The sequence below is a fragment of the Enterobacter cloacae complex sp. I3 genome (assembly GCF_014896175.1).
GTDB lineage: Bacteria > Pseudomonadota > Gammaproteobacteria > Enterobacterales > Enterobacteriaceae > Enterobacter > Enterobacter bugandensis.
Genome location: NZ_JADBQZ010000008.1, coordinates 1 through 56622, shown reverse-complemented (window position 1 = coordinate 56622; position 56622 = coordinate 1). Strand labels below are relative to the sequence as shown.

The 56622-nt window shown below is 55.7% G+C and carries 55 protein-coding genes, 1 tRNA gene and 1 other annotated feature; of the genes, 17 read left to right on the top strand and 39 right to left on the bottom strand.

Translation table 11 applies throughout. The features are described 5' to 3' along the window. Positions 1–46: 46 nt before the first annotated feature. Entirely contained in the window at positions 47–1192 is a 1146-nt protein-coding gene (gene dnaJ, locus IM271_RS07820; protein WP_008502040.1) for a molecular chaperone DnaJ, read from the bottom strand. An 87-nt stretch (positions 1193–1279) separates the two neighbouring features. Further along, positions 1280–3193 (bottom strand): molecular chaperone DnaK, encoded by a 1914-nt coding sequence (dnaK, locus tag IM271_RS07815; protein ID WP_028015465.1) that lies wholly within the window; start codon positions 3191–3193, stop codon positions 1280–1282. A gap of 297 nt (positions 3194–3490) precedes the next feature. Between dnaK and satP the strand changes: the two genes are divergently transcribed. Further along, positions 3491–4057 carry an acetate uptake transporter gene (satP, locus tag IM271_RS07810; RefSeq protein WP_192971595.1) on the top strand — a complete coding sequence of 189 codons (567 nt, stop codon included), beginning with the start codon at positions 3491–3493 and terminating at the stop codon, positions 4055–4057. On the opposite strand, the gene IM271_RS07805 is transcribed toward satP, so the two are convergent. The 3 genes from IM271_RS07805 to tal all read right to left on the bottom strand — a co-directional run bounded on the left by IM271_RS07805 (position 4034) and on the right by tal (position 7129). Continuing rightward, entirely contained in the window at positions 4034–5356 is a 1323-nt protein-coding gene (locus IM271_RS07805) for an MFS transporter (RefSeq protein ID WP_193052416.1), read from the bottom strand. The genes satP and IM271_RS07805 overlap by 24 nt on opposite strands. 121 nt (positions 5357–5477) lie before the next feature. Further along, on the bottom strand, positions 5478–6065 hold the full coding sequence (gene mog / locus IM271_RS07800) for a molybdopterin adenylyltransferase (protein WP_048999023.1): 588 nt from the start codon (positions 6063–6065) through the stop codon (positions 5478–5480). 110 nt (positions 6066–6175) lie between these two features. Then, the gene (gene tal / locus IM271_RS07795) at positions 6176–7129 is read right to left on the bottom strand and encodes a transaldolase (RefSeq protein ID WP_003856481.1); all 954 of its coding nucleotides are present in this window, start codon (positions 7127–7129) and stop codon (positions 6176–6178) included. 262 nt (positions 7130–7391) lie between these two features. Here tal and IM271_RS07790 point away from each other — a divergent pair, with 262 nt between their 5' ends. Together IM271_RS07790 and yaaA are read left to right on the top strand one after the other, a co-directional pair. Further along, entirely contained in the window at positions 7392–8822 is a 1431-nt protein-coding gene (locus IM271_RS07790) for a sodium:alanine symporter family protein (RefSeq protein WP_193052415.1), read from the top strand. A gap of 66 nt (positions 8823–8888) precedes the next feature. Beyond that, positions 8889–9662: a peroxide stress protein YaaA gene (yaaA, locus tag IM271_RS07785; RefSeq protein ID WP_028015460.1), complete on the top strand. Its 774-nt coding sequence runs from the start codon at positions 8889–8891 to the stop codon at positions 9660–9662. Positions 9663–9694: 32 nt separating this feature from the next. Here the strand turns inward: yaaA and IM271_RS07780 are convergent, their stop codons facing one another. From IM271_RS07780 to yjjY, 7 genes are all read right to left on the bottom strand, one after another. Continuing rightward, positions 9695–9988, bottom strand: coding sequence for a DUF2502 domain-containing protein (locus tag IM271_RS07780; protein ID WP_028015459.1), 294 nt, complete (start codon positions 9986–9988; stop codon positions 9695–9697). A gap of 248 nt (positions 9989–10236) precedes the next feature. Continuing rightward, positions 10237–11523, bottom strand: coding sequence for a threonine synthase (gene thrC, locus IM271_RS07775; RefSeq protein WP_045259424.1), 1287 nt, complete (start codon positions 11521–11523; stop codon positions 10237–10239). A 3-nt stretch (positions 11524–11526) separates the two neighbouring features. Further along, positions 11527–12456 carry a homoserine kinase gene (thrB, locus tag IM271_RS07770; RefSeq protein ID WP_041911275.1) on the bottom strand — a complete coding sequence of 310 codons (930 nt, stop codon included), beginning with the start codon at positions 12454–12456 and terminating at the stop codon, positions 11527–11529. Position 12457: 1 nt separating this feature from the next. Beyond that, positions 12458–14920: a bifunctional aspartate kinase/homoserine dehydrogenase I gene (gene thrA, locus IM271_RS07765; RefSeq protein WP_193052414.1), complete on the bottom strand. Its 2463-nt coding sequence runs from the start codon at positions 14918–14920 to the stop codon at positions 12458–12460. A gap of 24 nt (positions 14921–14944) precedes the next feature. Further along, positions 14945–15062: a sequence feature (Thr leader region), on the bottom strand. Continuing rightward, entirely contained in the window at positions 15001–15069 is a 69-nt protein-coding gene (gene thrL, locus IM271_RS07760; RefSeq protein WP_015572623.1) for a thr operon leader peptide, read from the bottom strand. It overlaps the preceding feature by 62 nt. A 211-nt stretch (positions 15070–15280) precedes the next feature. Next, on the bottom strand, positions 15281–15967 hold the full coding sequence (locus tag IM271_RS07755) for a tRNA/rRNA methyltransferase (protein WP_045259421.1): 687 nt from the start codon (positions 15965–15967) through the stop codon (positions 15281–15283). A 399-nt stretch (positions 15968–16366) separates the two neighbouring features. Then, the gene (yjjY, locus tag IM271_RS07750; RefSeq protein WP_085928893.1) at positions 16367–16507 is read right to left on the bottom strand and encodes a protein YjjY; all 141 of its coding nucleotides are present in this window, start codon (positions 16505–16507) and stop codon (positions 16367–16369) included. A gap of 95 nt (positions 16508–16602) precedes the next feature. Between yjjY and arcA the strand changes: the two genes are divergently transcribed. Continuing rightward, positions 16603–17319, top strand: coding sequence for a two-component system response regulator ArcA (gene arcA, locus IM271_RS07745; protein WP_003856501.1), 717 nt, complete (start codon positions 16603–16605; stop codon positions 17317–17319). 46 nt (positions 17320–17365) lie between these two features. On the opposite strand, the gene creD is transcribed toward arcA, so the two are convergent. The 4 genes from creD to creA are packed head-to-tail and all read right to left on the bottom strand — an operon-like array spanning position 17366 to position 21372. Beyond that, a complete protein-coding gene (creD, locus tag IM271_RS07740; RefSeq protein WP_193052413.1) occupies positions 17366–18718 on the bottom strand; it encodes a cell envelope integrity protein CreD in 1353 nt (450 codons plus the stop codon). Positions 18719–18774: 56 nt separating this feature from the next. After that, positions 18775–20199, bottom strand: a complete 1425-nt coding sequence (creC, locus tag IM271_RS07735; protein WP_193052412.1) for a two-component system sensor histidine kinase CreC — start codon at positions 20197–20199, stop codon at positions 18775–18777. After that, positions 20199–20888: a two-component system response regulator CreB gene (creB, locus tag IM271_RS07730; protein ID WP_045259420.1), complete on the bottom strand. Its 690-nt coding sequence runs from the start codon at positions 20886–20888 to the stop codon at positions 20199–20201. Before creB ends, creC begins: the two co-directional genes overlap by 1 nt. A 13-nt stretch (positions 20889–20901) precedes the next feature. Next, positions 20902–21372, bottom strand: a complete 471-nt coding sequence (creA, locus tag IM271_RS07725; RefSeq protein WP_014882476.1) for a protein CreA — start codon at positions 21370–21372, stop codon at positions 20902–20904. A gap of 211 nt (positions 21373–21583) precedes the next feature. Between creA and robA the strand changes: the two genes are divergently transcribed. Then, the gene (gene robA / locus IM271_RS07720) at positions 21584–22453 is read left to right on the top strand and encodes an MDR efflux pump AcrAB transcriptional activator RobA (RefSeq protein ID WP_063942906.1); all 870 of its coding nucleotides are present in this window, start codon (positions 21584–21586) and stop codon (positions 22451–22453) included. Here the strand turns inward: robA and gpmB are convergent. Continuing rightward, positions 22450–23097: a 2,3-diphosphoglycerate-dependent phosphoglycerate mutase GpmB gene (gene gpmB / locus IM271_RS07715; RefSeq protein ID WP_008502057.1), complete on the bottom strand. Its 648-nt coding sequence runs from the start codon at positions 23095–23097 to the stop codon at positions 22450–22452. The genes robA and gpmB overlap by 4 nt on opposite strands. Positions 23098–23146: 49 nt before the next feature. Here gpmB and yjjX point away from each other — a divergent pair, with 49 nt between their 5' ends. After that, positions 23147–23662 carry an inosine/xanthosine triphosphatase gene (gene yjjX, locus IM271_RS07710; RefSeq protein ID WP_041911281.1) on the top strand — a complete coding sequence of 172 codons (516 nt, stop codon included), beginning with the start codon at positions 23147–23149 and terminating at the stop codon, positions 23660–23662. Here the strand turns inward: yjjX and trpR are convergent. Next, positions 23653–23982 (bottom strand): trp operon repressor, encoded by a 330-nt coding sequence (gene trpR / locus IM271_RS07705; protein ID WP_024907404.1) that lies wholly within the window; start codon positions 23980–23982, stop codon positions 23653–23655. The two genes, yjjX and trpR, sit on opposite strands and share 10 nt — an antisense overlap. A gap of 55 nt (positions 23983–24037) precedes the next feature. After that, positions 24038–25975 (bottom strand): murein transglycosylase, encoded by a 1938-nt coding sequence (sltY, locus tag IM271_RS07700; protein ID WP_048999010.1) that lies wholly within the window; start codon positions 25973–25975, stop codon positions 24038–24040. Between the two features lie 227 nt (positions 25976–26202). On the opposite strand from sltY, the gene ettA reads away from it, so the two are divergent. Then, the gene (ettA, locus tag IM271_RS07695) at positions 26203–27870 is read left to right on the top strand and encodes an energy-dependent translational throttle protein EttA (RefSeq protein WP_003856515.1); all 1668 of its coding nucleotides are present in this window, start codon (positions 26203–26205) and stop codon (positions 27868–27870) included. 63 nt (positions 27871–27933) lie between these two features. Here the strand turns inward: ettA and IM271_RS07690 are convergent, their stop codons facing one another. Further along, positions 27934–28833, bottom strand: coding sequence for a LysR family transcriptional regulator (locus IM271_RS07690; RefSeq protein ID WP_047367295.1), 900 nt, complete (start codon positions 28831–28833; stop codon positions 27934–27936). A 108-nt stretch (positions 28834–28941) separates the two neighbouring features. Here IM271_RS07690 and IM271_RS07685 point away from each other — a divergent pair, with 108 nt between their 5' ends. Next, a complete protein-coding gene (locus IM271_RS07685) occupies positions 28942–29943 on the top strand; it encodes a zinc-binding alcohol dehydrogenase family protein (RefSeq protein WP_193052411.1) in 1002 nt (333 codons plus the stop codon). Positions 29944–29983: 40 nt separating this feature from the next. On the opposite strand, the gene nadR is transcribed toward IM271_RS07685, so the two are convergent. From nadR to serB, 3 genes are read right to left on the bottom strand one after another with little or no spacing between them, the layout of a single operon-like run. Next, the gene (gene nadR / locus IM271_RS07680) at positions 29984–31216 is read right to left on the bottom strand and encodes a multifunctional transcriptional regulator/nicotinamide-nucleotide adenylyltransferase/ribosylnicotinamide kinase NadR (protein ID WP_003856522.1); all 1233 of its coding nucleotides are present in this window, start codon (positions 31214–31216) and stop codon (positions 29984–29986) included. Positions 31217–31251: 35 nt separating this feature from the next. Continuing rightward, a complete protein-coding gene (radA, locus tag IM271_RS07675) occupies positions 31252–32637 on the bottom strand; it encodes a DNA repair protein RadA (RefSeq protein WP_003856523.1) in 1386 nt (461 codons plus the stop codon). A gap of 11 nt (positions 32638–32648) precedes the next feature. Further along, complete coding sequence (serB, locus tag IM271_RS07670; protein ID WP_028015444.1) at positions 32649–33617, bottom strand: phosphoserine phosphatase; 969 nt, start codon at positions 33615–33617, stop codon at positions 32649–32651. A 117-nt stretch (positions 33618–33734) separates the two neighbouring features. On the opposite strand from serB, the gene IM271_RS07665 reads away from it, so the two are divergent. Both IM271_RS07665 and lplA read left to right on the top strand, forming a co-directional pair. Continuing rightward, entirely contained in the window at positions 33735–34379 is a 645-nt protein-coding gene (locus IM271_RS07665; protein ID WP_028015443.1) for a YtjB family periplasmic protein, read from the top strand. Positions 34380–34418: 39 nt separating this feature from the next. Beyond that, positions 34419–35435, top strand: a complete 1017-nt coding sequence (lplA, locus tag IM271_RS07660) for a lipoate--protein ligase LplA (protein WP_028015442.1) — start codon at positions 34419–34421, stop codon at positions 35433–35435. 84 nt (positions 35436–35519) lie between these two features. On the opposite strand, the gene deoD is transcribed toward lplA, so the two are convergent. From deoD to deoC, 4 genes are all read right to left on the bottom strand, one after another. Next, positions 35520–36239, bottom strand: coding sequence for a purine-nucleoside phosphorylase (deoD, locus tag IM271_RS07655; protein ID WP_003856538.1), 720 nt, complete (start codon positions 36237–36239; stop codon positions 35520–35522). Positions 36240–36364: 125 nt separating this feature from the next. Further along, entirely contained in the window at positions 36365–37588 is a 1224-nt protein-coding gene (gene deoB, locus IM271_RS07650; protein WP_028015441.1) for a phosphopentomutase, read from the bottom strand. Between the two features lie 53 nt (positions 37589–37641). Next, entirely contained in the window at positions 37642–38964 is a 1323-nt protein-coding gene (gene deoA, locus IM271_RS07645; RefSeq protein ID WP_041911290.1) for a thymidine phosphorylase, read from the bottom strand. A 103-nt stretch (positions 38965–39067) separates the two neighbouring features. Further along, entirely contained in the window at positions 39068–39847 is a 780-nt protein-coding gene (deoC, locus tag IM271_RS07640; RefSeq protein ID WP_032644972.1) for a deoxyribose-phosphate aldolase, read from the bottom strand. A gap of 262 nt (positions 39848–40109) precedes the next feature. Here deoC and IM271_RS07635 point away from each other — a divergent pair, with 262 nt between their 5' ends. Together IM271_RS07635 and IM271_RS07630 are read left to right on the top strand one after the other, a co-directional pair. After that, the gene (locus tag IM271_RS07635) at positions 40110–41645 is read left to right on the top strand and encodes a YjjI family glycine radical enzyme (protein WP_193052410.1); all 1536 of its coding nucleotides are present in this window, start codon (positions 40110–40112) and stop codon (positions 41643–41645) included. Beyond that, complete coding sequence (locus IM271_RS07630) at positions 41620–42480, top strand: YjjW family glycine radical enzyme activase (protein ID WP_049001325.1); 861 nt, start codon at positions 41620–41622, stop codon at positions 42478–42480. The genes IM271_RS07635 and IM271_RS07630 overlap by 26 nt, the downstream gene beginning before the upstream one ends. Here IM271_RS07630 and IM271_RS07625 read toward each other — a convergent pair. The 8 genes from IM271_RS07625 to IM271_RS07590 form a co-directional block, all read right to left on the bottom strand. Further along, the gene (locus tag IM271_RS07625) at positions 42475–43257 is read right to left on the bottom strand and encodes a TatD family hydrolase (RefSeq protein WP_048958878.1); all 783 of its coding nucleotides are present in this window, start codon (positions 43255–43257) and stop codon (positions 42475–42477) included. The genes IM271_RS07630 and IM271_RS07625 overlap by 6 nt on opposite strands. Then, positions 43254–44306 (bottom strand): patatin family protein, encoded by a 1053-nt coding sequence (locus IM271_RS07620; RefSeq protein WP_032644971.1) that lies wholly within the window; start codon positions 44304–44306, stop codon positions 43254–43256. Before IM271_RS07620 ends, IM271_RS07625 begins: the two co-directional genes overlap by 4 nt. 120 nt (positions 44307–44426) lie before the next feature. After that, positions 44427–44588 carry a DUF1328 domain-containing protein gene (locus IM271_RS07615; protein ID WP_003856556.1) on the bottom strand — a complete coding sequence of 54 codons (162 nt, stop codon included), beginning with the start codon at positions 44586–44588 and terminating at the stop codon, positions 44427–44429. 127 nt (positions 44589–44715) lie between these two features. Further along, on the bottom strand, positions 44716–45333 hold the full coding sequence (gene osmY / locus IM271_RS07610) for a molecular chaperone OsmY (protein WP_028015434.1): 618 nt from the start codon (positions 45331–45333) through the stop codon (positions 44716–44718). A 300-nt stretch (positions 45334–45633) separates the two neighbouring features. Then, positions 45634–47223, bottom strand: a complete 1590-nt coding sequence (gene prfC, locus IM271_RS07605; RefSeq protein WP_028015433.1) for a peptide chain release factor 3 — start codon at positions 47221–47223, stop codon at positions 45634–45636. Positions 47224–47314: 91 nt separating this feature from the next. After that, complete coding sequence (gene yjjG / locus IM271_RS07600; RefSeq protein WP_041911295.1) at positions 47315–47992, bottom strand: pyrimidine 5'-nucleotidase; 678 nt, start codon at positions 47990–47992, stop codon at positions 47315–47317. 19 nt (positions 47993–48011) lie between these two features. Further along, the gene (rimI, locus tag IM271_RS07595; RefSeq protein WP_028015431.1) at positions 48012–48455 is read right to left on the bottom strand and encodes a ribosomal protein S18-alanine N-acetyltransferase; all 444 of its coding nucleotides are present in this window, start codon (positions 48453–48455) and stop codon (positions 48012–48014) included. Further along, positions 48424–48837 (bottom strand): DNA polymerase III subunit psi, encoded by a 414-nt coding sequence (locus IM271_RS07590; protein WP_041911296.1) that lies wholly within the window; start codon positions 48835–48837, stop codon positions 48424–48426. The genes rimI and IM271_RS07590 overlap by 32 nt, the downstream gene beginning before the upstream one ends. Positions 48838–48939: 102 nt before the next feature. Between IM271_RS07590 and rsmC the strand changes: the two genes are divergently transcribed. Both rsmC and IM271_RS07580 read left to right on the top strand, forming a co-directional pair. Then, positions 48940–49968, top strand: coding sequence for a 16S rRNA (guanine(1207)-N(2))-methyltransferase RsmC (gene rsmC, locus IM271_RS07585; RefSeq protein WP_047367286.1), 1029 nt, complete (start codon positions 48940–48942; stop codon positions 49966–49968). Between the two features lie 174 nt (positions 49969–50142). Then, a tRNA-Leu gene (locus IM271_RS07580) sits at positions 50143–50229 on the top strand. Between the two features lie 41 nt (positions 50230–50270). Here the strand turns inward: IM271_RS07580 and IM271_RS07575 are convergent. Next, a complete protein-coding gene (locus IM271_RS07575) occupies positions 50271–50540 on the bottom strand; it encodes a DUF1435 domain-containing protein (RefSeq protein ID WP_048959803.1) in 270 nt (89 codons plus the stop codon). Positions 50541–50757: 217 nt separating this feature from the next. Here IM271_RS07575 and IM271_RS07570 point away from each other — a divergent pair, with 217 nt between their 5' ends. Both IM271_RS07570 and fhuF read left to right on the top strand, forming a co-directional pair. Further along, a complete protein-coding gene (locus IM271_RS07570) occupies positions 50758–51822 on the top strand; it encodes a GGDEF domain-containing protein (protein WP_048999318.1) in 1065 nt (354 codons plus the stop codon). 94 nt (positions 51823–51916) lie between these two features. Continuing rightward, positions 51917–52705 (top strand): siderophore-iron reductase FhuF, encoded by a 789-nt coding sequence (fhuF, locus tag IM271_RS07565; protein WP_048959802.1) that lies wholly within the window; start codon positions 51917–51919, stop codon positions 52703–52705. Between the two features lie 96 nt (positions 52706–52801). On the opposite strand, the gene IM271_RS07560 is transcribed toward fhuF, so the two are convergent. Continuing rightward, positions 52802–54148: a PTS sugar transporter subunit IIC gene (locus tag IM271_RS07560; RefSeq protein WP_193052409.1), complete on the bottom strand. Its 1347-nt coding sequence runs from the start codon at positions 54146–54148 to the stop codon at positions 52802–52804. Between the two features lie 328 nt (positions 54149–54476). On the opposite strand from IM271_RS07560, the gene IM271_RS07555 reads away from it, so the two are divergent. Beyond that, a complete protein-coding gene (locus IM271_RS07555) occupies positions 54477–54935 on the top strand; it encodes a YbaK/EbsC family protein (protein WP_023331967.1) in 459 nt (152 codons plus the stop codon). Positions 54936–54975: 40 nt separating this feature from the next. Here the strand turns inward: IM271_RS07555 and bglJ are convergent, their stop codons facing one another. Continuing rightward, complete coding sequence (gene bglJ / locus IM271_RS07550; RefSeq protein ID WP_041911299.1) at positions 54976–55611, bottom strand: DNA-binding transcriptional activator BglJ; 636 nt, start codon at positions 55609–55611, stop codon at positions 54976–54978. Then, positions 55608–56345: a LuxR C-terminal-related transcriptional regulator gene (locus tag IM271_RS07545; protein WP_028015423.1), complete on the bottom strand. Its 738-nt coding sequence runs from the start codon at positions 56343–56345 to the stop codon at positions 55608–55610. The genes bglJ and IM271_RS07545 overlap by 4 nt, the downstream gene beginning before the upstream one ends. Between the last annotated feature and the right edge of the window lie 277 nt (positions 56346–56622).

The following is a 56622-nucleotide window of genomic DNA, read 5'->3' as shown; positions in this document are numbered from 1 at the left end:
CCCGGAATCGCTTCCGGGCTTTTTGAAGTTAGACACAGCTAACGAATTAGCGGGTCAAATCATCGAAGAATTTTTTGACGCCATCAAAGAAGCTTTTGGAGCGCGGGCTGTTTTTCTCACCCGTTGGGCCGCCAAAGCTCTCCTGAAGCTCTTTCAACAGCTGTTTCTGCTTGTCGTTCAGGCCAACCGGCGTTTCCACGACGACGCGGCACAGAAGGTCGCCCTGCGCACCACCGCGAACGGATTTCACGCCTTTGCCGCGCATGCGGAACAGCTTGCCGGTCTGGGTTTCACCAGGGATTTTCAGATTGACGCGACCGTCCAGCGTCGGCACTTCGATTTCACCGCCGAGAGCCGCCATCGCGAAGTTGATCGGCACTTCACAGTACAGGTTATTGCCTTCACGCTCGAAGATGGCGTGCTGCTTCACCTGAACCTGAACGTACAGATCGCCTGCCGGCGCGCCGTGCTCGCCTGCTTCGCCCTCACCCGCCAGACGGATGCGGTCGCCCGTATCAACGCCAGCCGGGATCTTAACGGACAGGGTTTTGGTTTTCTCAACGCGACCGTGGCCGTGACACTTGGTGCACGGATCTTTAATCAGCGTACCGCGACCGTGACAGTGCGGACAGGCCTGCTGTACCGCGAAGAAGCCCTGGCGCATCTGTACCTGGCCGGAGCCATGACAGGTTGGACAGGTCTGTGGCTGGGTACCCGCTTTCGCGCCGCTGCCGTGGCAAACGTCACACTCTTCCAGCGTCGGGATACGGATCTCTTTCGTGACGCCACGAACGGCCTCTTCAAGAGTGAGATCCATGTTGTAGCGCAGGTCTGCGCCGCGCGCTGCGCGCTGACGACCACGACCGCCGCCAAAGATATCGCCGAACACGTCACCAAAGATGTCGCTGAAATCCGCACCGCCGCCAAAGCCGCCGCCACCGAATCCACCGCCGCCCATGCCGCCCTGTTCAAAGGCCGCGTGGCCGTACTGGTCATAGGCCGCACGTTTTTGTGCATCGGTCAGGACTTCGTAGGCTTCTTTGATCTCTTTAAATTTTGCTTCAGCCTCTTTGTCACCCTGGTTACGGTCCGGGTGGAATTTCATGGCCAGGCGCTTATACGCCTTTTTGATTTCACGCTCTTCCGCAGTTTTCGGAACGCCTAAAATCTCGTAATAGTCTTGCTTTGCCATTGGTTTTTTTAAGCCCCTTAACATGCGAGCACGGGCGTGGAGAGTTCTCCTACGCCCGTGCCGATTAATTACCCTGCATCAGGGCGATTATTTTTTGTCTTTAACTTCTTCGAACTCAGCGTCGACAACGTCGTCGTCTTTCGCGTTGTTCGCAGAAGCGTCAGCGCCTGCCTGCTGCTGTGCATGCTGCTGCTGAGCGATTTCCATCAGCTTCTGGGAAGCCTGTGCCAGCTCCTGCATCTTCGCTTCGATATCCGCTTTGTCTTCGCCTTTCAGAGACGTTTCAAGCGCGGTCAGTGCAGCTTCGATAGCAGTTTTGTCTTCCGCTGGCAGTTTATCGCCCGCTTCTTCAACCTGCTTACGGGTGCTGTGCAGCAGATGGTCACCCTGGTTACGGGTCTGAACCAGCTCTTCGAACTTACGGTCGGATTCCGCGTTAGCTTCGGCATCGCGAACCATTTTTTCGATTTCCGCTTCATTCAGGCCAGAAGATGCCTTGATGGTGATCTTCTGCTCTTTACCGCTGTTTTTGTCTTTCGCAGACACGTGCAGGATACCGTCAGCATCGATGTCGAAGGTAACTTCGATTTGCGGCATGCCGCGCGGTGCCGGGTTGATGCCATCCAGGTTAAACTGACCCAGAGACTTGTTATCAGACGCACGCTTACGCTCACCCTGCAGCACATGGATGGTTACCGCAGACTGGTTGTCTTCAGCGGTAGAGAACACCTGGCTGTGCTTGGTTGGGATGGTGGTGTTTTTGTTGATGAGCGCAGTCATCACGCCACCCATGGTTTCGATACCCAGAGACAGCGGGGTAACGTCCAGCAGCAGTACGTCTTTCACTTCACCGGTCAATACACCACCCTGAACCGCCGCACCGATAGCTACCGCTTCGTCCGGGTTCACGTCTTTACGTGGCTCTTTACCAAAGAATTCAGCCACTTTCTTCTGAACCATTGGCATACGGGTCTGACCACCCACCAGGATAACGTCCTGGATGTCAGATACGGACAGGCCAGCATCCTGCAGTGCAACTTTCAGCGGCTCGATAGAACGGTTCACCAGGTCTTCTACCAGGCTTTCCAGTTTCGCACGGGTCACTTTGATGTTCATGTGTTTAGGACCGGTCGCGTCTGCGGTGATGTACGGCAGGTTCACGTCGGTCTGCTGAGCAGAAGACAGTTCGATCTTCGCTTTCTCAGCGGCTTCTTTCAGGCGCTGCATCGCCAGCGGGTCGTTACGCAGGTCAATGCCCTGATCTTTCTTGAACTCGTCAACGAGGTAGTTGATCAGACGGGTATCGAAGTCTTCACCACCCAGGTGGGTATCACCGTTGGTTGCCAGAACTTCGAAGGTTTTTTCGCCGTCAACTTCGTCGATTTCGATAATAGAGATATCGAAGGTACCACCACCCAAGTCGTAAACCGCGATAGTACGGTTGCCGACTTCTTTATCCAGACCGTAAGCCAGTGCAGCCGCGGTTGGTTCGTTGATGATACGTTTTACTTCCAAACCTGCGATACGGCCAGCATCTTTGGTTGCCTGACGCTGAGCATCGTTGAAGTAGGCAGGTACGGTGATAACAGCTTCAGTTACCGGCTCACCCAGGTAATCTTCAGCGGTTTTCTTCATTTTTTTCAGCACTTCAGCAGAGATCTGCGGTGGTGCCGTTTTGGTGCCTTTCACATCAAGCCACGCATCGCCATTATCTGCTGCGATGATTTTGTAAGGCATGATAGAAACGTCACGCTGAACTTCTTCGTCCTGGAAGCGGCGGCCAATCAGGCGTTTGATCGCAAACAGGGTGTTTTGCGGGTTTGTCACTGCCTGACGTTTAGCCGGCTGACCAACCAGAGTTTCACCATCCTGGGTATAAGCAATGATAGAAGGCGTGGTGCGATCGCCCTCGGCGTTCTCCAGCACGCGTGCAGTAGTGCCGTCCATAATCGCTACACAAGAGTTGGTAGTACCCAGGTCGATACCAATAATTTTACCCATCTAAACGTCTCCACTAAAAATTCAGTCAACATGTGGTTGTGTACCTGTAATAAGGGCAGAACGTGCTTTTTCAACTGCCCAGATTTGATTTTTTTCAGGTCCACACACTGCGGTTGACTACAAGATGGGGTCGCGACGGCATCCATCAAGGGGCAAGCATAAAAAAAATTTTAATTTCACCCTGATGAGATCATAGACGGCGTCGATACCGCCCATTATGATGCCGCGCCCCGTCAGGGAGTATTGACGCGGGTTTAACCATTTCACCATTTTAATGATGATTTTTTTTGAGGACTTATGGGCAACACTAAGTTGGCTAATCCGGCTCCGCTGGGCCTGATGGGTTTTGGCATGACCACCATTCTGCTGAACCTGCACAACATCGGGATGTTCCCGATGGACGGCGTAATCCTGGCGATGGGCATTTTTTACGGCGGTATCGCGCAAATCTTCGCGGGCCTGCTGGAATATAAGAAAGGCAACACCTTCGGCTTAACCGCCTTCACCTCTTACGGCTCGTTCTGGCTGACCCTGGTCGCCATCCTGCTGATGCCTAAAATGGGCCTGGCAGACGCGGCAAACGCCCACTTCCTGGGCGTCTATCTGGGCCTGTGGGGCGTCTTTACCCTGTTCATGTTCTTCGGCACCCTGAAAGGCAACCGCGCGCTGCAGTTCGTCTTCATGAGCCTGACCGTGCTGTTCGCCCTGCTGGCAATTGGCCACCTGGCGGATAACGAAGGCATCGTTCACGTAGCAGGCTGGATTGGCCTGGTGTGCGGCGCAAGCGCTATCTACCTGGCAATGGGTGAAGTGCTGAACGAACAGTTTGACCGCACCATTTTACCTATTGGTGAAAAACACTGATCCCTCTGTCGTGCCCGCCTCGCGGGCACGATATTCCCCCGCCTGTCGAAGCCAAACGCCTAATCCCAGCCCCATTAGCGAGAGCGCGAGTACATACCAGGCAGGCGCCATCGGCGACACCCCCATCATCACCGTGACCACTATCGGCGTCAGCCCGCCGAAAATGGCATACGCGACGTTATAAGAGAACGATATCCCGGTGAAGCGAACCTCCGGCGGGAAGGCGCGCACCATGACGTAAGGCACAGCCCCCACGACGCCCACGCACAGTCCGACCACGCCGTACAGCAGGAACAGCTGTTCATGATGGCTGCCCGCAAGATGGTAAAACGCCCAGCTCGACGCGGCCAGCAGCAGGCTGCCGACAATAAAGGTCAGGCTGGCACCGAAACGATCCGCCGCCAGCCCGGCGGCCAGACAGCCAAAGCAGAGCATGATTGTCGCAATACTGTTTGCCTGTAAGGTCACGGCAGGGGCGAAACCGTACTGTTTCTGCAGCCACACCGGCGACATCAAAATCACCACCACGATGCCCGCCGACAGCAGCCAGGTGAGCAGCATCGACACCACCACCGCTTTTTTATGACGCACCACAACGGCTTTGACCGGCAACTCCTGCGCCAGCGCTTTACGCTGCTGCATTTCGAGGAAAATCGGCGTCTCCTGCAGCCAGCGGCGCAGGTACATTGCCACCAGGCCAAACGCCCCGCCCAGCAGGAACGGAATACGCCAGCCCCAGTCGTGCACGGCCTGCTGCGTCATGCTGGTGTTGACTATCGTCGCCACTACCGACCCCAACAGGATCCCGACGGTCAGCCCCGCCGTTAACGTTCCGCAGGCGATCCCGATGCGGCGGGCAGGAACGTGCTCCGCCACAAACACCCAGGCCCCCGGCACTTCCCCGCCGATGGCCGCGCCCTGAAGAATGCGCATCAGCAGCAGCAATAGCGGGGCGAGAATGCCCATGGAGGCATAGGTGGGCAGCAGCCCGATCGCCAGCGTCGGCACCGCCATCAGCAGGATGCTCAGGGTAAACATCTTCTTACGCCCGACAAGATCGCCAAAGTGGGCCATGACGATGCCGCCCAGCGGACGTGCCAGATACCCGGCAGCAAAGATGCCGAAGGTTTGCACCTGACGCAGCCATTCTGGAATATCCGCCGGGAAGAAGAGCGCCCCCACTACGGCGGCGAAGAAGACAAAGATGATGAAGTCGTAAAACTCCAGCGCGCCACCTAAGGCGGCGAGCGTAAGCGTTTTGTAGTCCTGTCGATTCAGAGGTCGGGTGTTATGTGACATAGCGAACCATTGTGCATGTGTTGTGGATTATTTTTACAGCAATCGTAAAGAAAAAATTACTATATCGTAAATCCATTTACACGCTACTGCGGCTGGCGCTAATGTCACATTTTAGTAAATTTCAGGAGATTGTCTCGCGGCGTGCGCTTTTAGGACGAAATGCTACTACCACTTTGTCGTCAGTTTCCACGTACGGCCCGTCAAGCAACTGTATACAATACGGTACACTTGCAAATATGCCGTGCACGATGACGCGACCGTCCTCGGCTTTTAATCCTTCCAGCGTCTCTTTGATCGACTTTGGCTGCCCCGGCAGGTTCAGTATCAGCGCCTGTTTGCGGATCACCCCCACCTGGCGGGAAAGGATTGCCGTCGGGACAAAGTGTAGACTGATCTGGCGCATCTGTTCGCCGAAGCCCGGCATTTCACGATCGGCGATAGCCAGCGTCGCGTCCGGCGTCACATCACGACGCGCGGGGCCGGTTCCACCCGTGGTGAGCACAAGGTGACAGCTCATCTCATCCACCAGCTCGCACAGGGTCTGCTCAATGATCGGCTGTTCGTCGGGGATAAGGCGAGTCTGGATCTCAAACGGGGTGGTCAGCGCGCTTGCCAGCCACTCTTCCAGAGCGGGGATGCCTTTATCCTGGTAAACGCCGCTGGAGGCGCGGTCAGAAATCGACACTAAGCCGATGCGTAAGGTATTCATATTCATTCCATTCAAAAAGTACTGATTAAAGGGAATGATACACGCAGAGGGAAAATTCAGACAGAGGACAGAAGAAGACGCGTGACCGGGAGCCCGGTCACGCAGAATGATTACAGCAGGTCGCCGATCATTTTTTCCAGTTTTTCCTGGTCGATAGCAAACTTACGGATACCGTCCGCCAGTTTGTCTACAGCCATTGGATCCTGGTTGTGCTGCCACAGGAACTCAGATTCGGTGATGCGCTCCGGACGCGCCTTCACTTCGCCGGTGTAAGACAGCTTACGCTCGATAGCACCTTCGCTTTCTGCCAGCTCTTTCAGCAGCGCAGGGGCGATGGTCAGACGGTCACAGCCAGCCAGCTCAATGATTTCGCCCACGTTACGGAAGCTTGCACCCATAACCACGGTCTCATAGCCATGCTGTTTGTAGTATTCGTAGATTTCAGTCACGGAAATCACGCCTGGATCTTCAGACGCTGCGTACTCTTTCTTGTCGGTGTTGGCTTTGTACCAGTCCAGAATACGGCCCACGAACGGAGAAATGAGATACACGCCTGCTTCCGCACATGCACGCGCCTGCGCGAAGGAGAACAGCAGGGTCAGGTTACAGTTGATGCCTTCTTTTTCCAGCTGCTCGGCAGCGCGAATGCCCTGCCAGGTCGACGCCAGTTTGATCAGGATACGGTCGTTGCTGATGCCCGCATCGTTGTACAGTTTGATCAGGCGTTTTGCTTTCGCGATTGACGCTTCGGTGTCGTAGGAGAGACGTGCATCCACTTCGGTAGAGATACGGCCCGGAACCAGCTTCAGGATTTCCAGACCGATGTTCACTGCCAGTTTATCGGTAGCATCCACAACCTGCTGCGCACGGTCATTGCTCTGTGCTTTCGCCCAGGTCACAGCCTCGTCAATCAGTTTGCGATACTCAGGGATCTGTGCGGCGTTAAGGATCAGAGAAGGGTTAGTTGTGGCATCCTGCGGCTGGTACAGCTTCATTGCCGCGATATCTCCGGTGTCAGCTACGACAGTGGTGAACTGACGAAGGGAGGTCAATTTATCCGTCATGATAGTGTTTCTCTTTTAACGTGCCCTGGATAATTCACGCTACCGACAGCATGCCTGCAGCGGAAAAATGACAGGTTTACTTGTTAGGGGGATGTAACCGGTCTGCCCTGATGATAACACGACGGAGGGGTAGCGCAACCGCAGACAGTGCGCTTAGGCAGAGTATGATAAACTCAAAATATTAACAGGCTGCTAAGCAACAGCATGCCCAATCAGTGGTAGCGCTTACATATTCACGTTGGCATCAACAAGAGGGACGTTAATGCCTGATTTCCTTTTCTTTATTAACGAAGTCCTCTGGGGTTCGATAATGATCTACCTGCTTCTGGGAGCAGGTATCTGGTTTACGCTACGCAGTGGGTTTATCCAGTTTCGCTATATTCGCAAGTTTGGCAGAAGTCTGAAAAACAGCGTCACGCCCCAGCCGGGCGGATTAACATCGTTTCAGGCGCTGTGTACCAGCCTGGCTGCCCGCCTCGGTAGCGGAAACCTGGCGGGCGTTGCGCTGGCCATCAGCGCCGGTGGGCCAGGCGCGGTGTTCTGGATGTGGGTCACGGCGCTTCTCGGAATGGCTACCTCTTTTGCCGAAAGTTCGCTGGCGCAACTCTACAAAGAGAAAGACAGAAACGGGCAGTTTCGCGGCGGTCCGGCCTGGTATATGGCGCGTGGCTTAGGAATGCGCTGGATGGGCGTTCTGTTCTCGCTTTTTTTACTGCTCGCGTACGGTCTAATTTTTAATACCGTGCAGTCAAACTCCGTCGCCCATGCCCTGCGCTATACCTTCTCCTGCCCGGAGTGGATCACTGGCATCGGTTTAGCCCTCTTTGTTTTGTTCACCATTTCTGCCGGCCTGAAAGGCGTTGCCCGCCTGATGCAGTGGCTGGTTCCCATCATGGCGCTGCTCTGGGTTGCCGCGAGCCTGGTCGTCGCTGCGCTGCATGCCGACCAGGTTCCGGACGTGATTGCGACCATCTTTAAAAGCGCCTTTGGCTGGCGTGAGGTGGCGTCAGGCGCGCTGGGCTACACCCTGAGCCAGGCGCTGATGGCAGGTTTTCAGCGAGGCATGTTCTCCAATGAAGCCGGGATGGGCTCCACTCCCAACGCCGCCGCGGCCGCCTCTTCCTGGCCGCCGCACCCGGCAGCGCAGGGTATCGTGCAGATGATAGGCGTGTTTATGGATACCGTTATTATCTGTTCCGCCAGCGCCATGATCCTCCTGCTGGCCGGTCCAGTGGCGCATGACTCGGATATCGACGGAATACAGCTTCTCCAGCAGGCGCTGGTGAATCTGACCGGCGGCTGGGGTTCGGGATTTGTCTCGCTCATTCTGATACTGTTCGCCTTCAGTTCGATTGTGGTGAATTACCTGTACGCCGAAAATAACCTTATCTTCCTGAAATACGACTCTCGTCCTGCCATCTTCTTGCTTCGCCTGGGCGTAGTACTGATGGTGATCGCGGGCTCCCTTCTGAATATGCCGCTGGTCTGGCAGCTGGCGGATGTCATTATGGCGCTAATGGCAATCACTAACCTGACGGCGATCCTGCTGCTCTCGCCCGTTGTGAACCTTATTGCCAGGGATTATCTTCGCCAGCGCAAGCTGGGCGTTCCCCCGGTATTTGATGCCGCACGCTATCCCGAAATTCAGTCACAGCTTGCCCCCGGCACCTGGGATGATTTGCCCCGGCGATAACAGCTATCGATCAATTCAGGGCGATTTTTTGTTAAAGTCGCTCTAAATTTCCTGCAAGGACTGGATATGCTGATTCTGATTTCACCTGCAAAAACGCTCGACTACCAGAGCCCGCTCGCTACCGAGCGTTATACCCAGCCAGAACTGCTGGACTATTCGCAACAGCTGATCCGCGAAGCGCGCAAGCTCTCTGCGCCGCAAATCGCCTCGCTGATGAGCATCAGCGACAAGCTGGCAGACCTGAACGCGACCCGGTTCCACGAGTGGCACCCGGATTTCACCCCCGCTAACGCGCGCCAGGCGATCCTGGCGTTTAAGGGCGATGTTTACACCGGCCTGCAGGCGGAAGATTTTAGCGAAGCCGACTTTGATTTTGCCCAGCAGCATCTGCGCATGCTGTCGGGCCTGTATGGCGTACTGCGCCCGCTGGATCTGATGCAGCCATATCGTCTGGAGATGGGGATTCGCCTGGAAAACGCCAAAGGCAAAGACCTTTACCATTTCTGGGGCGACATCATCACCGACAAGCTGAACGCGGCGCTGCATGCTCAGGGTGATAACGTGGTGGTCAACCTGGCATCCGATGAGTACTACAAGTCGGTGAAGCCGAAAAAGCTGAACGCGGAGATCGTTAAGCCGGTCTTCCTTGATGAGAAGAACGGCAAGTTCAAGGTCATCAGCTTCTATGCGAAAAAAGCGCGTGGCCTGATGAGCCGCTATATCATTCAGAACCGCCTGACGAAGCCGGAGCAGTTAACGGGATTCAACACCGACGGCTATTTCTTTGACGAGGCGTCGTCAGGGAAAGGTGAGCTGGTATTTAAGCGCCACGAGCAGTAAAACTAAACCCCGCCATCTGGCGGGGTTTTGCGTTAATGGTGCTTCCAGTCCGGGCCCGGACGGTGGTCGTCGTGATGATGGTCGTGTCGGTCATCACGATCGCGATGCTCGTCATGCGGACGCCAGTGGTTATCGCGCCAGTCATAATGCGCCTTCCACCAGTCGTGGTCGCGCCAGCGGCCGCCATCCCAGTAATGCCCGCTATTGTCCCGATCGCCAATCTGCAGTTTTACCGCAGGTACGAGAGTAATTTCAGATGCCTGTACCGCCATGGGGGCGACCAGCACCAGAGAAAGCGCGATGAGTGCAGGTTTTAGTGTAGACACAGGTGACTCCTTATTCTTCTTGCCCAACGTGGGCCGATGTAAGGAGAGTACGCGAGGGGAACGGTGGATGTTATTCTCTGCAATCCTAAACGCTAAGTGACCGCATTTATTGGGAATTTCTGCTTTTTTCCTGCAATTTTTCTCCTTAATTTCTTCATAAAAAAGCCGGGTGGCGCTGCGCTTACCCGGCCTACGGCCGTCTCGTCGTTGTAGGCCCGGTAAGGCGTAGCCGCCACCGGGCAACAAAATCACGCGCGCGTCATCATCAGATTCCGCAGTGCCGCGAAATCCGCCGGCAGCTCATGAGACAGCAGCGGCAGGTCGGCGCGCTCGGCCAGCTCTTTTGGCAGCGGCAGCGTTTCGCCCAGAATATCTTCCACGCTCTCTTTGAACTTCGCCGGATGCGCGGTGCCCAGGAACAGGCCATATTCACCCGGGTTAAGCTGGTCGCGCAGCGCGCGGTACGCAATTGCCGCGTGCGGCTCAGAGGTGTAGCCCACCGCCTTCAGCTCGCGCATGGTGGCTTTGGTGGTTTCGTCCGTCACCGCAGCGTAGCCCAGGTCACCCAGACGCCACACCTTGCGGCGGAACAGCTCTTCCACGCGCGGCCAGTTGTTCGGCTGCGACACGTCCATGGCATTGGAGAGCGTCGCCTGCGTGGCGTTAGGCGCCCATTTGCCGTCTTTCAGGAAGCGCGGCACGGTATCGTTGGCGTTGGTGGCGGCGATAAAGCGTTTCACCGGCAGACCGAGAGATTTCGCCAGCAGCCCCGCCGTCAGGTCGCCGAAGTTGCCGCTTGGCACGGAAACTACCAGCTGATTGCGCGCTTCCTGCGGCAGCTGAGCCACCGCTTCGAAGTAGTAGCAGATCTGCGCCAGCAGGCGGCTGATGTTGATGGAGTTCGCCGAGTTCAGCCCCAGCGCGGCCTTCAGCTCTTCATCATCGAACGCCTGCTTGACCAGCGCCTGGCAGGCATCGAAATCGCCGTCGATCGCCACGGTTTCAATGTTGCCGCCGAGGGTGCAGAACAGTTTTTCCTGCAACGGGCTGATCTTGCCTTTCGGATAGAGGATCACCACGCGGACGTTTTTCAGGCCGTAGAACGCGTGTGCCACCGCCGCACCGGTATCACCGGAGGTCGCGGTCAGGATGGTCACCGGCTTGTCGCCGCTGATGTGGGTCAGCATCTGCGCCATAAAGCGGCCGCCGAAGTCTTTAAACGCCAGGGTCGGGCCGTGGAACAGCTCCAGACAACCGACGTCAGGCTCCACCTGCTTAACCGGAGCCGGGAAAGCAAACGCCGCACGCACGCGCTCTTCCAGCAACTCCTGCGGGATTTCATCGCCAATAAACGCAGACAGAATTTTGGTGCTGCGGGTGACAAAGTCCAGCTTCAGCAGCTCATCGATTTCGGTCAGCTGAAATTCCGGCAGGTCGTGCGGGAAAAACAGCCCCTGATTTTTGCCCAGCCCCTGAGTCACCGCCTGCGCGAAGCTGACCTGCTCGTTATGATCTTTAAGGTTGTAGAGTTTCATTCGTTATCCCAGTACTCGTGCGCCAGCCGTGTCCAGACGGCAAATATGAACAAAGCCTTCCTGATTTTGCAGGTAGTGTTTAGAGAGCCAGTCCGCCACGCGCTGCGCGGTGTCTGGCTTATCGCACAGGGCGAACAGCGTCGGGCCGGAGCCGGAGATGCCGCACGCCTGCGCGCCGATATCCATTGAAGCCTGTCGCGCCTCGTTAAAGCCAGGAAGCAGCTTCGTACGGTACGGCTCGGCAATGACGTCTTTCATCAGCTTCGCCGCCAGCTGCGGCTGACGGGTGTAGCAGGCGTGGATAAAGCCCGCCAGATGACGCCCGTGGGCGATACAGTCCTGGCGACGATACTGAGCAGGCAGGATCGCACGCGCTTCTGCGGTTGACACCTTGATGCCCGGATAGGCCAGCACCCACAGCCACTCGTCAAACCCTGGCACCTGCTGGCTGATGATGCCATTTTCTTCAATCATCAGCTGCATGCCGCCGAGGAAGCACGGCGCCACGTTATCGTAATGAATACTGCCGGAGATGCGCCCTTCCAGCTCGCCCATCAGCGCCAGCAGACGGCTGTTGTTCAGCGGCTTGCCGCAGTGCTCGTTCATCGCCACCAGCGCGGCGACAACCGAACACGCGCTGGAGCCCAGGCCCGAGCCAATCGGCATGCTTTTTTCCAGCGTCATGGCGACCGGCACGTTTTTGCCGATCTCCTGACAGAAGCGCTCCCAGCACTGATAAACGATATTCTCGCGTGGTTCAGGCGGCAGCTTACTGGCGAAACGGCCAACGTTATTCAGGCTGAAGCTTTCTGCCGCCTCAACCGTTACCGTATCGCCCAGCAGCGAACCATCCACCGGCGTCACCGCCGCACCCAGCACGTCAAATCCGACGCTCATATTGGCGCTGGAAGCCGGGGCATATACTTTAACCATCTTAAACTCCTAACTTCCATGACAGGGTACGCAGCAGGTCGGCAAACACGCCCGCCGCCGTTACATCATTCCCTGCGCCATAGCCGCGAAGCACCAGCGGCAATGGCTGATAATAGTGGCTGTAAAACGCGAGGGCGTTTTCGCCGTTTTTGACTTTATAAAGCGGGTCGTTACCATCCACTTCGGCAATCTTCACCCGGCATACGCCGTCCTCTTCAATGTTGCCAACATAGCGCAATACCTTACCTTCATCACGGGCTTTCGCAACGCGTGCGGCAAAGGCATCGTCAAGCTGAGGTAAATTCGCCATAAAGGTGCTGACATCGCCGCTGGTGTCAAACTCGGCTGGCAGCACCGGCTCAATAACGATATCCGAAAGCTCCAGCTCGCGGCCCGTTTCGCGCACCAGGATCAGCAGCTTGCGCGCCACGTCCATCCCGGAGAGATCGTCGCGCGGATCTGGCTCGGTGTAGCCCAGCTCGCGCGCGGCACGGGTGGCTTCCGACAGGCTCATCCCTTCATCCAGCTTGCCGAAGATAAACGACAGGGAGCCGGAGAGGATGCCGGAGAAACGCTGCAATTCGTCGCCCGCGTTCAGCAGGTTTTGCAGGTTCTCGATGACCGGCAGGCCGGCACCGACGTTGGTGTCGTACAGGAACTTGCGGCGCGACTTGCTCGCCGCCAGGCGCAGCTGGTGATAGTAATCCATCGACGAGGTGTTGGCCTTTTTGTTCGGCGTCACCACGTGGAAGCCTTCGCGCAGGAAGTCGGCGTACTGGTCGGCCACCGCCTGGTTCGAGGTACAGTCAACGATAACCGGGTTAAGCAGGTGATACTCTTTCACCAGACGGATCAGGCGCCCCAGGTTGAACGGCTCTTTCGCCTCTTCCAGCTCCGCCTGCCAGTTCTCCAGGTTCAGACCGTGAACGTTAGTAAGCAGCGCTTTCGAGTTCGCAATTCCGCAGACGCGCAGATCGATGTGCTTTTTCTTGAGCCACTCCTGCTGGCGCTTCACCTGCTCCAGCAGCGCACCGCCGACGCCGCCCACGCCAATCAGGAACAGCTCGATAACCTGATCGGTGTTGAACAGCATCTGGTGAACCACGCGCACGCCGGTAGTGGCGTCATCGTTATCCACCACCACGGAGATTGAACGCTCGGACGAGCCCTGGGCAATCGCCACGATGTTGATATTGGCCCGCGCCAGCGCGGCAAAGAATTTGGCGGAGATACCGCGCAGCGTGCGCATACCGTCGCCAACCACGGAAATCACCGCCAGGCGCTCCTGAATGGAGAGCGGCTCCAGCAGTTCCTCTTTCAGCTCCAGATAGAACTCTTCTTCCAGCGCGCGGCGGGCGCGCAGACAGTCGACCTGAGGCACGCAGAAGCTGATGCTGTATTCGGAAGAGGACTGGGTGATCAGCACCACTGAGATACCGTTGCGTGACATGGCCGCAAAAACGCGCGCCGCCATGCCGACCATCCCCTTCATCCCCGGACCGGAGACGCTGAACATTGCCATATTATTCAGGTTGGAAATGCCTTTCACCGGCAGACCATCTTCATCGCTGCTGGCACCAATCAGCGTGCCTGGCGCCTGCGGGTTACCGGTGTTTTTAATCAGGCATGGGATCTGGAACTGGGCAATGGGGGAGATGGTACGAGGGTGAAGCACTTTGGCGCCGAAGTAGGAAAGCTCCATCGCTTCCTGGTAGGACATCGACTTCAGCAGCCTGGCGTCCGGCACCTGGCGCGGATCGCAGGTATAGACGCCGTCGACGTCAGTCCAGATCTCACAGCAGTCAGCGCGTAAACAGGCGGCCAGCACGGCGGCAGAGTAGTCGGATCCGTTACGGCCCAGCACTACCAGTTCACCCTTCTCATTTCCTGCGGTAAAGCCTGCCATCAGGATCATATGGTCAGAGGGGATTTTGCTCGCGGCAATACGGCGGGTTGATTCGGCAATATCAACGGTAGATTCGAGGTAGTGGCCCGCTGCCAGCAATTTCTCAACCGGATTGATCACGGTAACGTTGTGGCCGCGCGCTTCCAGCACGCCCGCCATGATGGCGATGGAAAGTTTTTCGCCCCGGCAGATCAGCGCCGCGTTGACGCTGTCCGGGCACTGGCCCAGCAGGCTGATGCCGTGCAGCACATGTTTGATCTGAGCAAACTCCTGCTCAACGAAGGACTTCAGCTCCGCGAGCGGGAAACCAGGCTGTGCCTCTGCCAGCCCCTGCAGCAGCTCGGCGAAGATACGCTCGGCATCGCTGATGTTCGGGAGTGCATCCTGGCCACCGATGGTCTTTTCAATCATCGCCACCAGATGGTTTGTGATTTTTGCCGGGGCAGAGAGCACGGTCGCAACCTGCCCCTGCCTGGCGTTGCTCTCCAGGATATCGGCAACACGCAGAAAACGTTCTGCATTTGCCACTGATGTACCGCCGAACTTCAACACTCGCATGGTTCTACCTCGTTTCCTTTAGCCGAAAAAAAAGCCCGCACTGTTCAGGTGCGGGCTTTTTTCTGTTTTTCCTGTACGCGTCAGCCCGCATCGTTACCTGTGGTAATGATGATGGTTGTGGTAATGGTGGTGATGCTGATGCGTTTCATGGATGTTGTGTACTCTGTCATTATTATCTGTCTGTGCTGTATTCTTTTAGGGTTAAAGGATCGGGCACCTTAAGTCAATGAATTTTTAATTTGATCACAATTCCGCGGACGTTCACGTCACGCTGCGTGACGTTTTATTTTCATCCGAATCCCCCAGCCGCACCCCTCCACGACAGACCATTTCGCCATAGTAAAAACTTATGACAGCATTTTACTCGGCCAATTTTTTTTCAATATCGTGTAGCAAACGGTGCAACATGGCGGTGTCCCGCTGCTCAAGACGTCCAAGGCGCTGCTGTAGCCAGTCGGCCATTTTTTGATCGTCCGCAACGCCAAGGCTCGATAAAAGACGCTCTACCCGAGCACGAAGCGCGGCCAGCTGATTTTCATTGGCGGCTTCTGTCTGGGGTTGAGGGATTTGCATTAGGGAAGCTAATTGATAGCAATAGACCATTACCGCCTGGCCTAAATTCAGGGAAGGATAATCGGCTACCATCGGCGCACCGGTGAGAACGTCCGCCAGCTCAAGCTCTTCGTTGGTGAGCCCGGAATCTTCACGACCAAATACCAGCGCGGCTTTCTCAAGCCACTGGCTTTTCTCTTCCAGCATGGGCACCAGTTCAGCAGGCGTGGCGTAGTAGTGGAACTTCGCCCGGCTGCGTGCTGTGGTGGCAACGGTAAATGAAATGTCATGCAGCGCGTCGGCAAGCGTAGCGTAAGTCGTTATATTATCGAGAATATCCCCCGAACCGTGCGCCACCCAGCGGGCGGCAGGCTCCAGGTGCGCAGTGCTGTCCACAATACGTAAATCGGTAAAACCCATGGTCTTCATGGCACGCGCCGCAGCGCCTATATTTTCGGCTCTGGCTGGAGCGACCAGTACAATCGACAGATGCATTTATGCTCTCTTTTTAATCAGTTAGCGGAGAAAAGTGTGATGCACTTCAACATATTACGCAGCACGAATTTACAAATTTGCAACACAAATCACCGAAATAGCGTTTCATAACAAATTAAAGACGCTAAACTATTTTGTGTCTGAACAATCAGTTAGAATGTTAACAGAAGCCTATTATCCCTATGTTTTATAATGATAATGGCAACGTGAATACCCTGTTCTGATTGGATTCGCTTTGTTTATAAATCAATCTCCGCAACTAGTTGGTTTATTGAAAAATTGTGACAAAGGCTAGCATTCGGCTACGATGATTTCATCAAACTGTTAACGTGCTACAATTGAACTTGATATATGTCAACGAAGCGTAGTTTTATTGGGTGTCTGGTGTCACTTAGCCTGTTATGTTGCTGTTAAAATGGTTAGGATGACAGCCGTTTTTGACACTGTCGGGTCCAAAGGGAAAGTACCCAAGACCAAGCTAATGATGTTGTTGACGTTGATGGAAAGTGCATCAAGAACGCAATTACGTACTTTAGTCACGTTAAGCCGATCATGTTAATTTGCGACATGTATCAGGCAGGTCAGGGACTTTTGTACTTCCTGTTTCGATTTAGTTGGCAATTTAGGTAGCAAACATGCAGACCCCGCACATTCTTATCGTTGAAGACGAGTTGGTAACACGCAACACGTTAAAGAGCATTTTCGAAGCAGAAGGCTACGATGTCTTTGAAGCGACCGATGGCGCAGAGATGCATCAGATCCTTTCTGAAAATGATATCAACCTGGTGATCATGGATATCAACCTGCCGGGCAAAAACGGTCTTCTGCTGGCGCGCGAACTGCGTGAACAGGCGAACGTCGCGTTAATGTTCCTGACGGGCCGTGATAACGAAGTTGATAAAATTCTTGGCCTGGAGATCGGTGCGGATGACTACATCACCAAACCGTTCAACCCTCGCGAGTTAACCATTCGTGCACGCAACCTGCTGTCCCGCACCATGAACCTGGGCACGGTCAGCGAAGAGCGTCGTAGCGTCGACAGCTACAAATTCAACGGCTGGGAACTTGATATCAATAGCCGTTCGCTGATTAGCCCGAACGGTGAGCAGTATAAGCTGCCGCGCAGCGAATTCCGCGCGATGCTGCACTTCTGCGAAAATCCGGGCAAAATTCAGTCCCGTGCAGAACTGCTGAAGAAAATGACCGGTCGTGAGCTGAAGCCTCATGACCGTACCGTCGACGTGACCATTCGTCGTATTCGTAAGCATTTCGAATCGACGCCTGATACGCCGGAAATCATCGCCACCATCCACGGCGAAGGGTACCGTTTCTGCGGTGATCTGCAGGAATAATCCCGCAGTTAACGCATGAAAAAACGGCGCATTTGCGCCGTTTTTTTTATTTCCAGATCCGCATTGTGTCGTTATCAGGCTCTGCGGGCGGCGCAGGTCGCTTCGGCTGTGAAAGCGAATACCAGTCGAAATGACGAGTCAGGTACATGACGGCGAACAGCGCCAGCGCGAGAACCGCAGACCCCAACAGCAGTGCGCTATCCTCCGAGCGCAGCAGGAACCACATCACCACGTCCAGCCCCAGCAAAGCCAGCACAAACAGTCCGCTGCGCTTCCAGCTTTTCAGCACGGCCTGCAGGTACATTCCGTTCATCGCCGCACCAACCAAACTTGCAACTACCCAGGCTGGCGTAAACCCGACATGTTCTGATAGCGCCAACAGCACCAGATAGAACAGCACCAGCGACAGCCCCACCAGCAGATACTGCATCGGGTGCAGGCGCAGCCCGGTTAAGGTCTCGAAAACAAAGAAGGCCATAAACGTCAGCGCAATCAGCAAAATGGCGTACTTGATCGCCCGATCAGTCAGTTGATACTGATCGGCGGGCGTGGCTACCGTAACGCTGAAGGCGGGGATCGACTCCCATGACGGCGACTCGCTTCCGTTGAACCAGCTCTCAAGATTGTTCGCAAACCAGCTGCTCTGCCAGTTCGCCTGAAAACCGGCGTCACCAATTTTATGCTTCACCGGCAGATAATTACCCATAAAGCCAGGATGCGGCCAGTTGCTGTTCAGCGCCATTTCACTGCTACGTCCTACAGGTACCACGGCAAAACTTCCTGTCCCCGTCAGATTCAGCGAAATATCCATAGCAAACGTTTTTAATTCCAGCGCTTTGTCAGTCAGCGGGATATGGATACCGGGAAGCGCGCCATACACGCCTGTACCCGGCTCCACACTTAGCGTCTCGCCGTTGATACTGGAGACTTTCACCGTGCCAATGCCTCGAGCATCGCCCACGCCAACAACGATAAACGGCTGCCCCAGGGTCATCGACTCCCCTTTCAGCTGCGTCATTTTTTCCGTGTTGAACCGGGCTATTATATTGAGGTCGGTATTCCAGATCTGTCCGTCATAGATGCCGATATTTCGCGACTCAACGCGCTGGTTACCCTCAACGCGCAGAGACTCCGGCAGGATAAAATGCATATAGCTTTTCTTGTACTCGACTTTTTTCTCATCCTCTAACTTGTAAAAAACCTCGGTTACCGGGATCGCAATCAGCGGGCCGACCAATTTTTGCGGCCCGCTGGTGCTCTGGCGAAGCGTATTTTCGACATCGTTGCGGTAGCTTTCACGCTCTGAAATGAGGTTACTCACCATAAACAGTGGGACTAACAACAGCAGGATGCACCCCAGCAGGGTGCTTACTTTCCAGAACAGGGGGGATTTCATCATTACGTCTCCTTTGTGATGTGGAGAGCGTAACCAGGCTGTGTGGGGCCAGTTTGAAGTTATGTGAAGGGACGGTGAAGTGTCAGCGTGGCTATCACGCCACCTTCATCACGATTACGCAATGTAATCTCTCCGTGGTGCAGACGCGCCACCTCCTGAACAAACGCCAGCCCGAGTCCGCTACTTTTCAACCCGTTCTCGCGCGGCAGGGAATAAAAGCGCTCAAAAATACGTTCCAGCGCATAATCCGGGATCCCGCTTCCGCTGTCGGTGACGCTCAGCCGTATCTGCCCCTGCTCTTCCCGGGCCGCCAGTTCAATGGCACCACCCTGTGGGGTAAAATCGATAGCATTGTCCAGTAAATTACCGAGCGCCTGTTCGAGCAGGTCGGGATCGCCTTCAACAAGAAGCGAAGCGGGCTGGAGGGTCAGTGCAATCTCTTTTGCCGCCAATAGCGCCGAACGCGCGTCGGCAAGCCGTGTAAACAGCAGGTCGACGCGGACGGCCTGGGGCGTAATCTCGACCCGATTTTCAAGCCGCGCCTGAGTCAGCAGTTTTTCAACCAGCGACTGCATACGCGCGTTTTGCACCAGAATATTATCGATAAACCGCGCGGCCACCTGCGGCGGCGGCTGCTCGGTGAGAATTTCTGCCGCGCCGCGTATGGCGGCTATTGGGCTTTTCAGCTCGTGGGTCAGCGCATGGACATAGTGTTCAATGTAGTTTTTCCCTTCAAGGCGAATACGCATATTTTCCAGCGCCTGAGCCAGCTTTTGCAGTTCACTACTGCCTGGATTAGGCAGCGGGAGAGGCGTATCAGTGGTCACCGAGTCGGCATAGCGCGATAACGTACTGATGGAACGATTGATCCACCAGGCGACGAGAAAACCGATCAGTAAAGCAATGCCAAGCAGCGCCCCGCCAGCCCACAATATCCGTCGCTCGCTGCGGTGAATCACCGGTGCCATCGCGCTGTTCGGTTTCCCCACCGACAGCACGCCGATTATCTTGCCCTGCTCCACAACCGGTGCGGCAACATACATCACCGTGCTCTCCGGAGCGTCGGGATGGCTCTGGGTACTGCGCGCGCCGTATTGGCCGCGAAGCGTCAGCCAGACATCGTTCCAGCGAGAGTAATCTTGCCCCACGGCCAGGCCGGCAGAATCAAACACGACGCGGCCCTGCGCATCGGTCATGTAGACGTGATACTCGTTGCGCACCTTATGAATGCCGCCGATATTGGCGCGGAAAGGCCGCTGATGGAGCTGTAAAAAGGCCTGCGCCAGTCTGCCCTGCTGCGCATTGCCCGAAAGAAGATCCTCACGCCCAACTTCGGCGAGCAAGGTCGCGGTATCGATCAATGTGCCCTCGGTTGCCCTGCGCACGCCGGGCTTCACTTCCTGAACAAAGATCGACAGCACAAACCATGCGGCGATGGCGACGATCAGGAAGTACCCCAGCAGCAAACGCATTCCGATACGCATTAATAAAGCCCCAGGCTATAGCCCATACCGCGATGGGTGCTGATGGGTGACAGTTCCTCATTCACTGCCCGCAGCTTGGCGCGCAGGGTCTTGATGTGAGTGTCCACGGTACGATCGTAACTGTCGCCGTCTTCGCCCCACACCTTGTCCATTAACTGTTGCCGAGAGAAAACCCTTCCCGGAGCCTGTAGTAACGTTTTAAGCAGCAAAAACTCATAGCGCGTGAGCGGTAATGCTTCACCGCACCAGCTAATTCGGGCAGCAGCTTCGTTCAGCTCAAACTGTCCGATACGCACCGTCTCCGCTGGTGCGACGCATTTTTGCATCCGCCGTAAAATGGTCCTTACCCGGGCGCACACCTCACGCGGGGAGAAAGGCTTGGCGACGTAGTCGTCTGCGCCCATTTCCAGGCCGAGGAGTTTATCCACTTCATCACTGCGTGCCGTCAGAAACAGCACGGGCAGTGACGGATGCTGCGCCAGAAGCTGGCGGCAGAGCTCAAAGCCGCTGATGTCCGGCAGCCCGACGTCAAGAATGGCGAGCGCCGGAGCCTGCTGGCGCGCCGCCTCCAGCACCGGTAAACCGCGCTCAAACGCTTTTACTGCAAATCCTTCCTGCTGAAGCATGTAGATAAGCGTATCGGCGATACTGGTTTCGTCTTCAACCAGCCAGACTACAGGTTGTTGCATGGTTCATCCCTGATTAATGCCACGGCATAATCGGCACTGCACTAATGGCGTTTTTCGGTGACCCTTCCACCACTTTATCGGAATACGCCAGGTAGGCCAGGGTGTTGCGTTTTGCATCATAGAAACGCACCACCTGCAGCTTTTTAAACACCAGCGAGGTCCGTTTCTGGAACACCACATCGCCCTGCGCTTTGCCGTTTTTGATTTTATCGCTCAGCTCAACCGGCCCCACCTGCTGACAGGAGATCGCCGCATCGGAAGTGTCTTCCGCCAGCCCCAGGCCGCCTTTAATACCGCCCGTCTTCGCGCGGCTAACGTAGCAGGTGACGTTTTTCACGTCCGGATCGTCAAACGCCTCCACCACAATTTTGTGGTCCGGACCGAACATTTTGAACACGGTATCGACAGAACCAATCTGTTCCGCCTGCGCCGCACGGCCCGCTACCAGCAGCAGGGCAGTAAGAAGCAAAGTCTTGTATTTCATATTGTTACCATTCTTTAAAATTGCATTGAGCGATTATTCAACACGTTAGTCAAAAATGTAGCAAGATCACAGGATTAGAATATATTCACCCAAAATGAGAGAGAAAAGGCATTAATGCGCAAAAAAAACACTGAATGCTAAAACATCAAAAAATGCTATTATCCGCTAACCTGTTATCAGGCACCTGCTGTTTTAAGGATGAGGATAGTATATGGATCAGGCTGGAATTATTCGCGACCTGCTCACCTGGCTGGAAGGTCATCTCGACCAGCCTTTGTCACTGGATAATGTGGCGGCTAAAGCGGGCTATTCCAAGTGGCATCTGCAAAGGATGTTCAAGGATGTCACCGGTCATGCTATCGGTGCCTATATTCGCGCACGTCGTTTATCGAAATCTGCGGTGGCATTGCGCCTGACCGCGCGGCCAATTCTGGATATTGCCCTGCAGTACCGTTTTGATTCGCAGCAAACCTTCACCCGCGCCTTTAAAAAACAGTTCTCGTTGACGCCAGCGCTCTATCGCCGCTCGCCTGACTGGAGCTCGTTTGGCATGCGTCCGCCGCTGCGTCTGGGCGAGTTCGCGATGCCGAAATACGAAATAGTAACTCTGCCGGAAACCCATCTGATCGGTACAACCCAGAGCTACTCGTGCTCACTGGAGCAGATTTCTGAGTTCCGCCATCAGATGCGCGTCCAGTTCTGGCGCGATTTCCTGAGCCATGCGCCGGCCATTCCGCCGATCCTGTATGGCCTCAACGAAACGCACCCAAGCCAGGAAAAAGACGACGAGCAGGAGGTGTTTTACACCACCGCGCTGACGCCGGAGCTGGCGAATGGCTACATTCAGGGTTCGAAGCCGGTCCTGCTGGAGGGTGGCGAGTACGTGATGTTCTCGTATGAAGGACTGGGTACGGGCGTCCAGGAGTTTATCCTGACCGTTTACGGGACGTGCATGCCAATGCTGAATCTGAATCGCCGTAAAGGTCAGGATATCGAGCGCTACTACCCGGCGCAGGATGCCAAACCGGAAGAAGGCCCAATCAATCTGCGTATGGAATTCTTGATTCCTGTCCGTCGTTAACGCTGCAGTTCATCAAGCGCAGGGGCATCGAGATGCGAAATGTCCCCTGCCATCTCCACGACCCAGCCCGACGCCAGCCACGCGCTTTCCTGATAATCAATCCGGGAAATGGAGCAGTTACGCAGGCGTAACCGACGCTCAGCGTAAGCCGGTAACCCCAGAATGGTGCTCACCAGGCAGCCGAGCGCGATACCGTGACTCACCAGCAGCGGACGGCTGCCTGCCGGAAGCTTGAGGCATTCCGCCAGCGCGGCATGCATACGCACGCTCAGCTCCTGCATGGATTCCCCTTCAGGAATACGACCATCTTCGGTACCGTTCACCAGCGTGCGGCGCCAGCCCTCTTCCGTTTCCGTCAGCGTATCAATATGGCGCTTTTCCAGCACGCCCATATCCAGCTCGCGCAGGCGCGGCTCAAGCATCACATCGCAGCCGCAGGCGTCGGCAATGATGCGCGCCGTCTGCTGTGTGCGACCTAAATCGCTGGTAATAACGTGGGTAATGCCCAGCGTTCTGGCGCGTTCCGCCACCTGCCACGCTTGCTGCACACCCTTCTCGGTGAGAGGACTGTCTGACTGGCCTTGAATACGTCGCTCGGCGTTCCACTGCGTTTCACCGTGGCGAACAAGGTATACCTGTAACATGCTTTTTTTCCGTTATACTGCGATGAGTTTTTTTGAATCGAGCTTAATTATGCACCATGTTGTCTCTGCTACCACCAATCCTGCCAAAATTCAGGCAATTCTAAAGGCTTTTGAAGAGATTTTCGGCGAAGGATCCTGCCATATTGAGGCCATCGGCGTCGAGAGTGGCGTACCTGAACAGCCGTTTGGCAGCGAGGAAACGCGCGCTGGCGCACGAAATCGCGTGGCAAATGCAAAAGCCGCGGCCCCGAAGGCTGACTTCTGGGTCGCCATTGAAGCAGGCATCGACGAAGGCGCAACCTTTAGCTGGGTGGTGATTGAAAGCCGTGAGCAGCGCGGCGAAGCGCGCTCAGCCACCCTGCCGCTGCCGGAGATCATTCTGGAAAAAGTCCGTGCAGGTGAAGCGCTCGGGCCGGTGATGTCACAGTACACCGGCATTGATGAGATTGGGCGTAAAGAAGGGGCGATTGGCGTCTTTACGGCGGGTAAGCTCACGCGTTCAGGGGTTTACCATCAGGCGGTGATCCTGGCGCTGAGCCCGTTTCATAACGCCATTTATCGTTGATCGCTCAATAAGACTGACTCGAGCCACTGGCGCAGCTCAACCGGCGCGGACTTCAGGCTGTTCGATCCACGGGTGATCGTCGCGATGCCCGCGCCCAGCTCGTTTTTCAGCTCGCGCTGGCTCATCTCACCGCGCAATAGCTCTTCAATAATCCGCACGCGCGTGCCCAGCGCCTCACGCTCGTCCGGCGTAAGCATCAGCTGCATGAGGGGTAGGTGCAAATCCTGCTCGTAAGACTGGCGAAGCAGCTCCACAAAACGAAGCCACTCCTGGTGACGCTGTTCGGCCATTGCCGAGGAATACGGGGAATGCTGGGTCATGTTATGCTGCCTCTTGTACTCTTTAGCGAGTACAGCATAACACAACCCATGCCGATCAGTAACGTCTCTGCCACTCGGCATCGCTCATCAGGGTATCTTTCTGCCCCATGAAGTAGCGATAGTAGGCGTCATAAGCCAGCACGTTCTTCACGTAGCCGCGCGTTTCCGAGAACGGAATGCTCTCCACGAACGCCACTGCGTCAATGCGTCCTGCACTGTTGCCAAGCCAGGTGCGCACGCGCCCCGGACCGGCGTTATACGCCGCCGACGCGAAGATGCGGTTATTGCCAAACTGCTGATAGACATACTGCAAATAGCTGGTGCCGATGTTGATGTTGGTATCCGGATCGAGAAGCTGTGACGGGCTGCTGTAACCTGGAATGTTGAACATCTTCACCGTATGCGTCGCCGTCCCCGGCATAATTTGCATCAGCCCGCTGGCACCCACCGGTGAACGAACTTTCGGGTTCCAGGCGCTCTCCTGACGGGCAATCGCCATGGCGTAGCTTTGCGGGATATCTTTGCCGCTGGTGTAGCGGTCAAACAGATCTTTATACGCCAGCGGGAAACGCTCTTCGAGATGGTCCCACAGCTTGCCTGAAATCGTCGCCTGCACGCTCAGATCCCACCAGCGATTATCAAACGCATAGCGGGCAAGCTGCGCTTTTTCATCCGTGGTGCGGCTGGTCACCAGGTTGGCCCACTCGCTGCGCGCGGTGTTATCCATGTTCCAGTACATCAGCTCGCGCACGCGCGCCATCTCTGGCCCCTGCGTCAGAGCGGGGTTCGCGTTAGCGGGCGCTTTGTCGATCTTAAGCGTGTACTCCTCGCCCAGCCGTTGCGCCGCCGCCATCGGGTAGAACCCGCGCTGCTGCATCAGCGAGTGAAGAATCTCTTTGGCTTCGTCTTCACGACCGCGCTCCAGCAGCAGATCGGCCTGCCAGTAGCGCCATTCGTCTTTTTCTTTGGCATCCATCGGCAAACGCGCGAGCCAGGTGTTAAGGCCACGGCGGTCGCCGGTGCCCAGCGCCATACGCACGCGGCGCTCGACAAGCGAGGTCGAGTTTGAGCGCATGATCGCATCGTCACGCCAGCGCGCCTGTTCGTCGGTCACGTCCGTGCCCATCAGTCGCCAGGCCACGATGTCGCGCAGCTCCTGGGTTTGATCTTCATTCAGCTGCTGCGCCTGCACCAGCTGCGGGATCATCAGCCGCGCGTTTTCGACATCGTCACGCGCCACGCTGGCAAAAGCCACCGCCGCCATCTGGCGGGTAAAATCGGTCGAGCCCGTGCTGCGGGCAAAGGTCAGGACGCTGTTAGGATCGTTTGCCAGCGCGATAACCGCCGAGGAGATCGTCTGGTAGTCGGACGGCATCTGCCCTGCCAGCGCGGTTACCAGACGCGTGTTGCCGGCTTTCATCGCCAGGCGGATGCGCTCAAGGTAGGCCAGCGGATCCTGCTTGCCGGAAGCGCGCCATGCGCCGAACAGGGAATCACAGGCGTTCGGCTGGCTTTTGCCGGTTAGCCACAGATCTTTTGCCCCGGCCCAGGCCTCTTCCTGCTGCCCGGTCGCCCATTTCGCATAGTAGTAATTACACTGCGCTTCGGTGGTATTCGGCTTGTCAGGGCTAAACGCCAGCAGGCCCCGCCAGTCTTCACGCCGCGCCAGCTCATTCACAAAACGAGACTGGAGATTTCGGGCAGGCGGCAGGGTCGGGTTCGCCTGAATGAAATTATTCACGGTGACGGTCGGCTGGTTCATCAGATCGTCGGTAATCTGGCGATACTCCAGATACGGATACAGCGGATAATCCTTGAGCGTCGGCATCAGCGCCTGCACGGTATCCATCTGCTTGTTGTCCCACGCCTGTTTAATCTGGGCGTAGCGGTTACGTTGTTCATCCAGTGAATCGGCATGCACCGCCTGGCTTACCGCCATTACGCATACGCTGGCAGCCAGCAGACGCCAGACCACCCGTTTGGCTTTTTCCACAAGCTCTTCCTCATTGTTTTTTCGTCAATTGCAGCGTCTTGCCACGTCAAAGTCACAACAACTTATGCTAACCAGGCATCCAGCAACGCGCCACGTCATGGACACTTTTTTACCTTTCTTGCGCGTTTTAACACTCCCGACGTTCCTGGCTGGGATTAGGGCGTGAAAAAGGCTACACTTCGAGGCTGAAATTCCTTCTCATTTACGATAAAAGAGGCGAAGTCCACGTGGCTCAATTCGTTTATACCATGCATCGTGTCGGCAAAGTTGTCCCGCCGAAACGTCATATTCTTAAAAATATCTCGCTGAGCTTCTTCCCGGGCGCAAAAATTGGTGTGCTGGGTCTCAACGGTGCCGGTAAGTCCACCCTGCTGCGCATCATGGCCGGCATCGATACAGACATCGAAGGTGAAGCCCGTCCGCAGCCAGGCATCAAGATCGGCTACCTGCCGCAGGAACCTCAGCTGAACCCGGAACACACCGTACGTGAATCCGTTGAAGAAGCGGTATCCGAAGTGGTTAACGCGCTGAAAGGTCTGGATGAAGTGTATGCCAAATACGCCGAGCCGGATGCGGACTTCGACAAACTGGCCGCTCAGCAGGGCAAATATGAGGAAATTATCCAGGCGCACGACGGTCACAACCTGAACGTGCAGCTGGAGCGCGCGGCCGATGCCCTGCGTCTGCCGGACTGGGATGCGAAAATCGCGAATCTCTCCGGTGGTGAACGCCGCCGCGTGGCGCTGTGCCGCCTGCTGCTGGAAAAACCAGACATGCTGCTGCTCGACGAACCGACCAACCACCTGGATGCGGAATCCGTGGCGTGGCTGGAGCGCTTCCTGCACGACTTCGAAGGCACCGTGGTGGCAATTACCCACGACCGTTACTTCCTCGACAACGTCGCCGGCTGGATCCTGGAGCTGGACCGCGGTGAAGGTATTCCGTGGGAAGGCAACTACTCCTCCTGGCTGGAGCAGAAAGATCAGCGTCTGGCGCAGGAAGCGTCTCAGGAAGCGGCCCGTCGCAAGTCTATCGAGAAAGAGCTGGAGTGGGTTCGTCAGGGCGCGAAAGGCCGTCAGTCTAAGGGCAAAGCCCGTCTGGCACGCTTTGAAGAGCTGAACAACACCGAATACCAGAAACGTAACGAAACCAACGAACTGTTTATTCCACCTGGAGCACGTCTGGGGGATAAAGTGGTTGAAGTGACCAACCTGCGTAAGTCCTACGGTGACCGCGTGCTGATCGACGATCTGACCTTCTCCGTACCGAAAGGCGCTATCGTTGGCATCATCGGTCCGAACGGCGCGGGTAAATCGACCCTGTTCCGTATGATGTCCGGTCAGGAACAGCCAGACAGCGGCTCAATCACCCTGGGTGAAACCGTGAAGCTGGCCTCCGTAGACCAGTTCCGTGACGCGATGGATAACAGCAAAACCGTGTGGGAAGAAGTCTCCGGCGGTCTGGATATCATGCGTATCGGCAACACCGAGATGCCAAGCCGCGCCTACGTTGGCCGCTTTAACTTTAAGGGCACCGACCAGGGCAAACGCGTGGGCGAACTGTCCGGCGGTGAGCGCGGACGTCTGCACCTGGCGAAGCTGCTGCAGGTGGGCGGTAACGTTCTGTTGCTCGATGAACCGACCAACGACCTGGATATCGAAACCCTGCGCGCACTGGAAAACGCCCTGCTGGAGTTCCCGGGCTGCGCCATGGTTATCTCGCACGACCGCTGGTTCCTGGACCGTATCGCGACCCACATCCTGGACTACCAGGACGAAGGAAAAGTGGAGTTCTTCGAAGGTAACTTCACCGAATACGAAGAGTACAAAAAACGCACGCTGGGCGCAGACGCGCTGGAGCCGAAGCGTATTAAGTACAAGCGTATTGCGAAATAAAAGCAAAACGGCAACCTCGGTTGCCGTTTTTTATTCAGGGTGAGGGCATCAGGCCGCACAACATCACCCACCCACGTAATACCGCTTCACCTCATCAAACTGCATCGCAAACTCGATATAGCTCATCAGCGCGGGCGAATTCAGCTTCCGGCTCGGATAGGCCAGCCAGAGATCGTTACCTTCAACGCGCCATTCCGGCAGCACCTGAACCAACGCCCCCTTTTCGATCTTATCTTCCAGCAGAAATGCGGGTAGCAGCGTGATCCCCGCCCCGGCAATCGCGCATTCGCGGGCGTACACCAGATTATCGGTCATGTGGCCATTGTCCGGCAGGTAGCGGTAATCCTCACCCTCGCTTCGCAGCAGCCACTCCGACCACGCCCGGTGCGTAATACAGCGGTGCTCCACCAGCTGTCGGGGATGGATTAACGGCTCGCGGCGTGCCAAGTAGTCCGGCGAGGCCAGCATGTAGCGCGGGCAGTGCCCGATCATTCTGCCTATCAGAGAGGAGTCCTGCGGCTTGCCGGTGCGCAGCGCCACGTCAAAACCGGACTCGACCAGGTCCACCACGTCGTCAGAGATCGATACATCGAGCGACACGTCAGGATAGCGAAGCTGAAACTCGGCATTCATATGCGCCAGCAGGGTCGCGCCAATCCCCGCCGGGCAGGTAATACGCAGCCGGCCGCTGGGGTTTTCACGCAGGCGCTGAATGGCATACTCCGCCCGCTCGCTGGCCGCCAGCATCTCGCGACAGTGCACCAGATAGTGCTCGCCCGCGAACGTCAGGCTGATCCTGCGCGTGGTGCGATTAAGCAGACGGATCCCCACCTGCTGCTCCAGCTGGCTGATCCGCTGGCTGACGCTGGATTTCGGCAGTTCGGCTTTCTGCGCCGCCGCGGTAAAACTGCCCATCTCCGCCACCAGCGCAAACAGCGCCATATCCTGCAGCTGTTTAAACATGATTGTTCACCCTGTACGAACGCTGAGTTCATGATTGTCCATCTTATCATGCGGCTGGCCACTTAATAGACTAGCCTCAACAAAACGCATTCCATTGAGGAGCACACCATGTCAGTGAAAGCCATTGCCGTTAACCCAGAAAATCCGTCCACCTTCATTGAAATCACTCCGCCGATGCCGACGCCTGGCGAACACGATCTGCTGGTAGAGGTGAAAGCCGTATCGATTAACCCGGTTGATACCAAAGTGCATGCAGGCATCGCCAAAAATGGGCTGAACGAGCCGCGAATTCTGGGGTGGGATGCCAGCGGGGTCGTCAAAGCCGCTGGAGCTGGCGTCACCGGTTTCAAACCAGGTGATGAGGTGTGGTACGCGGGCGACATCACCCGCCCGGGCAGCAATACCACTCATCAGCTGATAGATGCGCGCATTGTCGGCCACAAACCTGCCAGCCTCGGCTGGGCGGCAGCCGCTGCGCTACCCTTAACTGCGCTCACCGCGTGGGAAGGTCTGTTTGAACGGCTGAATATTCAGGACGCCGAAGCGGACAAAACCCTGCTGATCATCGGCGGCGCGGGCGGCGTGGGATCGCTGGCGATCCCGTTTGCGAAGCACAACAGCAAGGTGAAGATTATCGCAACCGCTTCACGAGAAGATTCCGCCCGGTGGTGCCGCGATCGCGGTGCTGACGTAGTGGTCAACTACCGCGATCTAAAAGGCGAGCTGGCGAAGCAGGGACTTACCTTCGTGGATTATATTTTCATCCTCAACGACACCGACGGGCATTGGGATGCGGTCAGTGAAATGATTGCGCCGCAGGGGCATATTTGTTCCATCGTTGAGAATGAACATCCGCTGAACCAGGACAAGCTGAAGTCCAAATCCGCCGCCCTGCACTGGGAGTTTATGTACACCCGCAGCATGTACCAGACCGCTGATATGGCGCGTCAGGGTGAGATCTTAAATGAGGTGGCAAAGCTGGTGGATAACGGCGTGGTGGAAAGCTCGCTCAGCGAAACGCTGCACGGGCTGAGCGTAGAAAGCATTACCGAAGCGCACCGTAAGGTGCTGGAGGGGCATATGCGCGGGAAGGTGGTGGTTGAGTTCTGAGGTATTCCCCCCTCACCCCAAAAGGGCGAGGGGGAAGTTATTACCCCTGCTCCCCCATCATCTCCTTCACCAGCTCGACGCAGCGCAGGAAGCGGGTGTCATAATCCGACTCTTCCACATGCACAAACTCAACGTTGTTCTCGTTGAGCATCTCCACCAGCATGGTCTGGAACTCGCGCCTGTCCACCGAGCTGCCCAGGCTGCGCATGCCGTCGGCCACCCACGGGGTGTTGTTTTCCAGCAGGATCACCAGGTCAAAGCGGTATTCGTCAATCAGCGCCTGCACGAACGGGTGCTCGCGCCCCTCGTACTTTTTACAGAACGCCTGCGTGGTGACGAAATCGGTATCAATAAACGCCACTTTGTTAGCGTATTTCACCGCGAAATCAATGTACTGGGCGTGCCCGAGCGCGATTTTATCGTAGTCGGAATACTGCAGTGCCATCTCGTCGCCGCCGAGGTGAGAGAAGACGTAATCGCGTCCATACTCCCACGCGCTGGTGGTGTTGAAGATGTTCGCCAGCTTGTTGACCAGCGTTGATTTACCGCTTGACTCGCCGCCCAGAATAGCCACCGTACGCACGAAGAACGGCTTCACTTCGGTCGGAATATAATCCCAGTAGCGGAACGGGTTCTCGCGGATCTGCGCCCCGCTGATGTTCATAAAGGTCCGTTTCGGGTCGATCAGCACCGTCTCGATGCCCAGATGCTCGCGGAACTGCGGCGCGTCGGACTCTTCAGAGGTGTAGATCCAGTTAGGCGCAATGCCCTTCTCTTCCATAAACGCTTTGATGCCGTTGCTCCACACGTCCCAGCCGTGCGGATACGGCTCCATGCCCTCTTCATTAAAGGCATGAATGCGAATGTTTTTCTGGTACTTAAAGGTCTGAAGCAGCCAGCGCAGACGGTCAGGCACGGTGGGCTGCTGCGACATGGCGCTGTCTTCAAAGAGCTGGCGATCGCGCGTTTCGTCGTAGCCCATGATGATGTGCAGCTCGTCTACCTGGCTACAGGCTCGCTGGATCAGATAGATATGCCCGGTATGCAGCGGATAAAACTTGCCGAACACCACGCCGATGTTCTTTTGCATTCGCGGGAACTCCAGCCCCAGAAAGCGGTGCAGCGCTTCAAGCTTCTGCGCGCTGGGGCTTTTGATTTTGGCGTTCAGCAACTGGCTCAGGTAGCCTTTGGTCATGCCGCTGGCGTCCGCCACCTGCTGCAGCGTGCAGCCCTTCTGGCGGATCGCGGTCTTGATGTAGTCAAATGATGACATAAATTACGGTGCCTCCTGCAAAATCGAATACGTAATTATAAGTCGTCAAAGACATTTAACGCATCTGCGAGTTTCTTAACGCCAAAGACCTGCATCCCTTCCGGGATTTTTTTCGGCACGTTAGCTGCCGGAACGATAGCCCGACGGAAGCCGTGCTTTGCCGCCTCGGAGATACGCTCCTGGCCGCTCGGCACCGGACGGATTTCGCCGGCCAGCCCTACTTCACCGAAGACGACCAGATCCTGCGGCAGCGGTCTGTCGCGCAGGCTGGAGACCATCGCCAGCAGCAGCGCCAGATCTGCGCTGGTCTCAGTGACTTTCACCCCGCCAACCACGTTGACGAACACATCCTGATCCGCCATCTGCAGCCCGCCGTGACGGTGCAGCACCGCCAGCAGGATCGCCAGGCGGTTCTGCTCCAGACCGACCGCCACGCGCCGCGGGTTACCCATCATCGAGTGATCCACCAGCGCCTGAATTTCAACCAGCAGCGGGCGCGTCCCTTCCCACAGCACCATTACCGAACTGCCGGAGGTGATCTCATCGCCGCGGCTCAGGAAGATGGCCGACGGGTTGCTGACCTCGCGCAGCCCCTGCTCGGTCATGGCAAACACGCCCAGTTCGTTCACCGCGCCGAAGCGGTTCTTGTGGCTGCGCAGGGTGCGGAAGCGGGAATCCGCGTCGCCGTCGAGCATCACCGAGCAGTCGATACAGTGTTCGAGCACCTTCGGACCCGCCAGAGAGCCATCTTTGGTAACGTGGCCGACCATCACAATCGCCACGCCGCGCGTTTTGGCAAAGCGCGTCAGGTAAGCGGCGGTCTCACGCACCTGCGCGACGCTGCCCGGCGAGGACTGGATGTCCGCCATGTGCATTACCTGGATGGAGTCGATCACCATCAGCTTCGGCTGCTCTTCTTCGGCGATCATGCAGATCTGCTCGATGCTGGTTTCCGACAGCATGTTCAGGTTACCGGTCGGCAGGCCGAGACGGTGAGCGCGCATCGCCACCTGCTGGAGGGATTCTTCACCCGTCACGTACAGGGTTTTCATCTGTTCGGCGAGCTTGCAGAGCGTTTGCAGCAGCAGGGTCGATTTCCCCGCCCCCGGGTTACCGCCGATCAGAATCGCGCTGCCCGGCACCACGCCGCCGCCCAGCACGCGGTCAAACTCTTTGAAGCCGGTGGAAAAGCGCGGCAGCGCTTCCAGGCTGATATCAGAAAGCTTTTGCACCTTCGACACGCCTGCATTGCCCGCATAGCCGCTCAGGCGCTCATTGCGGGCCACGCTCGGCGAAGCCGCCACACCACGCACTTCGGTGATGGTGTTCCAGGCATGACAGGCGCTGCATTGCCCCTGCCAGCGCGGATAATCCGCACCACATTCATTACAGACAAATGCGCGTTTTGGAGCTTTCGCCACGGTTTACCTCGTTATTTCTGATTAAGGCTGCCGGAGAGAATGCAGAACACCCCCATCAGGTCAGCGTGACGGATAGTGACTTCCGTCTTTTCATTTACTTTTGGTTTGGCATGGTAGGCAATGCCAAGGCCAGCAACTTTGATCATTGGCAGATCGTTCGCGCCGTCGCCAATGCCGACGGTCTGCTCGACCGGAATCTCATACTTTTCCGCCAGGCGCGTCAGGGTATTGGCTTTGTACTGGGCATCCACAATATCGCCGATCACCTGGCCGGTCAGCTTGCCGTCCATGATTTCCAGCTCGTTAGCGACCACCGTGGTCAGATGCAGTTTCTCACGTAGATAATCCGCAAAGAAGGTAAAGCCACCGGAGGCGATCGCCACTTTCCAGCCGAGGGACTGGAGCTTCAGCACCAGCTGCGTCAGCCCCGGCATCAGCGGCAGCACGTCGCGCACCTGGCGCAGGATGTTAGCATCGGCCCCTTTCAGGGTCGCCACGCGCTGGCGCAGGCTGGCGGTGAAGTCCAGCTCGCCGCGCATCGCACGCTCGGTGACTTCCGCCACCAGCTCGCCGCTGCCTGCCAGTTTAGCAATCTCGTCAATACATTCGATCTGAATAGCGGTGGAGTCCATGTCCATCACCAGCAGACCCGGCGTTTTCAGGTGCGGAATTTTGCCGAGAGGCGCTACGTCCAGCCCGGCGTCATGCGCCAGACGCGTGGCGCGCTGCGTCAGGGAACCCGCGAGGCGAATGACCTGGTAATCTTCCACGCACCAGGCGGCAACAATGACCATCGCCGCGCCCAGTTTGGTTTGATACTGGGTCAGGCGTTGCTTATCCAGACCGCGTCCATAGAGGAGCCAGCCGCTACGGCCAGCGTGGTAATCCAGAGGCATCACCTCATCGCCACTTAACGAGAGCGGCAATCCTGGCCATAAAGAGACATCCGTTGGCAGGTCACACCAGGTAATGTTCGGCATTAAAGCTCCTGTAATTTTGTTCGCGCCGGAAGGTTCCAGAGGGAAAATAACGCATGAGGCTACCCTGTAACCATCACTTCTGGCAACATTAAGCCCTAAATTTTCAGCAGGTGGAATATGGCTCGCGCAAAACTGAAATTCCGGCTTCATCGCGCCGTGATTGTCCTGATCTGTCTCGCACTGTTAGTCGCATTGATGCAAGGGGCATCGTGGTTTAGCCAGAATCATCAGCGGCAGCGCAACCCGCAGTTTGAAGAGCTGGCCCGTACCCTGGCGCGTCAGGTGACGCTCAACGTTGCGCCCCTGATGCGCAATGAAACGCCGGACGATAAGCGGATAGGCCAGGTCTTGCGTCAGCTCACGGAAAACAGCCGCATTCTGGATGCGGGCGTGTACGATGAAAAAGGCGACCTGATTGCCCGCGCCGGTGAGCACGTCGACGTGCGCGACAGGCTGGCGCTGGACGGCAAAAAAGCCGGAGGCTATTTCAACCAGCAGATTGTCGAACCCGTTCAGGGTAAAAATGGCCCGCTGGGGTATCTGCGCCTGACGCTGGATACCCACACCCTGCCAACAGAAGCTAAGCAGGTGGATAACACCACCAATATTCTGCGCCTGATGCTGTTACTCTCGCTGGCGATCGGCGTCGTGCTGGCGCGCACGTTGCTTCAGGGCAAGCGTACCCGCTGGCAGCAGTCGCCGTTCCTGCTGACCGCCAGCAGGTCGGTTCCCGAAGACGAAGAGAGCGAGAAGAAGGAATAGTGATAAAGTAGGCGAAAGATATGGAAAAGGAACTCTGCCATGACGACGTTACGCCTGCTTATCTCTGACTCTCACGATCCCTGGTTTAATCTCGCGGTTGAAGAGTGCATCTTCCGCCAGATGCCCGCCACCCAGCGCGTCCTGTTTCTCTGGCGTAACGCCGATACGGTGGTCATCGGCCGCGCGCAAAACCCGTGGAAAGAGTGCAACACCCGGCGTATGGAAGAGGACAACGTCCGTCTCGCACGCAGGAGCAGCGGCGGCGGCGCGGTGTTTCACGATCTGGGCAATACCTGCTTTACCTTTATGGCAGGAAAACCGGAATACGACAAAACTATCTCTACGTCTATTGTGCTCAACGCGCTCAATGCGCTCGGCGTGACGGCTGAAGCCTCGGGGCGGAACGATCTCGTGGTCAAAACGCCAGAGGGCGACCGCAAGATCTCCGGCTCCGCCTACCGCGAAACGATGGATCGCGGGTTCCACCACGGCACCCTGCTGCTGAACGCCGACCTGAGCCGTCTGGCGAACTACCTTAATCCTGATAAGAAAAAGCTCCAGGCTAAGGGCATTACCTCCGTGCGCGGACGCGTGGCGAATCTGGTGGAGCTGCTGCCGGGGATTACGCACGAGCAGATTTGCGACGCGATCCGTGAAGCGTTCTTTGAACATTACGGCGAGCGCGTGGATGCGGAAGTGATTTCGCCGGATAAGACCCCGGATCTGCCCAACTTCGCCGAAACCTTTGCACGCCAGAGCAGCTGGGAATGGAACTTCGGCCAGGCCCCGGCGTTTTCACACCTGCTGGACGAACGTTTTACCTGGGGCGGCGTGGAGCTGCACTTTGACGTGGAGAAAGGCCACATTACCCGTACGCAGGTGTTTACGGACAGCCTCAACCCGGCACCGCTGGAAGCGCTGGCGGCCCGCTTGCAGGGCTGTTTGTATCGGGCGGATATGCTGCAGCAGGAGTGCGACGCGTTAATGGGGGATTTCCCGGAGCAGGAACAAGAGTTGCGGGACTTATCGGCATGGATTGCGCAGGCAGTACGCTAGTAAAAAAGCCCGCTGGCGCTGCGCTTAGCGGGCTGGAAAACCGTAGGCCGGGTCAGGCGACGCCGCCACCCGGCACAACAGCTCTTACTCTTTATCGCCCAGCAGAACGGATTCCAGCGCGATTTTGATCATGTCATTGAAGGTGGTCTGACGCTCGGCAGCGGTGGTCTGCTCGTGGGTACGGATGTGGTCAGACACGGTGCAGATGGTCAGCGCTTTCGCACCAAACTCAGCCGCCACGCCGTAGATACCCGCCGCTTCCATTTCCACGCCCAGGATGCCGTATTTTTCCATCACGTCGAACATGTCGCCTTCTGGCGAGTAGAACAGATCGGCAGAGAACAGGTTGCCCACGCGTGCGTCAACGCCCAGCGCTTTTGCCGCGTCAACCGCGTTACGCACCATGTCAAAGTCAGCGATTGCCGCAAAGTCATGATCCTTAAAGCGGATGCGGTTAACTTTAGAGTCGGTACATGCGCCCATGCCGATCACCACGTCACGCAGCTTAACGTCCATACGCACCGCACCGCAGGAGCCTACGCGGATGATTTTCTTCACGCCGAAATCGGTGATCAGCTCTTTGGTGTAGATGGAGCAGGACGGGATACCCATGCCGTGGCCCATAACGGAGATTTTGCGGCCTTTATAGGTACCGGTGAAGCCCAGCATGCCGCGAACGTTGTTCACTTCACGCACGTCTTCGAGGAAGGTTTCTGCAATGTGCTTCGCGCGCAGCGGGTCGCCCGGCATCAATACGACGTCAGCGAAATCACCCATTTCTGCATTAATGTGAGGAGTTGCCATCTTCAGTTCCTTTTACATTGTTGTTTTTGCCGGGTGGCGGCTACGCCTTACCCGGCCTACATTCTGTTCTCCCTCTCCCTGTGGGAGAGGGCCGGGGTGAGGGCATCAGGCCGCACCCAATCCGTTCAGAACATGGCCTTGCCATATTCCATGTCAGACGTACCAAAGTATTTCGCAATGGTCTGGCCGATGTCCGCGAAGGTTTCACGGTGACCGAGCGAGCCTGGCTTCACTTTCGGGCCGTACACCAGTACCGGAATATGCTCACGGGTGTGGTCGGTACCGGTCCAGGTTGGGTCACAGCCGTGGTCTGCGGTCAGGATCAGAATATCATCTTCCCCCACCAGCTCCATCAGCTCCGGCAGACGGCGGTCAAACAGCTCCAGGCCCGCAGCATAACCGGCTACATCGCGACGGTGGCCCCAGGAGGAGTCGAAGTCCACGAAGTTGGTGAAGACAATGGTCTTATCGCCTGCTTCTTTCATCTCTTTGATAGTGGCATCGAACAGCGCATCCAGACCGGTCGCTTTCACTTTTTTGGTGATACCGCAGTTGGCGTAGATATCCGCTATTTTGCCCACGGACACCACGTGACCGCCCTTCTCGTCGACCAGCTTCTGCAGCACGGTCGGCGCCGGTGGCTCAACGGCCAGGTCGTGACGGTTACCGGTACGCTGGAAGTTACCCGCTTTGTCGCCGATAAACGGACGTGCGATAACGCGGCCAATGTTGTAGCCGCCTTCGGTCAGCTCTTCACGGGCGATTTCGCACAGCTCGTAGAGTTTATCCAGGCCAAACGTCTCTTCGTGGCAGGCAATCTGGAACACGGAGTCAGCAGAGGTGTAGAAAATCGGCTTGCCGGTTTTCATGTGCTCTTCGCCGAGCTGATCCAGAATCACGGTGCCGGAAGAGTGGCAGTTACCGAGGTAGCCCGGCAGGTTGGCACGCTTCACCAGCTTATCGAGCAGCTCCTGCGGGAAGCTGTTCTCGTGATCGGAGAAGTAGCCCCAGTCAAACAGCACCGGCACACCGGCGATTTCCCAGTGACCGGAAGGGGTATCTTTCCCGGAAGAGAGCTCGTGCGCCCAGGCGTAGGCGCCCACCACTTCCGCGTTGCCGTCCATACCGGCTGCGATTTTACCGGTAGAGCCTTCATGCGCTTTTACCAGCCCGAGGCGGGTCAGGTTAGGTAGAGTCAGAGGGCCTTTACGACCGTTGTCCGCTTCGCCTTTTGCACAGGCTTCCGCGATGTGACCCATGGTATCGGAACCCACGTCACCAAAACGTTCTGCATCTTCGGTTGCGCCGATGCCGAATGAGTCCAGCACCATAATAAATGCACGTTTCATAATTGTTCTCCGTACTTAGTGCTTCATAAAAATGCGATCAGATCAGTATACCGCTATTCAGTGATACGACGATAGACCGTCGGTGTGGTTTCCGGTGCTTTATCGTCAAGAGATATTGCCGCTTTCACCGCTTTCGCCGCGTCCTGCCAGCTGGCTTCGTCTTTCGCGTGGATCACCGCCAGCGGACGTTGGCCGTCGACGCTGTCGCCCAGACGGGCCATGTCGGTAAAGCCGACGCTGTAATCAATGGTGTCCGATGCCTGACGACGACCGCCGCCCATAGATACAACAGCCATGCCAAGCGCGCGGGTGTCCATGGCGGAGACAAAACCTTCGCCATCCGCATAAACAGCTTTGCTGAGCATCGCGGTCGGCAGGTATTTCGCGTAGTTTTCGACGAAATCGGTCGGGCCTTTCTGCGCCGCCACCATGCGGCCAAAGATCTCCGCCGCTTTGCCGTTGTCCAGCACCGCCTGAAGCTTCGCGCGGGCTTCCGCGTCGTCTTTGGCCAGCTTGCCGGAGATGAGCATCTCCACGCACAGCGCCATGGTGACATCGAACAGGCGCGGGTTACGGTATTCGCCTGTGAGGAACTGCACGGCTTCGCGGACTTCAACCGCGTTACCGGCGCTGGAGGCCAGCACCTGGTTCATGTCGGTCAGCAGCGCGGTGGTGCGCACGCCCGCGCCGTTGGAGACGCCAACGATCGCTTCGGCAAGCTGAGCAGAGAGTTCATAGGTCGGCATAAACGCGCCGCTGCCCACCTTCACGTCCATCACCAGCGCGTCCAGCCCTTCCGCCAGTTTTTTGGCGAGGATAGAGGCGGTGATCAGCGGGATGGAGTCTACGGTGGCGGTAATATCACGCGTCGCGTAAAAACGCTTGTCTGCCGGAGCAAGAGAGCTGGTCTGGCCGATAATCGCCACGCCAACGTCTTTAATAATATCGCGGAAGCGATTGTCATCCGGGAAGATATCGAAGCCTGGAATGGCTTCCAGTTTGTCGAGCGTACCGCCGGTGTGGCCCAGGCCGCGCCCGGAGATCATGGGAACGTAACCGCCGCAGGCTGCCACCATAGGGCCGAGCATCAGCGAAGTCACATCGCCCACGCCGCCGGTGGAGTGTTTGTCCACAATCGGGCCGTTAAGGTTGAGGCTTTTCCAGTCCAGAACGGTTCCTGAATCTCGCATCGCCATGGTCAGCGACACGCGCTCAGGCATCGACATATCGTGGAAGAAAATGGTCATCGCCAGAGCCGCAATCTGCCCTTCTGAGACGGTGTTGTCACGAATGCCGTTGATGAAGAAGCGAATTTCTTCGTCGCTTAAAGCAAGACCATCACGTTTTTTACGAATAATTTCTTGTGCGAGAAACACGGTAACCCCCATGCGGAATCGGGTGAATGGCGGCGGGTACGCTTACCCGCCCTGCGATCCTGTAGGCCGGATAAGCGAAGCGCCATCCGGCATTGTCTGGCAATCAGTAGCTGCTTGCGCTCTTACCGTCGCCGTGACCCAGCGCCTTCAGCAGGCTGGCCAGCAGGCTGGACGCGCCGAAGCGGTAGTGGCGGGAGTCAGCCCACTCAGCGCCAAACAGTTCGTCGGCAATCGCCAGGAACTGCTGCGCGTCTTCCGCGGTACGTACGCCGCCCGCAGGTTTGAAGCCCACGGTTTTGGATACGCCCATATCGCGGATAACTTCCATCATGATGCGCGCGCTTTCCGGGGTCGCATTGACCGGCACTTTACCGGTAGAGGTTTTGATGAAATCCGCACCGGCTTTGATGGAGATTTCTGACGCCTTACGAATCAGCGCCTCTTCTTTCAGCTCGCCGGTTTCGATGATCACTTTGAGCAGCACGTTTGCCGCCGCACACGCGTCTTTACAGGCTTTCACCAGGTCAAAACCGACCTGCTCGTTGCCGGCAATCAGCGCGCGGTACGGGAACACCACGTCAACTTCGTCTGCGCCGTAGGCAATTGCCGCGCGGGTTTCCGCCAGCGCAATCTCAATGTCGTCATTGCCGTGCGGGAAGTTAGTCACGGTTGCAATGCGCACGTCCGGCGTGCCCTGCTCTTTCAGCGTTTTGCGGGCAATCGGGATAAAGCGCGGGTAGATACAGACGGCGGCGGTGTTACCCACTGGCGTTTTTGCCTGATGGCACAGGGCGATGACTTTTTCATTGGTGTCGTCATCGTTCAGGGTGGTCAGGTCCATCAGCTTCAACGCGCGCAGGCTGCTTGCAGTTAAATCGGTCATAACATTCTCCAACGGCAGTGCCGTATAAATTTTACCTTGCGGGTCTGTGAGTATTCTAACATTCACCCGCATCCACACTTCGACATTCATCACAGTTAATGAAAACTGCGTACAAATTTGCATTACTGTAATGAGATCTTGTTCAAACTTTAGCGTGCAAATTGCTGACTAAAGCAGCGATATCCCTTGTTGGATCAAAAGCGCCGGCAGGCTGGCTTCCTACAATCCGTTCATCATCCGCAGAACATTCAAGGAAGCGAACATGCCCGACGCCCTGCAACAACGTTGCCAGCACATTGTGACAAGCCCGGTGTTAACCCCGGAGCAAAAACGTCATTTTCTGGCGCTGGAAGCGGAAAATTATCTACCCTACCCGACGCTATCTCCGGCCGCCCGCGCCGCGCTGGACGAGGGGTTCATCTGCGACATGTACGAAGGCCATGCCCCCTACAAACCGCGCTACGTGCTGCCGGATTATGAAAAATTCCTGGCTAACGGTTCGCAATGGCTGGAGCTGGAAGGCGCGAAAGATCTTGATGACGCCCTCTCTCTGTTAACTATTCTCTATCACCATGTTCCTTCAGTGACATCAATGCCGGTCTATCTGGGGCAGCTTGATGCGCTACTGAATCCGTATGTTAGAATTCTAACACAAGAAGAAATCGATAGCCGAATAAAACGTTTCTGGCGCTATCTCGACAGAACGCTGCCCGATGCGTTTATGCACGCCAACATCGGGCCCGCCGACGGCCCTGTCACCCGTGCCATTCTGCGTGCAGATGCTGAACTGAAGCAGGTTGCGCCCAATCTGACCTTTATCTACGATCCTGAGATCACCCCAGACGATTTACTGCTTGAGGTGGCAAAAAACATTTGTGAATGCAGCAAACCGCATATTTCAAACGGCCCAGTGAATGATAAAATTTTCACAAAAGGCCGTTTTGGCGTGGTGAGCTGTTACAACTCTCTGCCGCTGGCGGGCGGTGGCAGCACCCTGGTGCGCCTTAACCTCAAGGCAATCGCCGAACACAGCACATCCATTGACGATTTCTTCACCCGCTCGCTCCCGCACTACTGCCAGCAGCAAATCGCCATCATCGATGCGCGCTGCAATTTTCTGTACGGGCAATCCGGCTTCTTTGAGAATAGCTTCCTGGTGAAAGAGGGGCTGATTGATGCCGATCGGTTTGTGCCGATGTTTGGCATGTACGGTCTTGCCGAAGCGGTGAACGTACTGTGTGAGAAAGCAGGCATGGCGGGGCGTTACGGGAAAGACGAGCAGGCCAACGCGCTGGGTTATCGCATCAGCGAACAGCTTGCGGCGTTTGTTGAAAATACGCCGGTGAAGCACGGCTGGAAGCATCGCGCGATGCTGCACGCCCAGTCAGGCATCAGCTCCGATTCGGGCACCACGCCGGGGGCGCGTCTGCCGTACGGTGACGAGCCGGATCCTGTCAGTCATCTGCTGGCCGTAGCGCCGCACCATAAACACTATCATTCCGGGATCAGCGATATTTTAACGCTGGATGAGACGGTAAAACGCAATCCGCAGGCGGTGGTTCAGCTTTGCCTGGGGGCGTTCAGGGCCGGTATGCGTGAGTTCACCGCGAATGTGGCCGGTAACGATCTGGTACGCGTGACCGGCTATATGGTTCGCTTGTCGGATCTGGAGAAATACCGGGAAGCGGGTTCAAGAACGAACACCACGTGGCTGGGGGAAGAGGCCGCACGCAATACCCGTATTCTGGAACGTCAGCCGCGCGTGATAAGCCATGAACAGCAGATGCGCTTTAGTTAGTCAGGTCATCCCCTTCTCCTGCGTGGACGGGCCGGGCAGCCGCCTGGCGCTGTTCCTGCAGGGCTGTAACCTGCGCTGCAAAACCTGCCACAACCCGTGGACCATCGGGCGCTGCAACGACTGCGGGGACTGCGTGCCCCACTGCCCGCACGACGCGCTGACCATTCAGGCCGGACGCGTCTGGTGGCAGGAGAGTCACTGCCAGCAGTGCGACACCTGCCTGCGCCTGTGCCAGCAGCAGGCCACGCCCATGGCGCACCGCCTGAGCGTCGACGAGATCCTCGTTCAGGTCCGTAAATCCGCGCCCTTTATCGAAGGGATCACCGTGAGCGGCGGCGAAGCCACAACCCAACTGCCGTTTTTGATCGCCCTGTTTACCGCGATCAAAACCGATCCTGAGCTACATCATTTAACCTGCCTGGTAGACAGCAACGGTCTGCTAAGCGAAACCGGCTGGCAAAAACTGCTGCCGGTGCTGGATGGCGCAATGCTGGACCTCAAAGCGTGGGGGAATGAATATCACCGCTTCCTGACCGGACGCGAAAACCCGCAGATTAAGGAGAGCATTCGCTGGCTGGCAGACCGTCACCGTTTGACGGAGCTACGCTTGCTGGTCATCCCGGAACAGTGTGATTATCTGGAACATATCAAACCGTTGATCGCGTTCATCCTCGAGCTGGGGAATGTTCCGGTGCGTATTAACGCGTTTCATGCACACGGGGTCTACGGCGAGGCGGCGTCATGGCGCAGCGCCACGCAGGAGGATATTGAACCGCTGGCGCGGGCGCTGGAAAAACAGAAGATAACGGTGATTCGTCCGGCGCTTTATCTATAGCGTGATACCAAAAACCGAACGGGTATTTTCGAGCAGCGCGCTGGCAATGACCTCTTCAGGTTCCTGACGCAGTTCGCACAGCACGTTAAACACCCGCGCCGCCTGTTCCGGGCGATTCGGCTGCCCCTGAAAACCATTCAGCGGCATATCGGGGGCATCCGTTTCCAGTAACAGCGCAGAGAGAGGCAGCTGCGCCATTACGTCACGGGTTTTACTGGCGCGCGGATAGGTGATGGTGCCACCGACGCCAATTTTATAGCCCAGTTCAATAAAACGCTGCGCCTGCTGCAGGCTGCCGGAAAAACCATGCACTACGCCTCTTCGCGGCAGGTCGATGCGCTTCAGGTGCATCGCCAGTTTGTCATGAGTGCGTCGGGAGTGGAGGATCACCGGCAGATCGTGACGCTTTGCCAGCCGAAGCTGCGCGTCCAGGATCGTCTGCTGGCGTTCAAACTGCGGATCTTCGCGATAGAGATCGAGGCCGATCTCGCCGATGGCGACAAGTTTCTCTCCTGCACGTTGCAGCACCCGATCCAGCTCTTCAAGATGCTCATCACGATGGCGCTCAATCACAATCGGATGCAGGCCGAGCGCGGCATAAAGCGCGGAGTATCGCGCGGAAAGATCCAGCACGCGGGTAAAATAGGCCGCTTCAACCGACGGCACAATGATGGCCTGCACGCCGGCTTCGGCAGCTTTCGCAATGCTTTGCGCTTCATTCCCCGTAAACGGCGGGAAATCAAAGTGGCAGTGGGTATCAACAAAGCGGTGCGTCACGCCAGATCCTCGTTATCTAATAAAGCGTCATTCGCCTGCGGAATGTCCACCAGCGGCATGGTCAGGGCGTCATTGGCGACAATTGCAGGTGGCGTAATAATGCGTTTATGCCGATGCAGAGGCGGTTGCTCGGCCAGCATTTTCCCGACGGTCGCCAGGAAGTAACGCCCGCACAGCCGCCCCGTTTTGTAATCCATACGCAACGCAGGCAACCGGCTGCCCAACGCCATGCTCAGCAGCGGCTTAGGCGGATAAATTTCAAAGATGCGCAGCTTGCCCGGGGGTTTTTCAATAAAGCGCTGCATCGCGCCGTAGGTGGTTTCATGCTGCTTCGCGATGTTCACCAGCGGCTGCAGGCTGCTGTCGCCCAGCCAGCGCTCCATCCGCTTAAACCACTGGGGGGTGTAATACATTTGCGATGGAACGGTACGGATCACCACGATGGTTTTCGCCCCGCGTCGCGCGGCTTCCTGAACCGGCACCGCGTCGCTGATGCCGCCGTCCAGATAGCTGATGCCATCCAGCAGCGCGCCGGTACGATAAAAACCGGGAATAGCGCTGGAGGCGCGGATGATGTCGAGCCAGTTCTCCTTCTGCGGTGAGAAATAGCCCGGCGAATAGTCATCCCCCCGGCTGGCGCACATCCAGAATTCTTTGCCGCTATCAAACAGGCGGGCGGCGGTATCCATGGCCAGCGGCATCTGGCTGGAGGTCGACTCCAGCAGCCAGTCGAGATCGATCAGGTTGCCGCCGCGAACGAAGCGCACCGGGTTAAAAAATTCTTTCGCCGTGGTGAAGCGCATGATCACTTTTCGCGCGTAGCCGGGCTGGTTACAGACATAGGCAGAGAGATTCTGCGCCCCGGCGGACGTGCCGAAGTAGAGGTCAAACGGGTTGAACTGCGCGCGCATAAATTCATCCAGCACGCCAGCGGTGAAAATGCCGCGCTGTCCTCCCCCCTCGCAGACAAGTGCGAGTTGACCCGCACTAAACGGTTTTAACGTCAGCGGCGCAATATTGCCGAGCGTAACGGGAATTCGTTGCCCCACCTCTGCTTTCCTGTTTTGATTATTTTATCACTCCACAGTAACGCACCCGACCTGTAACGCAAATAAGAAAAAGCCAGTCGCAGTGACTGGCTTTATTTTGTTGAAGGAATATTGCGTTTGCTACGGACGTCTACGACCCGTAAACAGGCTGACCAGGAACAGAATAATACCAACGACGAAGACAATTTTAGCTGCCCATGCCGCTGTACCTGCCAGACCACCAAAGCCCAATGCGGCGGCAATTAACGCGATAACCAGAAATATAATGCCCCAACGAAACATAAGCTTCTCCTTTACCATAGTTAATGTCGGCCGCTAAACGTGAGCGCTCAGGTCACTCACCGGCGTTTTTCCAGAGTCGTTCTTATTTCGCCCGCAGGGTTAAGCCTTACGGGCGAATGGTCCAGAATTACTTCGTTTTCAGATCGTTTTTAACGCTTTTAACACCATCAATGGCTTTCGCAATTGACTCGGCGCGTTCACTTTGCGCCTGTGAATCAACCGTACCGGAAAGCTGAACCACGCCATCGGTGGTTTCCACTTTCACCTTACGAGACGGCACGATGTCATCTGCTAACAGTTTAGCTTTGATTTCGCTGGTAGTAGCGGCATCACCGGCATAACCTTTCACCGAGGCGTTTTTACCGTCGCGAACGTGCAGTTTATCGCTCACGGATGCGACACCTTCGACACCCTTCGCCACCTTCACAGCCTGTTCGGCCTGGGCCTGGCTTTCAACAAAGCCACTCAGGGTAACGACCTTTTTGTCGGTCTTAACGGAAATATCGGTGCTCTTGATGGCTTCATCATCCACCAGTGCGGCTTTCACTTTTGCTGTGATAGAGCTGTCGTCCATGAAATTACCGACTTTATTCATAGAGCTATCGATTTTTTGCCCTGCGGTGTCGGCCGTGGACTGTGCTTTATCCATGGTGCTGCTTTCCGCCAGGGCGGAACCGCTAACCAGAACGCTACCCAGTGTTACAGCCAGCAGAGTTTTAGAAATCTTCAGTCTTGTCATATTCATCGATGTATTCCTGTGTTTTACCCGTTATTCGGGCTAAATACTTCCTTAGTAGTTTTATATATCGCGAATAAACACACGGGTGAAATGGAGAACCAATCGACATGCATTGAACAGTTAATTCATCCATGCCCGGTGCTAAACACTGAGTTAAATATAGATCACTCTCACAATGCCGCTTTCAGAATTGCGTAAAAAACGCGCGAATAACGTGAATTTGCGGTGAATTAAGAACATTCCGCAAGGGACTAATAAGACAGGAATAAAAGAAGAGCACGGCGATTGCCGTGCTCCAGGAGGGGATTAGTGTTCGCGCGTTTTGCGGAACTGAACGTCTGGATAACGTTCCTGCGTCAGGTTCAGGTTGACCATCGTTGGCGCGATATAGGTCAGGTTGTCGCCGCCATCAAGCGCCAGCTGAATTTCGTTCTTACGCTTAAATTCTTCGAATTTCTTCACGTCAGAACACTCAACCCAGCGCGCGGTCGCCACGTTGACCGATTCGTAAATCGCTTCCACGTTGTATTCGCTCTTCAGGCGCGCAACCACCACGTCGAACTGCAGCACACCGACCGCGCCGACAATCAGATCGTTGTTGGCGATTGGACGGAACACCTGCACGGCGCCCTCTTCAGAGAGCTGAACAAGGCCTTTCAGCAGCTGTTTCTGCTTCAGCGGATCGCGCAGACGAATGCGACGGAACAGCTCCGGTGCGAAGTTCGGAATACCCGTGAACTTCATCATCTCGCCCTGGGTGAAGGTATCGCCGATCTGGATCGTACCGTGGTTGTGCAGACCGATGATGTCGCCCGGATACGCCTCTTCAACGTGCGAACGGTCGCCCGCCATAAAGGTCAGCGCGTCGGAAATCACGACATCTTTACCGATGCGCACCTGGCGCAGCTTCATGCCCTTCTCATACTTACCGGACACCACGCGCATGAAGGCCACGCGGTCGCGGTGTTTCGGGTCCATGTTGGCCTGAATTTTAAAGACGAAGCCGGTGAACTTCTCTTCCTTCGCTTCCACTTCGCGGGTGTCGGTTTTACGCGGCATCGGCTGAGGTGCCCACTCCACCAGACCGTCCAGCATGTGGTCAACGCCGAAGTTACCCAGCGCGGTACCGAAGAAGACCGGGGTAATTTCGCCGCTCAGGAACAGTTCTTTGTCGAACTCGTGAGACGCGCCCTTCACCAGCTCCAGCTCGTCGCGCAACTGCGCGGCCAGCTCTTCGCCAACGGCGGCATCGAGATCCGGGTTGTCCAGACCTTTCACAATGCGCACTTCCTGAATGGTGTGGCCTTTACCGGTCTGATACAGGTAAGTTTCGTCTTTATAGAGGTGATAAACCCCTTTGAACAGCTTACCGCAGCCAATTGGCCAGGTGATTGGCGCACAGGCGATCTTCAGCTCGTTTTCCACTTCATCCATCAGCTCCATCGGATCGCGGATGTCACGGTCGAGTTTGTTCATAAAGGTGAGGATCGGCGTATCGCGCAGACGGGTAACTTCCATCAGCTTGCGGGTACGATCTTCTACACCCTTCGCGGCGTCAATCACCATCAGACAGCAGTCCACCGCCGTCAGGGTACGGTAAGTATCTTCGGAGAAGTCTTCGTGCCCCGGGGTGTCCAGCAGGTTCACCAGGCAGTCGTGATACGGGAACTGCATCACGGAGGTGGTAATCGAAATACCACGCTGCTTTTCCATCTCCATCCAGTCAGATTTTGCATGCTGGCTGGAGCCACGGCCTTTAACGGTACCCGCAGTCTGGATCGCCTGTCCGAACAGCAACACCTTCTCGGTGATGGTCGTTTTACCGGCATCCGGGTGCGAGATAATGGCAAAAGTACGGCGCTTGGCCACCTCTTGCAGATAAGGAGACAACGTCATAATTAAATCTTCTTTTATAAGCGCGGCAGCACGCCACGCATCATGGAATACAAAATTGCGGCTATTTTACCCATCAACGGGGGGCAGGCAATCATTGTTTACACAGGAGTTGCTCCAGTTCGGTCAATGACGTGACGGTCCAGGTTGGCTCGATGCCTTCAGGCTTCACGCGGCCATGCGCATTCAGCCAGACGGTCGACAAACCTGACTTCATACCGCCAAGAATATCAGACTCTGCGGTATCACCCACCATCAGCACGCGATCGCGGTCGGGATTACCGGCCTGCGCCAGCGCATAATCGAAAATTCGCGGATCCGGTTTCGGCACGCCGACCTCTTCCGAGATCACCAGCGCATCGAAATGATCGCGCAGGCCGGTGCGCTCAAGGCGGATCTGCTGCAGGGCGGTAAAACCGTTGGTGATGATCCCCAGTTTCACCTTGCCTTTCAACGCATTCAGCAGGGAAACCGCGCCCGGCAGGGGCGCACAGATATCGGCCATGGCGTTAAGGAAAGCCTCGTTCAGCGTCCCCGGACTGACCTTTAAGCGCTCCGCCCAGACGTCAAATCGCTGGTGCTGAAGTTGTAACGCAGTGATGGCACCGTTCTGGTAATCCACCCACAGCGGCTTGTTCACCGCCTGATAGTCCTGAAAATCTTCGGCGGTGAAGGTCACGCTATAGTCGAGAAACATCCGCTGTAGGCCGCCGAACGAGTCAAACGTAAACAGCGTTTCGTCGGCATCAAAGAAAATCCAGTCCCATTTCATCGTTACAACCTTATATTCGTTATCCAATTGGCAGAGCCATGATAATGGCGTCTTCACGTCCCTCTGCGGTGGGGTAGTAGTTACGTCGGACTGTCGCCTCGTTAAAGCCTAAGCTTTCATAGAGCGCGATGGCGGCGACATTCGACGCGCGCACCTCCAGCCACAGGGTGAAAACGTCGCGGGTTTCGAGCTCACGAATGAGATGCTCAAGCAGTTCTCTGCCCAGCCCACGGCGCTGAAACGCCGGGTCGACGGCGATGTTAAACAGCGTCGCCTCGTCAAGAACCACCTGCGTGATGGCAAACGCGGCCAGGGTGCCGTCAACGTCCAGACGGTAGTTCAGATAGCGCTCGCCCTGATTGCTGGCAAACGTTTTTTCGCTCCACGGAAAAGCGTGGGCGCGTGTTTCAATCGCGAACGCTGCGGTCAGGTCAGGCGTCGTGAGGGAAGAAATCGTGTTCATATTCGCAGATTTGTTGCCATAGCGCGCTGCGCGCCTTTGGATTGGCTTTCAGCTCGTCCAGCGCTGGTGAGCTGATTTGGCTCCCCTGAAGAGAGATGTCGTTTGTCTCTCCGATGCGCCAGCTGTTACAGCGGCTATCAGGAGGAAGCATGGCAACCCGTTCCGGCGTCAGCTGTAAGACCTGGTCGGGCGTCAGCTTCAGGCTGCGAAGGACATCACCGATCAGGGGCTCATTCAGGGCAGGCAGTTCTTCCGCCACCATCACCAGCCGAACGTGCGCGGGGATGGAGATGGCGATTTCGCCCTGCAACGCCGTCGGGCGACGCAAAGCCCACTGGGTGATGCCCAGCTGCTGCAACTGCCAGTCTCGTCGGGATGTCATAGGGATAACTCCTGTCTCTCAGGCGCGCAAATATAGCAAATGTGTCGAAAGTGCGCCATCTACCTACTATAATCCCCGCCTGAGTTTATTGAGGAACAATTCATGTCTGCATTTACCCCGGCAAGTGAAGTCTTGCTGCGTCACAGTGATGATTTCGAAGAAAGCCGTATTCTGTTTGCCGGAGATATGCAGGATGACCTGCCCGCGCGTTTCGACTGTGCTGAAAGCCGTGCCCACACCCAATACTACCACCACTGGCAGGTGCTGAGCCGCCAGATGGGCGAGCGCGCACGCTTCAGCCTGGTGGCGGAGCAGAGCGATATTGCCGACTGCGATACGCTGATCTACTACTGGCCGAAGAACAAGCCAGAAGCCCAGTTCCAGCTGATGAACCTGCTCTCCCTGCTGCCGGTTGGCTGCGATATTTTCGTGGTCGGTGAAAACCGCAGCGGTGTCCGTAGCGCCGAGCAGATGCTGGAAGCCTACGCGCCGCTGACCAAAGTCGACAGCGCACGTCGCTGCGGTCTGTATCATGGCCGTCTGGAAAAACAGACAACGTTTGATGCGCAGGCATACTGGGACGAGTACCAGCTTGACGGCCTGACCATCAAAACCCTGCCGGGTGTCTTCAGCCGTGACGCGCTGGATACGGGCAGCAAGCTGCTGCTCTCCACCCTGACGCCGCACACCAAAGGCAAAGTGCTGGACGTGGGCTGCGGCGCGGGCGTGCTTTCAACGGTGCTTGCCAGCCATTCACCAAAAGTGCGCTTAACCCTGTGTGACGTGAGCGCCCCGGCGGTTGAAGCAAGCCGCGCAACGCTTGCGGCCAACGGCATTGAAGGCGATGTGATTGCCAGCAACGTCTTCTCTGACGTCACCGGCCGCTTTGACATGATCATCTCTAACCCGCCGTTCCACGACGGGATGGAAACCAGCCTCGAAGCTGCGCAAACCCTGATCCGTGGCGCGACTCGTCACCTCAACAGCGGCGGCGAGCTGCGCATCGTGGCGAACGCCTTCCTGGCGTACCCGAAAGTGCTGGACGAAACCTTCGGCTTCCACGAAGTGATCGCCCAGACGGGCCGCTTTAAGGTCTACCGCACCGTGATGACGCGTCAGGCAAAAAAATAATTCGCCATACAATGCAGGCCGGATAAGCGCCAGCGCCATCCGGCAAGCAGGCGTCGCAATTCCGTCCATTTTTGCAGCAATCAATAAAAGGCGCGCACTTTTCTGTTGACGTAAAGCTGAAAACATCTAGAATGCGCCTCCGTGGTTACGATACTTTTACAGTATCGATGGTATGCGAAGGTGGCGGAATTGGTAGACGCGCTAGCTTCAGGTGTTAGTGTCCTTACGGATGTGGGGGTTCGAGTCCCCCCCCTCGCACCAATTATCTTATCTCCCTTCTGTAATACCTCTTATTTTCCCTGTTATTTCAAACTCATCATTATCACCAGAATTGCGCTGACTAATGCGACGCATGATGGCAGTAACACATAATGGCGTAGGTGCTTATGCCAGATCATGCCTGACGTCATCAGCAGCCCTGCCACAATGATGGCCTTCCAGCTTTCGATGGAGAGATCGGCAAACATCAAACCGCCAAGGATTACGCCCGGCAGCAATACTCCCCATGCACTTCCCAGCGCCCTGTTCAACATACATCGCCCTTTCATAACGATAATGATAAACAATATCATATGATAAAAATTATCATTTGTCAGCGCAGTGAAGCAAAAAAAAATCGCCCTTTCTCCTTATGTAGAATGACAGAAATTTCCTAAGGTGATAAATTGCTCACCTGTTAACTACACATAAACTTTTTCTTATAATTACGCTTTGAGTTTTTTGCATAATTAAGTGCGAAACCACACCTATTCATCTGTTTTAATTAAGTTTTAATAAAAACGCACGACTATGACATCACAATCCTGGCGGTCTTTGGTTCAAAGAAAATATCAATTATCGTTACGTTTATTTTTATTTCTGAACGCAACGTCAGCCGTGTTCTCGGTAACAAACCCGCTCTATTCTGTACGCGTGTTTTCTGCCCCTCTGATTGCTATTTTCGCGATCAGTACTGGCCTGTTCATCTGGCACTGGAAAAAGCGCGCGCGGAAGATAAATATTCCTGCCGTTTCAGCAATCTTTGGTATTTTGTGGGCCTGGCAAATAGATTCGAAATTTTCGCTAATTACCCATGACCAGGCGATGTATTTGATAATAGCTTTACTCACGGTGCTTTTTATCGGAACGCTGGCCTTCGCCAGTAATATCAAAGCATTTACGCTGCACTCGCTCCCCGCCTTTATTGTCTGCCTGTGGTTAAGTGACCAGGATATATGGCTAAGAATGTCCTATTCTTTCGCACTTCCTGTGGTGGCTATTGCTATTCATAACATTTTGCAACGGCGCAACGATCGCTTCGCCCAGGAGCTGCTCTCTCGCCTGCTGGAAGAACGGGAAACTCTGACCGATCTCAGTATGATGGACCCGCTAACCGGGCTCTATAATCGTCGCGGCCTGCAGAGCCGTCTGGAGAACCTGCCGGCTGTAGAAAACGGCGAACATTTTGTTCTTTTGATGGATATCGACCACTTCAAAGCCTATAACGACCATTATGGCCACATGATGGGTGACCAGGCGCTGAAGCGCGTCTCTGCGGCAATTCGTGATGCCGTCCGCTCGCGCGATATTGTGGCGCGTTTCGGTGGGGAAGAGTTCATGGTGCTGCTGACGAATATTTCACTTGAACACGCCCGCCATACGGCAGAGCGGATCCGTCAGAAAGTCTATGATTTGAAAATCCCCCATCTGTTCAACGAAAGCGTCGCCACCAATGTCACCATCAGCATCGGTATTGCCATTTTCGAAAACGAGGACGTGGAAAGCGCTCTGGAGAGAGCGGACAGAGCCCTCTATGAAGCAAAGCATTTAGGTCGCAATAACATTCTGCTGAGTGAAGAGCTACAAACCGCTTAAGCGCGTCTTCGGTTAATCAGGACAAAAGTCTTGCCATTGGTATGAGCAATAGTTAGGATTGGCAATCATTATCATTTAGATTTCTATCTCAACTATGGCTACGCATACCGCACACATCGTTGAACCACTCCTCTGGCGAGCGCCCCTCACCAGCGGGAATGCGTCGCTTGCGGATGCCATACGGGACAAGATTGCTAAGACGCGCGCCCACCTGCTGGACTTTATCAGGCTTGATGAAGCGCCCCCGCACCACACCATGACGCTCGCTGAGTGGCAGCAGCCCTCTACGCTGCAGTCGCTGCTTGCAACCTATTCCGACCATATCTATCGCAATCAGCCGACCCTAACGCGGGAAAATAAACCTCTGCTTTCCCTGTGGGCACAGTGGTATATCGGGCTGATGGTTCCCCCACTCATGCTGGCGGTATTAACCCAAAAGAGCATGCTGGCGCTCTCCCCGGATCATTTTCACGTCGAGTTCCACGAAACTGGCCGAGCAGCCTGCTTCTGGATTGATCTGCACGAAGATCGCGGCGCAGAGCAGTTCTCTGCTCAGGAACGTCTGGAACAGCTTGTCATCCAGGCCCTGATCCCAGTGGTAGAGGCACTTGAAGCAACGGGCGAGATCAACGGGAAGCTTATCTGGAGTAATACCGGGTATTTAATTCACTGGTATTTAACAGAAATGAAGCCGCTGCTTGGCGATGAGAAAGTGGAGGCCCTGCGCCAGTCCTGCTTCTTTGCCAAACAGCTTTCCGATGGTCGCGATAATCCGTTATTCCGTACCGTTGTGCTCCGTGACGGGCTTCTGGTACGCCGTACCTGCTGCCAGCGCTATCGCCTGCCGGACGTTAAGCAGTGCGGGGATTGCACGCTGAAGTAGTGCAGTGAATTGCCCGGTGACGCTTCGCTTACCGGGCCTACAAAAACCTCGACTCGTAGGCCGGGTAAGGCGCAGCCACCACCCGGCACAACGTCTTTAAGCCACCTGCTGATTGTCCTCTTCCCCATTACGCTGCGCTTCTTCCGCTTCCTGCTCCAGCAGTTGCTTCTCGTACACTTTGAAGAACGGGTAGTAGATGATTGCCGACACGCAGGCCAGAACCACAACCAGGATAGCCGCGCGGAAATCCCAGCCCAGGGCCCATGCTGCGCCTATCGGCGCCGGTGCCGTCCAGGGAACCACTGAAATAACACGACCAATCAGATCAAACGTCATCGCCACCCAGGCCAGCACGGCGTTAACCATCGGGGCTAGCAGGAACGGAATAAAGAACACCGGGTTCATTACAATCGGCGTACCGAAGATAACGGGTTCGTTGATGTTGAAGAAGCTGGGCACCACGCTCAATCGGCCAATAGAGCGTAAATGCGCTGAACGGCTGCGCAGATAGCAAATCACCAGACCCATCGTCGCACCCGACCCGCCAATCACGATGAAGAACGTCCAGAAGGCTTCCATAAAAATATGTGGCAGAGGATGGCCGGCAGCCAGCGCGGTCTGGTTCGCTCCGAGGTTAGTCAGCCAGAACATCTGCAGCATCCCGGAGACAATAGCCGCCCCGTGGATCCCGGCGAACCACAGCAGGTGGCCAATCAACACCGCCAGCAGGATCGCGGGCAGTGAATCCGCCGCGGAAACCAGAGGCTTGAAGATGGACATAATTGCCTGCGGGATCAGCATGTCAAACTGAGACTGAATCACCAGGCTCAGCGGATAAAGCGTTAACACCACCACCAGCACCGGGATCAGCAGGTCAAAGGAGTTTTTGATCATCGGCGGCACCTGGTCCGGCAGGCGAATACCGATGTTATGCGCCTTCAGGAAACGCATCATTTCAACGCAGTAAATCGCCACCAGAATGGCGGTAAAAATACCCGTTCCACCCAGGCTGTCGACGGGAAGCGTGCCTTTGGTTTTCGGGGCGGCAACCAGCAGAAACGCCATCAGCGAAAGCATGGCGCACATGAACGGATCCAGCTGGTGCGTTTTGACATAATGTTTGCCAAGGTTATAGGCGATGGCCGCGCAGATATAAATGGACATAATGCCCATCGTCATATCAAACGGCGTCAGGATCTGGCCTTCAAACTGCTTCGCCATATCCAGCCAGGCGCGTGCGAAACCCCAGGTGGTATCAGGCGAAAACGGTGGGTAAGCAAACACTAATAAAAATGAACCCACAATCATGAACGGCATCGCAGAGATGAACCCATCACGAATAGCCATGACATGACGCTGGGACGAGATCCGCCCGGCAATCGGGCTCACGTAATTTTCAACGAAACGGAATATCAGATTAAACGCAGCATGGTTGGCAGACATGATTGATCTCCTGTCAGACGTTTATTACAGGCGCGCTCGCGCCGCACGTTGTTCCATAAATCAGCTTCACAACCTTGCTGGCTTGCGTACCAGCGGTACTGCTCAGACGAAATGGTTTCATAATTGGCTCTTATTATTGGATACAGGGGACGTTACATACTCAGTATTAATCTACGCATCACGCTCTGCAACCGGTTACTGTAACCGGTTTCTGTGATTGTGAAGAGGATCCAGAAATCAGCCATCCTGGATATTTGTTACTTAAGAGATATTTACAGAGCATAAATTCTTATGACAGATTACGCAGGATATTTGTCAGGAGGAAACAATGAGTTTGCAGTCCGTACAGCAGTTTTTTGCCGACAACGCGCCGGAAATAGAGGTAATAGAACTTAGCCAGAGTACGGCTACCGTTGCGCTGGCTGCTGCCGCCCACCGTGTAGAGCCGGGACAAATCGCCAAAACCCTATCGTTGAAGGTTAAAAATGAGGTGATTCTGGTGGTGGCGAAGGGTGATGCGCGTCTGGATAACAAAAAACTGAAAGACACGTTTGGCGCGAAAGCACGCATGCTCAGCAGTGATGAAGTGGTTACCGTGACGGGTCATCCCGTTGGTGGCGTCTGCCCGTTTGGGCTTGAAAACCCACTTGCGGTTTACTGCGATATCTCTTTAAAACAATACGCTGAAGTGCTCCCCGCCGCTGGCGCTATTCATAGTGCCGTACGTATTTCTCCGGACAGAATGGCAGAGCTGACTTCAGCAAAGTGGGTTGATGTGTGCATCTGAATGACGCGCCAGAGCACATCTGGCGCGCAAAAGGTACAGGTTACAAAAATGTCGGTTTGCTTAGCCCCACAGTTCGCGGTTCTCTAACCGGAAGATGGGTAAGAATATCCGCTGCATCAAGCAATCCTACGTCAGAATTCACCCCTAGCTTCACCATCGCATTAAACTTATGCGCGCGAATAGTCTTGATATTGCGTTCAAGCTGCGCCGCGATTTCGGGAATGGAATATCCGCATGACATATAACGTAAAATTGCTCTTTCCGTTGGGCTTAACATCCGGTTCTGACTGCAGTACCAGTGGTTAAGCATATTGTCATTAATGCGCAGCGTTTCGCTCAACAATACCACTAACTCCTTCAGCAGGTGTTCAAGGGTCACCGATTTACTGACCACACCGTGAAGACGTGAAGGCGAAAGATGGCTAATCAATCTCGCCTCCATCTCATCCGAGACCAGGATAATGCGCTGAATATGGCTATGCGTAAACGCGAGATCCCGCAGATGCGCCAGGCAGTTACGTCGTTCTTCTCGCGCATCGGAAAGCGAATAGATCAGCGAGAAAAAATTCACGTGTTGCAGTGCTTTCTTAAAGCCATCAAAATCATTAAACAGGTGCAGTTGATATTGGCTGAGTTCAGGCTGCGTAAAAAGATGCTGCAGCCCGACCGCACTCATCGAGCAATTTTCGATGATGGCGATATGTCTTGTTGAATCGGTTTTTTCCATTCCTCGAACTCTCCATAGGCTGACATTAAACTCAGCTCTCTCATTCCCTGTGTACTGTTGATCCAGGCGTACATATCGGCATTACTCCGTAATGACAGCCTTCTCATCGCACTGTTTTTCTGCGCACTGATCGTTTTATTGCTCTTTTTAAGCAACGTAGCGATTTGGTTAATCCCCCACCCTTTGCCTAACAGGCGAAGCACCTTACGTTCTGAGTGCGTGAGCGCAATAAAGTGTTCGTCGTCATCCTCACTTTGCTCAGGTTCTGGGGTTAATAACGTCTGGCTTATCCGTTCTGCGCGTTCGCTCCCTGCCCGGATAGCGTTAACGACACCTTCGATAGGTTCCATATCAGAAAGCAGCGTGCTTTCCGGCCGCATAAGCAGTTCAACGGCAATAGGGTAAAACGGCCGGGAGACCAAAAAGATCCAGTGGATTTCCCGGTACTGGTTCAGTAAGCGGTAATACTCTTCGAGCGTACCCCGTGGGTTCCTGTATTCGCCTGAAACGTCGGCGATAATCACATCTGCGCGGCGCAACTGAAGCAGGGTTAACTCCTGCAGTGAGCGGCAGTAGGTCAATTCAAAATCGGGGAAATGACGTGCCATCACGTCCCCTAACCCATTCTGCATGACGGGTATCCGGCTAATGACAACGCCATGCTTACCAGGCAACGACAACATAGACCCTCCGTGTCCATTTTCCTTCGGTGCGTCAAGTAAAACGCACCAAGGTTTAAATATTTTCTTCCCTGAGTATAAAAAGATTAATACAAGCAGAAGATGAGATATGTTCTTAGTTTAGGAAATGCCTAAAACAGCGCTAATATCTCACAAAGCGCAAATCAATTTAATTGCGCAGACATTAAAATAACAACAAAATAAAATTAGAATTTCTAAATACAAATATTTTATTATTTCAAATTAATAATTCATCATATTAATAAATTAATCCTGTAAG

Excerpts from the sequence above, each read along its gene's own strand:
- dnaJ (WP_008502040.1), bottom strand. The coding sequence starts at position 1,192 with ATGGCAAAGCAAGACTATTACGAGATTTTAGGCGTTCCGAAAACTGCG.
- dnaK (WP_028015465.1), bottom strand. The coding sequence starts at position 3,193 with ATGGGTAAAATTATTGGTATCGACCTGGGTACTACCAACTCTTGTGTA.
- satP (WP_192971595.1), top strand. The coding sequence starts at position 3,491 with ATGGGCAACACTAAGTTGGCTAATCCGGCTCCGCTGGGCCTGATGGGT.
- IM271_RS07805 (WP_193052416.1), bottom strand. The coding sequence starts at position 5,356 with ATGTCACATAACACCCGACCTCTGAATCGACAGGACTACAAAACGCTT.
- mog (WP_048999023.1), bottom strand. The coding sequence starts at position 6,065 with ATGAATACCTTACGCATCGGCTTAGTGTCGATTTCTGACCGCGCCTCC.
- tal (WP_003856481.1), bottom strand. The coding sequence starts at position 7,129 with ATGACGGATAAATTGACCTCCCTTCGTCAGTTCACCACTGTCGTAGCT.
- IM271_RS07790 (WP_193052415.1), top strand. The coding sequence starts at position 7,392 with ATGCCTGATTTCCTTTTCTTTATTAACGAAGTCCTCTGGGGTTCGATA.
- yaaA (WP_028015460.1), top strand. The coding sequence starts at position 8,889 with ATGCTGATTCTGATTTCACCTGCAAAAACGCTCGACTACCAGAGCCCG.
- thrC (WP_045259424.1), bottom strand. The coding sequence starts at position 11,523 with ATGAAACTCTACAACCTTAAAGATCATAACGAGCAGGTCAGCTTCGCG.
- thrB (WP_041911275.1), bottom strand. The coding sequence starts at position 12,456 with ATGGTTAAAGTATATGCCCCGGCTTCCAGCGCCAATATGAGCGTCGGA.
- thrA (WP_193052414.1), bottom strand. The coding sequence starts at position 14,920 with ATGCGAGTGTTGAAGTTCGGCGGTACATCAGTGGCAAATGCAGAACGT.
- IM271_RS07755 (WP_045259421.1), bottom strand. The coding sequence starts at position 15,967 with ATGCATCTGTCGATTGTACTGGTCGCTCCAGCCAGAGCCGAAAATATA.
- arcA (WP_003856501.1), top strand. The coding sequence starts at position 16,603 with ATGCAGACCCCGCACATTCTTATCGTTGAAGACGAGTTGGTAACACGC.
- creD (WP_193052413.1), bottom strand. The coding sequence starts at position 18,718 with ATGATGAAATCCCCCCTGTTCTGGAAAGTAAGCACCCTGCTGGGGTGC.
- creC (WP_193052412.1), bottom strand. The coding sequence starts at position 20,199 with ATGCGTATCGGAATGCGTTTGCTGCTGGGGTACTTCCTGATCGTCGCC.
- creB (WP_045259420.1), bottom strand. The coding sequence starts at position 20,888 with ATGCAACAACCTGTAGTCTGGCTGGTTGAAGACGAAACCAGTATCGCC.
- creA (WP_014882476.1), bottom strand. The coding sequence starts at position 21,372 with ATGAAATACAAGACTTTGCTTCTTACTGCCCTGCTGCTGGTAGCGGGC.
- robA (WP_063942906.1), top strand. The coding sequence starts at position 21,584 with ATGGATCAGGCTGGAATTATTCGCGACCTGCTCACCTGGCTGGAAGGT.
- gpmB (WP_008502057.1), bottom strand. The coding sequence starts at position 23,097 with ATGTTACAGGTATACCTTGTTCGCCACGGTGAAACGCAGTGGAACGCC.
- yjjX (WP_041911281.1), top strand. The coding sequence starts at position 23,147 with ATGCACCATGTTGTCTCTGCTACCACCAATCCTGCCAAAATTCAGGCA.
- trpR (WP_024907404.1), bottom strand. The coding sequence starts at position 23,982 with ATGACCCAGCATTCCCCGTATTCCTCGGCAATGGCCGAACAGCGTCAC.
- IM271_RS07690 (WP_047367295.1), bottom strand. The coding sequence starts at position 28,833 with ATGTTTAAACAGCTGCAGGATATGGCGCTGTTTGCGCTGGTGGCGGAG.
- IM271_RS07685 (WP_193052411.1), top strand. The coding sequence starts at position 28,942 with ATGTCAGTGAAAGCCATTGCCGTTAACCCAGAAAATCCGTCCACCTTC.
- nadR (WP_003856522.1), bottom strand. The coding sequence starts at position 31,216 with ATGTCATCATTTGACTACATCAAGACCGCGATCCGCCAGAAGGGCTGC.
- serB (WP_028015444.1), bottom strand. The coding sequence starts at position 33,617 with ATGCCGAACATTACCTGGTGTGACCTGCCAACGGATGTCTCTTTATGG.
- IM271_RS07665 (WP_028015443.1), top strand. The coding sequence starts at position 33,735 with ATGGCTCGCGCAAAACTGAAATTCCGGCTTCATCGCGCCGTGATTGTC.
- lplA (WP_028015442.1), top strand. The coding sequence starts at position 34,419 with ATGACGACGTTACGCCTGCTTATCTCTGACTCTCACGATCCCTGGTTT.
- deoD (WP_003856538.1), bottom strand. The coding sequence starts at position 36,239 with ATGGCAACTCCTCACATTAATGCAGAAATGGGTGATTTCGCTGACGTC.
- deoB (WP_028015441.1), bottom strand. The coding sequence starts at position 37,588 with ATGAAACGTGCATTTATTATGGTGCTGGACTCATTCGGCATCGGCGCA.
- deoC (WP_032644972.1), bottom strand. The coding sequence starts at position 39,847 with ATGACCGATTTAACTGCAAGCAGCCTGCGCGCGTTGAAGCTGATGGAC.
- IM271_RS07635 (WP_193052410.1), top strand. The coding sequence starts at position 40,110 with ATGCCCGACGCCCTGCAACAACGTTGCCAGCACATTGTGACAAGCCCG.
- IM271_RS07630 (WP_049001325.1), top strand. The coding sequence starts at position 41,620 with ATGAACAGCAGATGCGCTTTAGTTAGTCAGGTCATCCCCTTCTCCTGC.
- IM271_RS07615 (WP_003856556.1), bottom strand. The coding sequence starts at position 44,588 with ATGTTTCGTTGGGGCATTATATTTCTGGTTATCGCGTTAATTGCCGCC.
- osmY (WP_028015434.1), bottom strand. The coding sequence starts at position 45,333 with ATGAATATGACAAGACTGAAGATTTCTAAAACTCTGCTGGCTGTAACA.
- prfC (WP_028015433.1), bottom strand. The coding sequence starts at position 47,223 with ATGACGTTGTCTCCTTATCTGCAAGAGGTGGCCAAGCGCCGTACTTTT.
- yjjG (WP_041911295.1), bottom strand. The coding sequence starts at position 47,992 with ATGAAATGGGACTGGATTTTCTTTGATGCCGACGAAACGCTGTTTACG.
- rimI (WP_028015431.1), bottom strand. The coding sequence starts at position 48,455 with ATGAACACGATTTCTTCCCTCACGACGCCTGACCTGACCGCAGCGTTC.
- IM271_RS07590 (WP_041911296.1), bottom strand. The coding sequence starts at position 48,837 with ATGACATCCCGACGAGACTGGCAGTTGCAGCAGCTGGGCATCACCCAG.
- rsmC (WP_047367286.1), top strand. The coding sequence starts at position 48,940 with ATGTCTGCATTTACCCCGGCAAGTGAAGTCTTGCTGCGTCACAGTGAT.
- IM271_RS07575 (WP_048959803.1), bottom strand. The coding sequence starts at position 50,540 with ATGATATTGTTTATCATTATCGTTATGAAAGGGCGATGTATGTTGAAC.
- IM271_RS07570 (WP_048999318.1), top strand. The coding sequence starts at position 50,758 with ATGACATCACAATCCTGGCGGTCTTTGGTTCAAAGAAAATATCAATTA.
- fhuF (WP_048959802.1), top strand. The coding sequence starts at position 51,917 with ATGGCTACGCATACCGCACACATCGTTGAACCACTCCTCTGGCGAGCG.
- IM271_RS07560 (WP_193052409.1), bottom strand. The coding sequence starts at position 54,148 with ATGTCTGCCAACCATGCTGCGTTTAATCTGATATTCCGTTTCGTTGAA.
- IM271_RS07555 (WP_023331967.1), top strand. The coding sequence starts at position 54,477 with ATGAGTTTGCAGTCCGTACAGCAGTTTTTTGCCGACAACGCGCCGGAA.
- bglJ (WP_041911299.1), bottom strand. The coding sequence starts at position 55,611 with ATGAGTGCGGTCGGGCTGCAGCATCTTTTTACGCAGCCTGAACTCAGC.
- IM271_RS07545 (WP_028015423.1), bottom strand. The coding sequence starts at position 56,345 with ATGTTGTCGTTGCCTGGTAAGCATGGCGTTGTCATTAGCCGGATACCC.